At 67.7% G+C, this 55,098-nt stretch carries 52 protein-coding genes and 1 pseudogene (2 of these 53 cut by a window edge); 20 read left to right on the top strand and 33 right to left on the bottom strand.

Annotation, left to right across the window (positions count from 1 at the left end):
- The 19 genes from EDC62_RS09140 to EDC62_RS09050 all read right to left on the bottom strand — a co-directional run.
- Positions 1 to 228 carry the 5' portion of a DUF1840 domain-containing protein gene (locus EDC62_RS09140; protein WP_124222894.1) on the bottom strand. Its footprint begins 99 nt before the window's first position, so the window shows 228 of its 327 coding nt (coding positions 1-228); its start codon is at positions 226 to 228; its stop codon lies beyond the left edge, outside the window.
- A gap of 57 nt (positions 229 to 285) precedes the next feature.
- Positions 286 to 1,524, bottom strand: coding sequence for a phospholipase A (locus tag EDC62_RS09135; protein WP_124222892.1), 1,239 nt, complete (start codon positions 1,522 to 1,524; stop codon positions 286 to 288).
- A 32-nt stretch (positions 1,525 to 1,556) separates the two neighbouring features.
- Entirely contained in the window at positions 1,557 to 2,045 is a 489-nt protein-coding gene (locus EDC62_RS09130; protein WP_124222890.1) for a hypothetical protein, read from the bottom strand.
- Positions 2,042 to 4,117, bottom strand: coding sequence for an ATP-dependent helicase (locus tag EDC62_RS09125; RefSeq protein ID WP_124222887.1), 2,076 nt, complete (start codon positions 4,115 to 4,117; stop codon positions 2,042 to 2,044). Before EDC62_RS09125 ends, EDC62_RS09130 begins: the two co-directional genes overlap by 4 nt.
- 63 nt (positions 4,118 to 4,180) lie before the next feature.
- A complete protein-coding gene (radA, locus tag EDC62_RS09120) occupies positions 4,181 to 5,581 on the bottom strand; it encodes a DNA repair protein RadA (protein ID WP_124222885.1) in 1,401 nt (466 codons plus the stop codon).
- 122 nt (positions 5,582 to 5,703) lie between these two features.
- Complete coding sequence (locus tag EDC62_RS09115; protein ID WP_245968823.1) at positions 5,704 to 6,036, bottom strand: hypothetical protein; 333 nt, start codon at positions 6,034 to 6,036, stop codon at positions 5,704 to 5,706.
- A 239-nt stretch (positions 6,037 to 6,275) separates the two neighbouring features.
- Positions 6,276 to 6,719, bottom strand: a complete 444-nt coding sequence (locus EDC62_RS09110; RefSeq protein WP_124222883.1) for a nuclear transport factor 2 family protein — start codon at positions 6,717 to 6,719, stop codon at positions 6,276 to 6,278.
- A 2-nt stretch (positions 6,720 to 6,721) separates the two neighbouring features.
- Positions 6,722 to 7,591 carry an SDR family NAD(P)-dependent oxidoreductase gene (locus EDC62_RS09105; protein WP_124222881.1) on the bottom strand — a complete coding sequence of 290 codons (870 nt, stop codon included), beginning with the start codon at positions 7,589 to 7,591 and terminating at the stop codon, positions 6,722 to 6,724.
- Positions 7,588 to 8,169: a DUF3833 domain-containing protein gene (locus EDC62_RS09100; RefSeq protein ID WP_124223253.1), complete on the bottom strand. Its 582-nt coding sequence runs from the start codon at positions 8,167 to 8,169 to the stop codon at positions 7,588 to 7,590. Before EDC62_RS09100 ends, EDC62_RS09105 begins: the two co-directional genes overlap by 4 nt.
- A 5-nt stretch (positions 8,170 to 8,174) precedes the next feature.
- Positions 8,175 to 9,497, bottom strand: a complete 1,323-nt coding sequence (locus tag EDC62_RS09095) for an MFS transporter (RefSeq protein WP_124222879.1) — start codon at positions 9,495 to 9,497, stop codon at positions 8,175 to 8,177.
- Between the two features lie 38 nt (positions 9,498 to 9,535).
- The gene (locus EDC62_RS09090) at positions 9,536 to 10,171 is read right to left on the bottom strand and encodes a chalcone isomerase family protein (RefSeq protein WP_124222877.1); all 636 of its coding nucleotides are present in this window, start codon (positions 10,169 to 10,171) and stop codon (positions 9,536 to 9,538) included.
- Positions 10,168 to 11,379, bottom strand: coding sequence for an SAM-dependent methyltransferase (locus EDC62_RS09085; RefSeq protein WP_124222875.1), 1,212 nt, complete (start codon positions 11,377 to 11,379; stop codon positions 10,168 to 10,170). Before EDC62_RS09085 ends, EDC62_RS09090 begins: the two co-directional genes overlap by 4 nt.
- A 197-nt stretch (positions 11,380 to 11,576) precedes the next feature.
- Positions 11,577 to 12,344: a DUF1365 domain-containing protein gene (locus EDC62_RS09080; RefSeq protein ID WP_124223251.1), complete on the bottom strand. Its 768-nt coding sequence runs from the start codon at positions 12,342 to 12,344 to the stop codon at positions 11,577 to 11,579.
- Positions 12,345 to 12,379: 35 nt separating this feature from the next.
- Positions 12,380 to 13,717 (bottom strand): NAD(P)/FAD-dependent oxidoreductase, encoded by a 1,338-nt coding sequence (locus EDC62_RS09075; protein WP_124222873.1) that lies wholly within the window; start codon positions 13,715 to 13,717, stop codon positions 12,380 to 12,382.
- 333 nt (positions 13,718 to 14,050) lie between these two features.
- Positions 14,051 to 14,662 (bottom strand): glutathione peroxidase, encoded by a 612-nt coding sequence (locus tag EDC62_RS09070; RefSeq protein ID WP_124222871.1) that lies wholly within the window; start codon positions 14,660 to 14,662, stop codon positions 14,051 to 14,053.
- 94 nt (positions 14,663 to 14,756) lie between these two features.
- Positions 14,757 to 16,706 carry a molecular chaperone HtpG gene (gene htpG, locus EDC62_RS09065; protein WP_124223249.1) on the bottom strand — a complete coding sequence of 650 codons (1,950 nt, stop codon included), beginning with the start codon at positions 16,704 to 16,706 and terminating at the stop codon, positions 14,757 to 14,759.
- 96 nt (positions 16,707 to 16,802) lie between these two features.
- Complete coding sequence (locus EDC62_RS09060; protein ID WP_124222869.1) at positions 16,803 to 18,053, bottom strand: esterase/lipase family protein; 1,251 nt, start codon at positions 18,051 to 18,053, stop codon at positions 16,803 to 16,805.
- Between the two features lie 117 nt (positions 18,054 to 18,170).
- Positions 18,171 to 19,097 (bottom strand): pseudouridine synthase, encoded by a 927-nt coding sequence (locus EDC62_RS09055; RefSeq protein WP_124222867.1) that lies wholly within the window; start codon positions 19,095 to 19,097, stop codon positions 18,171 to 18,173.
- A 24-nt stretch (positions 19,098 to 19,121) separates the two neighbouring features.
- A complete protein-coding gene (locus tag EDC62_RS09050) occupies positions 19,122 to 19,841 on the bottom strand; it encodes a Crp/Fnr family transcriptional regulator (RefSeq protein ID WP_124222865.1) in 720 nt (239 codons plus the stop codon).
- Between the two features lie 280 nt (positions 19,842 to 20,121).
- Between EDC62_RS09050 and EDC62_RS09045 the strand changes: the two genes are divergently transcribed.
- A complete protein-coding gene (locus EDC62_RS09045; protein WP_124222863.1) occupies positions 20,122 to 22,344 on the top strand; it encodes a malate synthase G in 2,223 nt (740 codons plus the stop codon).
- Between the two features lie 334 nt (positions 22,345 to 22,678).
- Here EDC62_RS09045 and EDC62_RS09040 read toward each other — a convergent pair whose 3' ends face one another.
- Entirely contained in the window at positions 22,679 to 22,834 is a 156-nt protein-coding gene (locus EDC62_RS09040; protein ID WP_245968822.1) for a site-specific integrase, read from the bottom strand.
- Positions 22,835 to 23,153: 319 nt separating this feature from the next.
- Between EDC62_RS09040 and EDC62_RS09035 the strand changes: the two genes are divergently transcribed.
- Together EDC62_RS09035 and EDC62_RS13315 are read left to right on the top strand one after the other, a co-directional pair.
- Entirely contained in the window at positions 23,154 to 24,413 is a 1,260-nt protein-coding gene (locus EDC62_RS09035; RefSeq protein ID WP_124222861.1) for a hypothetical protein, read from the top strand.
- A 326-nt stretch (positions 24,414 to 24,739) separates the two neighbouring features.
- Positions 24,740 to 24,907 (top strand): annotated as a pseudogene (locus tag EDC62_RS13315) (VOC family protein); the annotation flags it as partial.
- Positions 24,908 to 24,964: 57 nt separating this feature from the next.
- Here the strand turns inward: EDC62_RS13315 and EDC62_RS09030 are convergent.
- Positions 24,965 to 25,375, bottom strand: a complete 411-nt coding sequence (locus EDC62_RS09030) for a hypothetical protein (RefSeq protein WP_124222859.1) — start codon at positions 25,373 to 25,375, stop codon at positions 24,965 to 24,967.
- 153 nt (positions 25,376 to 25,528) lie between these two features.
- Here EDC62_RS09030 and EDC62_RS09025 point away from each other — a divergent pair, with 153 nt between their 5' ends.
- Positions 25,529 to 26,065: a chorismate--pyruvate lyase family protein gene (locus EDC62_RS09025; protein WP_124222857.1), complete on the top strand. Its 537-nt coding sequence runs from the start codon at positions 25,529 to 25,531 to the stop codon at positions 26,063 to 26,065.
- A 42-nt stretch (positions 26,066 to 26,107) separates the two neighbouring features.
- On the opposite strand, the gene EDC62_RS09020 is transcribed toward EDC62_RS09025, so the two are convergent.
- The gene (locus EDC62_RS09020) at positions 26,108 to 27,076 is read right to left on the bottom strand and encodes an MBL fold metallo-hydrolase (RefSeq protein WP_211330971.1); all 969 of its coding nucleotides are present in this window, start codon (positions 27,074 to 27,076) and stop codon (positions 26,108 to 26,110) included.
- 99 nt (positions 27,077 to 27,175) lie between these two features.
- Here EDC62_RS09020 and EDC62_RS09015 point away from each other — a divergent pair, with 99 nt between their 5' ends.
- A complete protein-coding gene (locus tag EDC62_RS09015; protein WP_245968821.1) occupies positions 27,176 to 27,652 on the top strand; it encodes a hypothetical protein in 477 nt (158 codons plus the stop codon).
- A gap of 2 nt (positions 27,653 to 27,654) precedes the next feature.
- Here the strand turns inward: EDC62_RS09015 and EDC62_RS13015 are convergent, their stop codons facing one another.
- Positions 27,655 to 27,819, bottom strand: coding sequence for a hypothetical protein (locus EDC62_RS13015; protein WP_170159044.1), 165 nt, complete (start codon positions 27,817 to 27,819; stop codon positions 27,655 to 27,657).
- A 345-nt stretch (positions 27,820 to 28,164) separates the two neighbouring features.
- Between EDC62_RS13015 and EDC62_RS09010 the strand changes: the two genes are divergently transcribed.
- Positions 28,165 to 29,139, top strand: coding sequence for a CapA family protein (locus EDC62_RS09010; RefSeq protein WP_124223243.1), 975 nt, complete (start codon positions 28,165 to 28,167; stop codon positions 29,137 to 29,139).
- Between the two features lie 16 nt (positions 29,140 to 29,155).
- On the opposite strand, the gene EDC62_RS09005 is transcribed toward EDC62_RS09010, so the two are convergent.
- Both EDC62_RS09005 and EDC62_RS09000 read right to left on the bottom strand, forming a co-directional pair.
- Positions 29,156 to 29,920 carry a sulfite exporter TauE/SafE family protein gene (locus EDC62_RS09005; protein ID WP_124222855.1) on the bottom strand — a complete coding sequence of 255 codons (765 nt, stop codon included), beginning with the start codon at positions 29,918 to 29,920 and terminating at the stop codon, positions 29,156 to 29,158.
- 312 nt (positions 29,921 to 30,232) lie between these two features.
- Positions 30,233 to 31,873 carry a GMC family oxidoreductase gene (locus EDC62_RS09000; protein ID WP_124222853.1) on the bottom strand — a complete coding sequence of 547 codons (1,641 nt, stop codon included), beginning with the start codon at positions 31,871 to 31,873 and terminating at the stop codon, positions 30,233 to 30,235.
- A 198-nt stretch (positions 31,874 to 32,071) separates the two neighbouring features.
- Between EDC62_RS09000 and ahpC the strand changes: the two genes are divergently transcribed.
- Together ahpC and ahpF are read left to right on the top strand one after the other, a co-directional pair.
- The gene (ahpC, locus tag EDC62_RS08995) at positions 32,072 to 32,635 is read left to right on the top strand and encodes an alkyl hydroperoxide reductase subunit C (protein ID WP_124222851.1); all 564 of its coding nucleotides are present in this window, start codon (positions 32,072 to 32,074) and stop codon (positions 32,633 to 32,635) included.
- A 114-nt stretch (positions 32,636 to 32,749) separates the two neighbouring features.
- A complete protein-coding gene (ahpF, locus tag EDC62_RS08990; RefSeq protein WP_124222849.1) occupies positions 32,750 to 34,318 on the top strand; it encodes an alkyl hydroperoxide reductase subunit F in 1,569 nt (522 codons plus the stop codon).
- Between the two features lie 70 nt (positions 34,319 to 34,388).
- Here the strand turns inward: ahpF and EDC62_RS08985 are convergent, their stop codons facing one another.
- Positions 34,389 to 35,078, bottom strand: a complete 690-nt coding sequence (locus tag EDC62_RS08985) for a YggS family pyridoxal phosphate-dependent enzyme (protein ID WP_124222847.1) — start codon at positions 35,076 to 35,078, stop codon at positions 34,389 to 34,391.
- A gap of 36 nt (positions 35,079 to 35,114) precedes the next feature.
- Between EDC62_RS08985 and EDC62_RS08980 the strand changes: the two genes are divergently transcribed.
- From EDC62_RS08980 to EDC62_RS08965, 4 genes are read left to right on the top strand one after another with little or no spacing between them, the layout of a single operon-like run.
- Positions 35,115 to 36,158, top strand: coding sequence for a type IV pilus twitching motility protein PilT (locus EDC62_RS08980; protein WP_124222845.1), 1,044 nt, complete (start codon positions 35,115 to 35,117; stop codon positions 36,156 to 36,158).
- Positions 36,159 to 36,191: 33 nt separating this feature from the next.
- On the top strand, positions 36,192 to 36,821 hold the full coding sequence (locus EDC62_RS08975) for a Crp/Fnr family transcriptional regulator (protein WP_124222843.1): 630 nt from the start codon (positions 36,192 to 36,194) through the stop codon (positions 36,819 to 36,821).
- Between the two features lie 22 nt (positions 36,822 to 36,843).
- Positions 36,844 to 37,980 carry a PilT/PilU family type 4a pilus ATPase gene (locus EDC62_RS08970; protein WP_124222841.1) on the top strand — a complete coding sequence of 379 codons (1,137 nt, stop codon included), beginning with the start codon at positions 36,844 to 36,846 and terminating at the stop codon, positions 37,978 to 37,980.
- A gap of 6 nt (positions 37,981 to 37,986) precedes the next feature.
- Positions 37,987 to 38,928, top strand: coding sequence for an NAD(P)-dependent oxidoreductase (locus EDC62_RS08965; RefSeq protein WP_124222839.1), 942 nt, complete (start codon positions 37,987 to 37,989; stop codon positions 38,926 to 38,928).
- A 209-nt stretch (positions 38,929 to 39,137) separates the two neighbouring features.
- Here EDC62_RS08965 and EDC62_RS08960 read toward each other — a convergent pair whose 3' ends face one another.
- From EDC62_RS08960 to EDC62_RS08950, 3 genes are all read right to left on the bottom strand, one after another.
- Positions 39,138 to 39,806, bottom strand: coding sequence for a BON domain-containing protein (locus EDC62_RS08960; RefSeq protein ID WP_124222837.1), 669 nt, complete (start codon positions 39,804 to 39,806; stop codon positions 39,138 to 39,140).
- Complete coding sequence (locus EDC62_RS08955) at positions 39,806 to 40,405, bottom strand: SIS domain-containing protein (RefSeq protein WP_124222835.1); 600 nt, start codon at positions 40,403 to 40,405, stop codon at positions 39,806 to 39,808. The genes EDC62_RS08960 and EDC62_RS08955 overlap by 1 nt, the downstream gene beginning before the upstream one ends.
- Before the next feature lie 73 nt (positions 40,406 to 40,478).
- Entirely contained in the window at positions 40,479 to 40,916 is a 438-nt protein-coding gene (locus EDC62_RS08950) for a YraN family protein (protein ID WP_124222833.1), read from the bottom strand.
- 1 nt (position 40,917) lies between these two features.
- On the opposite strand from EDC62_RS08950, the gene rsmI reads away from it, so the two are divergent.
- Positions 40,918 to 41,835 carry a 16S rRNA (cytidine(1402)-2'-O)-methyltransferase gene (gene rsmI, locus EDC62_RS08945; RefSeq protein ID WP_124222831.1) on the top strand — a complete coding sequence of 306 codons (918 nt, stop codon included), beginning with the start codon at positions 40,918 to 40,920 and terminating at the stop codon, positions 41,833 to 41,835.
- 138 nt (positions 41,836 to 41,973) lie between these two features.
- Positions 41,974 to 42,513, top strand: a complete 540-nt coding sequence (locus EDC62_RS08940) for a cytochrome b (RefSeq protein WP_124222829.1) — start codon at positions 41,974 to 41,976, stop codon at positions 42,511 to 42,513.
- A 22-nt stretch (positions 42,514 to 42,535) separates the two neighbouring features.
- On the opposite strand, the gene EDC62_RS08935 is transcribed toward EDC62_RS08940, so the two are convergent.
- Together EDC62_RS08935 and aptA are read right to left on the bottom strand one after the other, a co-directional pair.
- Positions 42,536 to 44,035 (bottom strand): CoA-acylating methylmalonate-semialdehyde dehydrogenase, encoded by a 1,500-nt coding sequence (locus tag EDC62_RS08935; RefSeq protein WP_124222827.1) that lies wholly within the window; start codon positions 44,033 to 44,035, stop codon positions 42,536 to 42,538.
- 243 nt (positions 44,036 to 44,278) lie between these two features.
- Entirely contained in the window at positions 44,279 to 45,655 is a 1,377-nt protein-coding gene (gene aptA, locus EDC62_RS08930) for an omega-aminotransferase AptA (RefSeq protein ID WP_124222825.1), read from the bottom strand.
- 98 nt (positions 45,656 to 45,753) lie between these two features.
- Here aptA and EDC62_RS08925 point away from each other — a divergent pair, with 98 nt between their 5' ends.
- From EDC62_RS08925 to EDC62_RS08915, 3 genes are read left to right on the top strand one after another with little or no spacing between them, the layout of a single operon-like run.
- On the top strand, positions 45,754 to 46,713 hold the full coding sequence (locus tag EDC62_RS08925) for a LysR family transcriptional regulator (protein WP_124222823.1): 960 nt from the start codon (positions 45,754 to 45,756) through the stop codon (positions 46,711 to 46,713).
- A 9-nt stretch (positions 46,714 to 46,722) separates the two neighbouring features.
- Positions 46,723 to 46,977 (top strand): cysteine-rich CWC family protein, encoded by a 255-nt coding sequence (locus EDC62_RS08920; protein ID WP_124222821.1) that lies wholly within the window; start codon positions 46,723 to 46,725, stop codon positions 46,975 to 46,977.
- On the top strand, positions 46,974 to 48,476 hold the full coding sequence (locus EDC62_RS08915) for an MFS transporter (protein WP_124222819.1): 1,503 nt from the start codon (positions 46,974 to 46,976) through the stop codon (positions 48,474 to 48,476). Before EDC62_RS08920 ends, EDC62_RS08915 begins: the two co-directional genes overlap by 4 nt.
- Before the next feature lie 63 nt (positions 48,477 to 48,539).
- Here EDC62_RS08915 and gshB read toward each other — a convergent pair whose 3' ends face one another.
- Positions 48,540 to 49,499, bottom strand: coding sequence for a glutathione synthase (gene gshB / locus EDC62_RS08910; RefSeq protein WP_124222817.1), 960 nt, complete (start codon positions 49,497 to 49,499; stop codon positions 48,540 to 48,542).
- 64 nt (positions 49,500 to 49,563) lie between these two features.
- Positions 49,564 to 51,432 (bottom strand): potassium transporter Kup, encoded by a 1,869-nt coding sequence (locus tag EDC62_RS08905; protein WP_124222814.1) that lies wholly within the window; start codon positions 51,430 to 51,432, stop codon positions 49,564 to 49,566.
- 118 nt (positions 51,433 to 51,550) lie between these two features.
- On the opposite strand from EDC62_RS08905, the gene purU reads away from it, so the two are divergent.
- The 3 genes from purU to EDC62_RS08890 form a co-directional block, all read left to right on the top strand.
- Complete coding sequence (gene purU, locus EDC62_RS08900; protein WP_124222812.1) at positions 51,551 to 52,408, top strand: formyltetrahydrofolate deformylase; 858 nt, start codon at positions 51,551 to 51,553, stop codon at positions 52,406 to 52,408.
- Between the two features lie 23 nt (positions 52,409 to 52,431).
- The gene (locus EDC62_RS08895) at positions 52,432 to 53,358 is read left to right on the top strand and encodes a LysR substrate-binding domain-containing protein (RefSeq protein WP_124222810.1); all 927 of its coding nucleotides are present in this window, start codon (positions 52,432 to 52,434) and stop codon (positions 53,356 to 53,358) included.
- Positions 53,359 to 53,595: 237 nt separating this feature from the next.
- Positions 53,596 to 55,098: the 5' portion of an FAD-linked oxidase C-terminal domain-containing protein gene (locus EDC62_RS08890; RefSeq protein ID WP_211330969.1), read on the top strand. It continues 3 nt past the right edge of the window; only the first 1,503 of its 1,506 coding nucleotides appear in the window; it begins with the start codon at positions 53,596 to 53,598; its stop codon lies beyond the right edge, outside the window.

Below are 55,098 nucleotides of genomic sequence, written 5' to 3'. Positions count from 1 at the left end.
CTCGGCGCTGTCCTTGGGCGTGCCTTCGTCCGTCGCGGGCGACTCCTGAGTCGCGAGCTCGGGGTTGGCCAACGCGGCTTCGAGCGCAGCGATCGCCTCGGGCAACTGTTCGACCGTGATGATGCCTTGCGGCGACGGCGTTTTGCCGATGAGCGCGAGCACCTGCTCGGCGTTGGGCTTGAGCATGATGACGTCGCCGCTGGCGGAGGATTTGAATTTGTAGATCATCGAGCGTCCCTAAAAAAACCGGGTTGAATCACGTTGGATCAGATTGTGCGTGCAAGCTCAAAAATCCACCAGGCTCATGCCCACCGAGAGCACGGTGCGGCGGCGGTTGAAGTCGAGCAGGCTGTCGCCGTAGCCGCTGAAGAGCTGTACATGAAAGCGCAGCCGGCTGTCTTCGGCGCCGACGCGGTGCAGCCACTCGAGCCGCGTGGAGCCGTGCGCGGTCGTGCGCAGCGAATGGCGCAGCGTGAGGCCAAAGCCGTTGCGCGCGTCGGCGTTCCAATGGACTTGCAGCTCACCGCGGCCGATGTCGTCGGCGATGTCGGGGTTGTCGTCGGTTTCGCGCGGCTCGGGCAGGCGCTGCCAGCCCCGCAGTTGCACGCGCCAGCGGTTTTCCAGCTCGGCTCCGGCCATGAGGTAGACGCGGTTCCAGCTGCGTGACAGCGGCAGGCTCTGGCCGTTGGACTGATGCACCACGCCCACGCCGCCGTAGCGCAGCCGCCAGCCGCGCGGCAATGGTGCGTCCAGGGGGTAGACATAGATCAGCTCGGGCTCGTGATCGGTGTTGCGAAATGGGCGCGACAGCGGCCCGTTGAACAACTGCCAGTAGGACTGCTGCGTGTAGGCAAACCAGAGCGAATCCCGCCGCGTCGTCTCGCCATGCGTCAACAGGCCCTGCGCGAGTTTGGTGCGCACCGAGAGCTGGATGCGCATCTCACTGCGGCGGTAGGGCAGCGGCGTGGCGGCGTTGTTGAGCGGGTTGCCCGAAGTCGGCTGGGTGTTGACCGAATCGGACGCAATCACCGACAGGCTCACTGGCCGGTAGCCGCGCAAACCGAAGGTATCGCAGCTGCTGCCGGCTTCGAGCTCCCAGAAGCGCGACAGCTCCGAATACGCCGGGTTGCGGCAGCCTTCGCCGGGGACGAGCCGCACGACCAGCGCCGGTGGCTCGGCCTGCGAGCCGTCTGCGCCCGCCCGGGCCACGGCGGGCGCGGGGCTGGGCGGGGCGTCGGTCGAAGGAGGTGCGCTGGCCGAGGCCGGCGCGGTTGCGGAGGCGGCTTGTGCGAGGTCCTGCCGTTGCGCCTGTGCCCAGGCGTCGTAGCAGGCAAGGCGCTCGGCGTCCTGGACCAGCGCGGCGCAGGCGGTCCAGCTCGACGCGGGCTCGGCCGCCGCCGCAAAGGCCGCGACGCCGGCGGCCGCGAGCAGGCCGGCGCGCGCGAGCCCGCGGGTTGCCGAGAAGGCGGCCGGCAAGGTGGCCAAGAGGGTGGCCGAGAACGACGGGGCAGCCGGTGCAGACATGGCGGGGCCGTGGGTGCGTTGCGCGTTGACGTCTACCAGGCGCGCCGCTGGCGCAGCAGGTACGGACGCTGGAGGCCGTCGGTCGCGCGGGTCCAGATGCCGCGGGCTTCGTGCGCGCAGCTGCCCTCGGTGAAGGGCCCGATCCAGGTGGCGTCGATGTGGGTTCCGTCGGCGGATTGCTCGAGCGCAAAGTCCCCGTCCTCGTCGACGTCGCCCGCGATCCAGGCGGTTTCGCCGCCGGCGTGCAGCGTGCCGCGCACGCTGTCGGGGTGCTCCGGGTTGGGCCCGAGGCGCAACTCGGCCGCGGGCGTCGCCGGGGCTTGCGCGCTGGGGGCGTCGAGCCAATAGACATCCCAGCGGCCGTAAAAATGCGCGGCGCTCAGCGCCCGGGGGTCGGCGCAGGCGGCTGCGGCGTCATCGGGGCCGGGTTGAGGCTGATTTTGGCCGTATGCCAGCGTGAAATGGAGCGATATAGCTATTAAAAACGGAGCAATTCGCAGGCGTTTGTAGAGCGCATTCATGGCGTTTGGCTCGCTTGGGCGCGGCGCGCGAACTCGGCGCGCAAGGCTTTGAGTTTCTCACGCGGGTCCTCGCGCGAGGTCTTCGCGTCGAGCGCCATTTCGGCGATGAAGCGGCTGGGCGCCACGGGCACGCTCTCGCGGCCTCTCTTGCGTCGGCGCGTGTAGCTCACGGTGAGCGTGCGTTGCGCGCGCGTGATGCCCACATACATGAGGCGGCGTTCTTCCTGCAAGCGTTGGGCGTGGTCGAGCGCGGCGGCGCTGTCGGGCTCGGCCTCGGCGGCGTCGCCGGGTTTGAAGGGCAGCAGCCCTTCGTTGACGCCGACGAGCTGCACATGCGGCCACTCCAGGCCCTTGGCCGCGTGCAGGGTCGAGAGCGTGACCACGTCGCGGTCCTGCTCGCGCTCGGAGAGCGTGGAGATGAGCGCCAGGGTCTGCGCCACCTCCAGCACCGACTTGGCTTCGCTGGCCAGGTGCACGCCAGCCTCGTCGTCGATTTCGCCGCCGCAGCGCTTGGCCATCCAGTCGCAGAAGTCGATGACGTTGCCCCAGCGCGCCGCGGCGACCGCCTCGCTGTCCTCGCTATCGTAGAGGTAGCGCTCGTAGCCGATGGCCTGCAGCCAGTCGTCGAGGAAACGCCGCGCGGCTTCGGCCCCGACCGTGTGGCGCGCGCGGTACTGCAGCTCGTTGACGGTGCGGCCGAAGTCGTGCAGCGTGGCGACCGTGCGCGGCGACAGCACGCTGGCCAGGCTGCCCGAAAACAGCGCGCCAAACAGGCTCAGCCGGTAGCGGCTCGCGAACTCGCCCAGGGTGGCGAGCGTCTGGTGGCCGATGCCGCGCTTCGGTGTCGTGGCCGCGCGCAGAAAGGCGGGGTCGTCGTCCTCGTTGGCCCACAGGCGGAACCAGGCGCACAGATCGCGGATTTCGGCGCGGTCGAAAAAGCTCGTGCCGCCCGACACCTTGTACGGAATATTCGCGCGGCGCAGCGCCTTTTCGAAAGGCTTGGCCATGTGGTTGGCGCGGTAGAGGATGGCGAAGTCGCGCCAGTCGCGGTGCGGCGAGGTTTCGCGCAGCGAGAGGATGCGCGCCACCGCCCGCTCGGCCTCGTGTTCCTCGGTGTCGGCATCGACCACGCGCACCGGTTCGCCCTCGCCCAGCTCGGAATACAGCGTCTTCGGAAACAGCTTGGGGTTGGGGCCGATGACGTGGTTGGCCGCGCGCAGGATCGCGCTGGTCGAGCGGTAGTTCTGTTCGAGCTTGATGACCTTGAGCGCGGGAAAGTCCTGCGGCAGCTTCTTGAGGTTGTCCAGCGTTGCGCCGCGCCAGCCGTAGATGCTCTGGTCGTCGTCGCCCACGGCGGTGAAACGAGCTTCGGCCCGTTCGGGGTGGCCCACCAGCAGTTTGAGCAGCTCGTACTGGCTCGCGTTCGTGTCCTGGTATTCGTCCACCAGCACATGACCCAGCGCCGCCTGCCATTTCTGTCGCACCGTCGCGTGCTCGCGCAGCAGCTTGAGCGGCCAGCCGATCAGGTCGTCGAAATCGATGCTCTGGTAGGCGGCCAGCCGCTCCTCGTAGCGCGCCATCAGCGCGGCGAGTTGGCGCTCGCTCTCGTCGCGGGCCGCGGCTGCCGCTCGCGCGGCGTTGAGCCCTTCGTTCTTCCAGCGGCTGATGCCCCAGGCCCAGCGCCGCGCGGTGGCCGTGTCGGTCGTGCCGCCGCAATCTTTGAGGATGCCCACCACATCGTCGGCGTCGAGGATGCTGAACTGTGGCTTGAGCCCCAGCGCTGCGCCGTCTTCGCGCAGGATGCGCACCCCCAGCGCGTGAAAGGTGCACACCAGCACCTTTTTCGCCTCGCGCCCGATGAGCGCGCCCGCGCGCTCGCGCATCTCGGCCGCCGCCTTGTTGGTGAAGGTGATGGCTGCGATGCGCTGCGGCTCGAGCCCCGCGCGGATCAGCCGCGCGATCTTGTGCGTGATGACCCGCGTCTTGCCCGAACCCGCCCCCGCAAGCACCAGGCAAGGCCCGTGGATGTGGTCCACGGCCTGTTGTTGGGCGGGGTTGAGGCGGTCTTTCATCCGGGCGGCAGTCCAAGGGCGGGCGGTGCGGGGCTGCGGATCATACCGGCGCGCGCCTTGCCTTCAGCCCGGCCCCAGCGAGCGCACCAGCGCCATGGCTTCCTCCACGCGCTCGACCGGGTGGATGGTGAGGCCTTCGAAGGCCGCATCCCGCCGCTTGGGCGCGTTGGCTTTGGGCACGACCGCGACCGAAAAGCCCAGCTTGGCCGCCTCGCGCAGCCGCTCCTGACCGCGCGGCGCGGGCCGCACCTCGCCCGCGAGGCCCACCTCGCCAAAGGCCAGAAAGCCCTTGGGCAGCGGCTTGCCGCGCAGGCTCGAGCTGATGGCCAGCATTACCGCCAGGTCGGCTGCGGGTTCGCTGATGCGCACGCCGCCGACCGCGTTGACGAACACATCCTGGTCGGCGCAGGCCACGCCCGCGTGCCGGTGCAGCACCGCGAGCAGCATCGCGAGCCGATCGCGCTCGAGGCCGACTGAGAGCCGCCGCGGGCTCGGGCCGCCGCCATCGACCAGCGCCTGGATTTCCACCAACAGCGGCCGCGTGCCCTCGAGCGTCACCATCACGCAGCTGCCGGCGACCGGCTCGGCGTGCTGCGAGAGGAAGATCGCGCTCGGGTTGCTCACCCCTTTGAGCCCTTTGTCCGTCATGGCGAAAACGCCGATTTCGTTGACGGCGCCAAAGCGGTTTTTGATCGCGCGCACCAGCCGGAAGCTGCTGTGCGTGTCGCCTTCGAAATACAGCACCGTGTCCACCATGTGCTCGAGCACGCGCGGGCCGGCCAGTGCGCCTTCCTTGGTCACATGGCCGACGAGTACGATCGCCGTGCCGCCGCTGCCGTCCACGCCCGAAGCCTTGGCAAAGCGCGTGAGGTGCGCCGCGCACTCGCGCACCTGCGCCACCGAACCCGGCGCTGAACTCAGTTGCTCGGAATACACGGTCTGGATCGAGTCGATCACCGCCACCGCGGGGCGCTCGGCTTCGATCGTGGCAAGGATGCTCTCCAGCGACGTTTCGGCCAGCACCGCCACCTGCGAGCCCTCGATGCCCAGCCGCCGCGCGCGCAGCGCCACCTGCGCGCCGCTTTCCTCGCCGGTGACGTAGAGCGTGCGCAGGCCGCCGCGCTGCAGCGCATCGAGCGCCTGCAGCAGCAGCGTCGATTTGCCGATGCCCGGGTCGCCGCCGATGAGCACCACCGCGCCTTCGACCATGCCGCCGCCGAGCACGCGGTCGAGTTCCTCGTGGCCGGTGGGCGTGCGCGCCACTTCCGCCGCTTCGATCGCCGCCAAAGGCATAAGCTGCGCGCTCGGCGCGAGCGCCGCAAAGCGGTTCTTCGCCGGTGCTGCGGCTTCGGTCACCGATTCGATCAGCGTGTTCCACGCGCCGCAATGCGGGCATTTGCCGAGCCACTTCGGGCTGCTGCCGCCGCATTCGCTGCAGGTGTAGATCGTCTTGTCCTTGGCCATGGGCCGAGCCTACCACCGCGCCGTAGGATCAACGCTGCCTTGGCCATTTCAGCGACACGCCGGCGTCAAATGGTTGGTTGCTGCTCTCAAAACAGGAATTGCCGAGAGGAACGAGCGTTGCCTCAGCGTTTCTCAGGCTTCTTTTCCGTCGCCGTGGAAGCAGCGTCCGCGCTGCGCGGGCCGGAGGGCTCGGCGTCTCCCGCCTGCGCCATGCCGTGGGCCAGCATCGACACCTCGAACAAGCGGGCTTTGCCGAGGTAGTAGCGGTCGAGCCGCCACTCTTCGAGGATGCGCAGCGCCAGCCGGAACTGGTCGTGGTCGAGTGCGCTGTAGAGGTCGGTGAGCGGGAAGTCGGCCTCTTTTTCGAGCGCCAGCACCAGTTTCGCCAGCGTTTTGGCCGCGGGCTCGGTCGGGTTGCGTTCGATGAACTTTCGGGCTTCTTTGATGGCTCGCATGATGTTGGGGCGTGGACGGCGGCCGCATGGGAGCCGGCGCGGCGGATGCCGCAGGCCAGCCCACACCGGGCCAGGTCTCAAGGACAGGGATGCTGAAATTATCCCCGGCCGCCGAGCGCCCCCGGGTGAACTTTTGGTGACGGTTTTTTGAATCCAAGGCAACGCTGAATCAGTTCCCGCGATGGCGCCCGCCCGCCGCCGGGGTGCGCGGCGTGGGAGGGACGGGTTCAGCGTTGCCTTTACGTTCGGGCTCGGGCCTTGAGCCAGCGCATCAAGCCGCCGAGCACCGGGAGCTTTTCGTACAGTTCCTCGGCGGCATCCCAGTAGTCGCGGTGCGCGCGGATGCGGCCGTCCGCGGCCAGGCGCAGGTGGCTCGCGCCGCGGATGCACTGCAGCGTGGCGGTGTCGAAGCGGCGCAGCCGGAAGCGGAAATCCCAGGCCAGGAAAACTTGGTCGCCCTCGGCCATGGTCGCGGTCACGGTGAAGCGGGGCTCATCGAGCGCCGCATACATGTGAGCGAAGATGGCGCGGATGGCGGCGCTGCCGCGCACCTCGTTGAACGGGTCTTTGAACGCGGCGTCTTCGGTGTAGATCGCGTCGATGCGATCGAGCGCGGCGGGGCTCAGGGTCTCGAAATAGTGGCGGATGCGCGCGGCGGCTTGCGCGGCGTCGATGGGAGGCATGTTCACAGGCCCGTGGTGCGGCGCACGGCGGCGAAATACAGTCGATCCGGCAGCACGCGCAGGAACTGCAGCCACAGGGTGAAGCGACGCGGGAAGTGGATGTCGAAGCGCCCCTTCGCCCAGCCGCGCAGCATGGCATCGGCCGCCTGGGGCGGCGTGAGCAGCGCGGGCATGGCGAAATCGTTTTGCGCGGTCAGCGGGGTCTGCACGAAGCCGGGGTTGATGACGCTCACGCCCAGGCCGAGCGGGCGCAGGTCGAGGTAGAGCGTTTCGGCGAGGTTGATCAGCGCAGCTTTGGTCGGCCCATAGGCCAGGCCCTGCGGCAGCCCGCGCCAACCGGCGACGCTGCTGATCAGCGACACATGGCCGCTGCCGCGCGCCAGCAGCGCGGGCAACACCGCGTCGAGCACGCGCAGCGCGCCGCGGTAGTTGACTTCGTCGTGGCGCAGCATGTCGGCCAAGTCGAAGCGCGTGGCGCGCTGCGGCCGGTAGTGGCCCGCGCAGTAGAGCACCAGATCGGGCAGGCCACCAGCTTCCACACGCCGCGCGGCCGCAGCGACGCTTGCGGTGTCGGTCACGTCGAGCGCGACCGCCTCGGCCCAGGGCCGACCCTGGGCGTCCACGCCGGGGTGGGTGTCGACGAAGCGGCGCAGCGCGACCTCGTCGCGTGCCGAGACGACCACCCGCGCGCCGCGCGCCAGCAGCGCGATCGCGGTGGCGAGCCCGATGCCGCTCGAAGCGCCCACGAGCCAGGCCCGCCGGCCGCTCCAGTCGGTGATCGGCGGGTTCAGCGGGTCCCAGAGCGTGGGGCTGGACACGGAAGCAGCCGAGGTTCGGGGCGCGGGCGGTGCCTCGCGCAGGCTGCGGCTCATGAGGCACTCCGTTTGAGGAAGGACAGCGTCACCTCGCCCAGACGGATGCCCCATTTGCTCATGACCGCTTTGTTGAGCATGACGCGCTCGTCCATCAGGTACATCCAGTCATCGAACTGCACCTCCCAGACCCGCCCGTCGACCGGCAACGCCAGCGTGTAGCGCCAGTTGAACGCATTGCCGCTGGCCTCGCCTTCGGCGCTGCCCACGACATCGTCGGCGCTGCCGGTGTAGCGGCCGTCGGCATGACGCACCAGGCGCCAGATGCGCCGCTGGGTGCTGCCGTCGGCGTAGGTGAACGCTTCGTCGAGAACGCCACGGTCGCCCTCCCAGCGACAGTCCATGACCACCGTGAAGCGCTTGACGACTTTGCCTGAGCGGTCGGTGAACACGCCCCAGGCATCCACCGTGCCGTTGAAGTATTGGCGCAGATCGAGCAGCGGCCGCTCGGCCGCGTAATCGCGCACCTCTGGCCCGGCGCAGGCGGCGAGCAAGCCGCTGCCGGCGAGCGCCGTGAGGATGCGCAAGGCGCGCCGCCGCGCAGGGGTTTGGGGCTTGTGGCGAAACGGGATGGGCATGGGATTCATGGGTGGATCTCCAGTCGTAGCGGCCCCGGGGCCAGGGCATGCGCGCGGATGAGGGCGTAGTGCAAGGCTGCGGCCGCTGCGAGCTTGAGCGCGCAGGGCAGCACGGCATATGCGACGGTCAGGGCCGTCAGCGCCGCTGGGTCGCGCGCGCCGGGGCTGTAGCCCAGAAGCGCCAGCAGCGGCAGCGCCACGCCGGCGGCGAGCGCGAGGTTGAGTTTGGTCGCCAGCGCCCACCAACCGAAATACGCGCCGTCGCTGCGGCCGCGTTCGCCGTGGGCGTCGATCTGGCCTGCCAACAGCGCACCGGGCAGCGCCAGGTCCGTGCCGAGTGCCAGGCCCGAGAGCACACACACCGCGTAATAGCCGCCGAGGTCGCCCGCGCCCAACCCGGCGGCTCCGGCAAAGGTCAGCACCGCCAACACCATGCCGGCAAGCCAGGTGCGCGCGAGCCCCAGCTGCGGCACCGCGCGCAGCCACAACGGCAGCGACAGGACCGCAGCACCGAAATACAGCAGCAGCGCGAGGGCCGCACTGCTGGCCGGGGCTTGCAAGCGGTCTTGCACGAAAAACAGCATCAGCGTCGCTGGCACGGCGCTGGCCGTGCCGTTGAGCATGAACACCGCGAGCAGCCGCCGAAAGTCCGCCCGCCGCAGTGGCTGCATCAGCGCTGACCAGCCAGTCACGCCACTCGTGCGCGGCGCAGCCGTCGGCCGCGGTGCCCGGCGCCAGCCGAGCCAGCCCGCGAGCAGCGCCAGCGCCAAGGCCGCCGCCGTCCAGCCCAAGCCCACGAGCGAGGGCAGGCTGGCCGCGAGCAGCACCCCGGCCAGCCCGGCGCCCTCACGCCAGGCGAAGATGCGGGCGCGCTGCGCCTCGTCGCCGCCGAGTTGCGCGCCCCAGGCCTGGTGCGTGACCGTCAAGAGGCTGTAGGCGCCATAGGTCAGGGCCAGCGCACCCGCAGCCCAGGCGAGCAGCGCGGCGCCGCCCGTCACCGGCGGAAAGAACAGCGCCACGAAGCCCAGCGCCAGCGCCAGCGCGGCCACCGCCCCGGCGGCGAGCGCGGCGCCCGGTCCGCGGCGCAGCAATGCGTCGGCGAGGCGGCCGAGTGCCGGGTCCACCGCCGCGTCGAGCAGCCGCAGCGCGAGCAGCAAGGCGCCCAGCGTGGCCAGCGGCACGCCGAACTGGCGCGCGTAGTGGTCGGGCAAGGTCACGTAGAGCGGCAGCGCGACGAAGGCCAGCGGCAGACCCAGCGCGCCATAGCGCAAGCCGTCGCGCCGGTCGAAGGCGGCTGCGGGCGGTGGCGCGGCGGTGGGGGCGGTCATAGGGGGCTCGCGTGGGGGAGATCGTGGTGCACCGGGACTCAGGACGCGCCGAGCGGCGCCAGCAGCGCTTCGCGCAGCGCGGGCTCGGAGGTTTGCGGCGCGAGCCAGATGCCAAAGAAGCGCTCGGCGAACGCCGGATCGGGGTTGGGCTCGGCCCAGGGCCGGCCGTTGTAGTAAAAGCGCACGCCGCGCCCGGGCTCATGCACGCCGGTGAGGCGGTCGCCAGGCTGCACGTCGGGCAGGTTGCGCGCGAGCCAGTCACGCCAGCGTTCGGCCTGCGCGGGGTCGATCGGTCCGCTGCGGCGCATCTCCTCGATCGACCGCCGCGCGATGTCCTCGGCTTTGAAGCCGCGCCGGTAGCGCAATTCAAGGCTGAACGGCGCGCGCGCGTACTCGGCGGCGCGAAAACCCGGCGCTGCGCACAGCCGCGCGGTATAGACCTCGAAGCCCCAGACACGCAGCAAGACCTCGCCGCTGCAGCGGGCTGCCTCGGCCCCGGGGACGGTCGCGGCGGTGGCTGAGCCCTGGGCCGCCGCGGGGGCGATCAAAATCGCCGATACCAGGCAAAAACCCAGGATCGCCGGCGTGAAATGGTGCTCGGTAGCTATGAAAAAAGGAGTTTTCCCGCACCGGCGAACCGGTCGTTGCGCGAAGGCGGGGGTGGCGGCACTCATGGCTTTTGCAGCGTGTACTGCACCACGTCGCAGTTGGCTTCGGCGAAGGCGGCTTCGCAATAGGCGAGGTAGAACTCCCAGGTGCGGATGAAGCCCTCATCGAAGCCCAGCGCCTGCACCCGCGCGCGCTCGCCCAGGAAGCGCTCGCGCCAGCGCCGCAGCGTCTCGGCATAGTCGAGCCCAAACGCGAATTCATCCACCACCCGCAGACCCGCAGCTTTGGCCGCACGGCGAAATTCGCTCGGGCACGGCAGGCAGCCGCCGGGGAAGACGTATTGTTGGATGAAGTCGGTCGACTGGATGTAGCGCGGCCACAGCTCGTCAGCGATCACGATGCTTTGGATGCAGGCGCGGCCACCGGGTTTGAGCAGCCGCGCCACGGTCTCGAAATAGGTCGGCCAATATTCGCGGCCCACGGCTTCGACCATCTCGATCGACAGAATCGCATCGAACGCAGCGTCGTCGATGTCGCGGTAGTCCTGCAGCCGCAGGTCGGCGCGCTGGCCCGTCCAGGCCAGCCGCGCGCGGGCGTAGTCGAGCTGCTCGGTCGAGAGCGTCACGCCCGTGACCTGTGCACTGAACTCCACCGCCGCCATCTCGGCCAGCGCGCCCCAGCCGCAACCGATTTCCAGCACCCGGTCGCCGCTTTCGACGCCGGCCATGCGCAGTGCCCGACGGACCTTGGCGTGCTGCGCCTGGGCGAGCGGCTGGTCGAAGTCGCCGTCGAACCAGGCGCTCGAGTAATTCATGGTGCCGTCGAGCCAAAGCTCATAGAAAGCATTGCCCAAGTCGTAGTGCGCATGGATGTTCTTGCGGCTTTTGGCGCGCGTGTTGCGGTTGAGCAGGTGCCGCAGGCGGTAGAGCGCCCGACCCCACCAGTGGCCATAAATCACGTCCTCGACCTCGCGGCGGTTGCGCACCAGGACGCGCAGCAAGTCGGCCAGGTTCGGCGTGGTCCACTCGCCAGCGATAAAGCTCTCGGCAAAGCCGATGTCGCCCGACTTGAGCGAGCGCGTGCACGGCGCCCATGAGCGCAGCGTGATCGCCGCGTGGGGCCGCTCCCCCGAGCCGAAGCACAGGCTTTGGCCGCCGGGCAGTTGCACGGTCAGGGTGCCGTGCCGCAGGCGCTGCAGCAGTCGCAAGACCTGGCGCGCCGCAGCAGGCGCATCGACGGGCAGGGCGTGGCTCGGGGCAGTGGTGCTGTTCATGGGCGGTCGGCGTCCGTGAAGAGGTGGGTTGAAGGAGGCAAGGGCGTTCAACCTAAAGCCGGCAGTTGGGCGCGCCCGAGGGCGACTCGAACGGGTGCGCAGCGCTCACCCAAACGGTGAAGGGCCTGTGCGCCGAAAATTGTTGAAACATCAACATCTTGCTTTTCGCGAGTAGCGGTCAACTGCCGGATTTAGGTTCAAAGCTGCCGCGTCACCGGCTCGGCGGGCGGCTCGGGTTTGGCGTGGAAAGGCACGCGCGCGAGCCACAGCCGCAGCGCATGCCAATGAATGCGCGCAATGACCCCGAAGCTCTGTGCGGGATAGCGCCAGAAGACACGGCGCAGCGCGGCGGCGCTGGCGGGCTCGAGGGCGCCGCTCAAGGCGGTTTGAATCAGCGGCCCCTGCGCGTCGTCGTGCTCCACACGCGCGACGATGCGCTCCACGCCGTCATGCCAGGTGCGCAGAAAACGAAAGCGGTAGCCGCCTTCCACGCGGCAAAACGGTGAGACGTGAAACACCTTGTGCGCCTGCGCTTGCGCGCCCCAGCGCGGCGCGTCGAGCAAATAGCAATGGCGCTCACCAAAGGTGTTGTTGACCTCGGCGACGATCGCGCGCAGCGTGCCGTCGTGGCGGTGCGCGTACCAAAAGCTCACGGGCTTGAAGGTATAGCCCAGCACCCGCGGGTAGGTTTGCAGCCAGATTTCCCCGTCCGCGTCGGCGATGCCTTCGCGCTGCAGCAGTTCTTCGAGCCAGCCGAGCGCACCGCCGGCCGCCACCGCACGGCCGTCGCCGTGGTCACGCTCATCGAAGCTCAGCGCCGCCCGACGGTTGACGGCGAGCGCCAGCGCGGCCGACGGGTCCGCGCGCAGCGTGCGCATGGGCAGCATCAGGAAATACGTGGGGTAGGCAAACGCGTGGTGCTGGGGACGCAGCCGCGTGTGGCGCACCTCGCCCAAGCCCAGCATCGCGACGGGCCGGGGTGGGGTGTGGGACTTCGGGTTCACGCGGCCTCCGCGCGTGCGGCTTCGGGCCGCTCCAGTTCGGTCGCGAGCAGGCTGCGCGCCGCCGCCAGCCCCGATTGCAAGCCGTCCTCGTGAAAGCCGTACCCCATCCACGCGCCCGCAAACCAGGTGTGGTTGTGGCCTTGCAGCGTCTGCAGCCGGCGCTGTGCTGCGATGGCCGCCAGGTCGAACACCGGGTGTGCGTAGTCCATGCGCCGCAGCACCCGGCTGGGATCGATCGGCCGCACGGGGTTGAGCGAGACGATCACGGGCTGCGCAAACGGCAGGGGTTGCAGCCGGTTGAGCAGGTAGTGCAAGCAGACGCGGCCGCGCTCGGTGCCATCGTCGGCGGCGCGCTCGTAGTTCCACGCCGCCCAGGCGCGGCGTCGCTGGGGCAGCACGGAGGTGTCGGTGTGCAACACGGCCTCATTGCGTTGGTAGCCGATGGCGCCGAGCAGTGCGCGTTCGTCTGCGCTGGGCTCGGCGAGCAGCGCCAGCGCCTGGTCGCTGTGGGTGGCGAGCACCAGGCGGTCGAACACCTCGCTGCCGCTGGCCGTGTGAATGCGCACGCCGCCGCGCGGCTGGGCTGGGTGGCGCTCGATGCGCAGCACCGGCGTGGCCAAACGCGCATCACGCAGCCCGCGCACGATGGCCTGCACATAGTGACGTGCGCCACCCGCGACCGTCCACCACTGCGGCCGCTGGGTGATTTGCAGCAAGCCGTGGTTGTGGCAGAAGCGAATCATCGTGGCGACGGGGAAGCGCAGCATCTGTGCGGTCGGGCAGCTCCAGATGCAGCCGAGCATGGGCAGCAAATAGCCCTCGCGGAACTCAGCGCCGAAGCCTTCGGTTTCGAGCCAGTCGCCGAGCGGTTGCGCGAGTGCCGCGTCTGCACCGCTGCGCGCAAGGGCTGTCGCCCGGCGGTTGAAGCGCAGCAGGTCGGCGAGCATGCGCCAAAAGCGCGGGCGGACCAGGTTGCGACGCTGGGCGAAGACGGTGTCGAGGTTCGAGCCGCTCCACTCGAGCGCTTGCGCGCCGAGCACGCCCTTGGCCTGGACCGAGAACGACATGTCGGATTTCGCCGTCGTCACGCCGAGTTCGGCAAAGAGCGCGATCAGCCCGGGATAGGTCCGCTCGTTGAACACCAGAAAGCCGGTGTCTACACCGTGTGTGACGGGTCGGCCGTCGGCACCCGGCAGGGTCACGTCGACCGTGTTGGTGTGGCCGCCGAAGTAGGGGCCAGCCTCGAACAGGGTGATGTCGGCGTGGTGTGTCAGCCGGTGGGCGGCCGCGAGGCCCGAGATGCCCGAGCCGACGATGGCCACGCGCGGCTTCATCGCGCACCTCCGGTCGGGGCCGAATACAAAGCTGCTGCGAAGCGCCCCTGGGGGAAGGAGGGAGGGAGGGAGGAGGAGAACCGCCCTGGGGCTGATCCACGCCGACGTTCGACGCTTAGGCTTCGCAGCAGAAAAAACGGCGGGCGGCTTGGGCCGCCGACCTCGGTTATGACCGCAGCTCCGGCGTTCGAGTTCCGCCCGGCGCGGCACCCGGGCGTGTAAAGTTTTGTAAGCCCGGGCGGGGCGCTGGCGCTGCGGTTCATGAATGCCTCGTTTGGTTGGTTGCTTCGCAGTCGTATTATGACTGTATGGTCGCATTATGAACACGAAGGCTCAGCGCAAGGCAAGTTGTTTTTCAATCTCCCTGATGAACGCGCGGTCTTCGGGGCTGGTCATGCTGCTGTAGGCATCGACGACGCGGCCGTCGCGGCCGATCAGGTATTTGTAGAAATTCCAGCGCGGCCGGGTGCCGGTGGCCTGCGCGAGTTGGCGGAACAAGGGGTGCGCCTGTTCGCCCGTGACGTGCGTCGCGACGAACATCGGGAATTTCACGCCGTAGGTGTTTTCGCAGAACTCGGCGATCTTGCGGTTGCTGTCGGCTTCCTGGTTGAAGTCGTTGGACGGGAAACCCAGCACCACCAGCCCCCGGTCCTTGTAGCGGGCGTACAGCGCCTCTAGCCCTTTGTACTGCGGCGTGAAGCCGCAAAAGCTCGCGGTATTGACGACCAGCACGACCTTGCCGGCGTACTGGCAGAGGTTCTGGGGCTTTTCATCCTGCAGTCGGGGCACGGTGTGCTGCAAGATCGCCGGGCAGCTGGCCGAGCCCGCGCTGCTGGCGGCCGGCGCAGGTGCGGGCGCCGTCTGAGCCGAGGCCATGCCACCGAGCAGCGCCAGGGCCAGACCGACGAACGCCAGGCGTGGGAAGACCGATACCGAAGTGCGCATGAAACTCTCCAAGTCAAAACATGACTGGAGAGTTTACGCATAAAAGCCCGCGTTGTCAGGCGCGGGCTTTCGGAGGAGGCTGATGCGTGCCTGGTCAATCGGCCGCGGCGAGCAGCGCGTTGACGCGGCGCACGTAGGCGGCGGGGTCTTCGGGCAGGGCGCCGTCGGCGAGCACGGCCTGATCCAGCAGGATCTGCGCCAGATCGTCGAAGCGGCTGCCCTCGGCGTTTTCGAGTTTCTGCACCAGCGGATGCGCGGGGTTCACCTCGAGGATGGGTTTGACCTCGGGCACCTTCTGGCCCGCGGCTTTGAGCATGCGCGCCAGTTGCGGGCTCATGCCGCCTTCGGGCACGACGAGGCAGGCCGGACTGTCGACCAGGCGGGCGCTCACACGCACGTCCTCGACGCGTTCACCGAGCGCGGTCTTGAGCCGCTCGAGCACGGGCTTGAAGGCGGTGCTGGCTTCTTCCACCGCCTTTTTCTCGGCCTCGTCCTGGAGCTTGGCCAGATCGGCCTCGCCGCGCGCGACCGATTGCAGCGGCGTGCCCTCGAATTCGGTGAGGAAGTTCATCGCCCACTCGTCGACCCTGTCGGTCATCAGCAGCACCTCGATGCCCTTCTTTCGGAACAGCTCGAGCTGCGGGCTGTTCTTGGCGGCGGCGAGGCTTTCGGCGGTGAGGTAGTAGATGGCTTCCTGGCCCTCTTTCATGCGCGCCTTGTAGTCGGCGAGGGAGACGCTCGGCGTGTCGCTCTGCGTCGATGCAAAGCGCAGCAGCTTCGCGATCCGGTCGCGGTTGGCGAGGTCTTCGCCCAAGCCTTCCTTGAGCACGGCGCCGAACTCGCTCCAGAAGGTCGTGTACTTGCCGGCCTTGGCCTTGTCTTCGTCGGACAGGGCTGCGGCCGCCTCGCCCTCGGGCAGCCGATCGTGCGCGGCCAGGTCTTCGAGCAGCGCGAGCACGCGACGGGTGTTGCCTTCGCGGATGGCCTTGACGTCGCGGCTCTCCTGCAGCAGCTCACGGCTGACGTTGAGCGGCAGGTCGTTCGAGTCGACCACGCCCTTGATGAAGCGCAGGTAAGCGGGCAGCAAGGCCTCGGCGTCGTCCATGATGAACACGCGCTTGACGTAGAGCTTGAGGCCGCTCTTGCGCTCGCGCAGCCACAGGTCGTGCGGCGCGTGTTTGGGGATGTAGAGCAGTTGGATGTATTCGGTCGAGCCCTCGACGCGGTTGTGCGTCCAGGCCAGCGGCGGCTCGAAGTCGTGCGTGATCTGCTGGTAGAACGCGATGTACTGCTCGTCGGTGATGTCTTTCTTGGGCCGCGTCCACAGCGCCGTGGCCTGGTTGATGGTTTCCCACTCCCCGGTCTTGACCATGCGGCCGGGCTCTCCGTCCTTGCCCTCCTGCCAGGTTTCCTTCTCCAGCAGGATCGGCAGGCTGATGTGGTCGGCGTACTTGCGCACGATCTCCTTGATCTTCCAGGCGCTGGCGTATTCGAGCGCGTCCTCGCGCAGATGCAGGATCACGCTCGTGCCGCGGGCTTCGCGTGTGATCGGCTCGACCTCGAAGGCGCCGGTGCCCTCGCTGGACCAGCGCACACCGGCGTCGCTCGAGAGGCCCGCGCGGCGCGACTCCACCGTGATGCGGTCGGCGACGATGAAGCCCGAATAAAAGCCCACGCCGAACTGGCCGATGAGCTGGGCGTCTTGCTTCTGGTCGCCGGTGAGGCGGCTGAAGAACTCGCGCGTGCCGCTCTTGGCAATCGTGCCCAGGTGCTCGATGGCCTCCTGCTCGCTCATGCCGATGCCGTTGTCGGTGATGGTCAGCGTGCGCGCATCGCGGTCGTAGCTGATGCGGATTTCCAACTGGGGCTGATCTTCATACAGCGCGGGGTTGGCCAGCGCCTCGAAGCGCAGCTTGTCGCAGGCGTCCGAGGCGTTGGAGATCAGCTCGCGCAAAAAAATGTCTTTGTTCGAGTAGAGCGAATGCGTCACGAGGTGTAGCAGTTGCGCCACCTCGGCTTGGAAGGAATGGGTGTGCTTGGTCATCGTCATCAGAGATTGGGAAACACAAACGAACCGCAGCCGCGGCCGCCGCTGCGCGGTCACGCAAAGCCGTTCAGTTGGGGCCGTGGCCGCGGGCTTTCAAGGGGCAAGACGGGGCGAGCGCTGGGCGCAGACCGGCGCGAGCCAGCGTTCGAGCCGGGCGGCGACCTCGGTGCTCGACAGCAGCCCGAGGTGTCCGGTGCGCCAGGCGATGTGCCGGTGTGAATGCGTCACCTGCAGCCGGCGCCGCGGCTCGGGGTGGTCCCCCAGGGCGCTCGGGAGCGGCACGAGGCCGTCGCCAAGCAGCCGCTCGGCGAGTCGGTTGCCTCGGCCGGCCAGCGTGGCCGCCACGAGGAAACAGTCCACGCCAGCGGGCAGCGGCACCGGGGTGCGGCGGTCGGGCGCGGCGGCGAAGCGGTCCGCGCCGCGCCAGTCGCTCTCGAGCACCGCGCCATAACGCAGATCCGTGATGCCGGCGCTGCGCAGCTGGCCCAGGCGCGCCAGCGGTGCCGTCCAGGGCGTTGCGGCCAGCAGCAGATCGACCCCGTGGCCCGCGCGCTCGAGCGGTGCGCCGTGGTGCGGCGTACCGAGAAACACCATCGCCTGCAGCCGCGCGGGCCAGGCATGGCCGGCGGCCTGCGCGGCGTGGACGGCGCTGCGCATCACGAGGCCGCCCATGCTGTGACCGAGCAACACGAGCCGACGGACGGGTCGCGGCCAGACGGCCAGGAGCTGCTCGAGCCGCTCGGCCAAATTCCGGCCGTTGTCGGAGATGTGCAGGCCGCTGTTGTAGCGCAGGTACAGCGCGGTGCAGTCGAACGCCGCCGAGAGCTGGGCGCCGTGGTCATGACCGTCTCGTCGCCACTGCGCGTCGCCCATGCACAGGCCGTGCACGAGCACGAGCAGATCCTCGCGCGTCGCCGTGCCGACCTGCCGGGCCAGCGCGCCCGGGTCGTCCAGCGGGAGGGCGCGGCCGGCCAGGCGCAGTTCCATCGGGATCGCCAGCGGGCTGTGCTCCGCGGCCAGTCGGTCACCGAGCACGCCGTTGAGCGCCGACAGCACGGCCTCGCGCTCGGGAGATTCTGGTGCATCGGGGGCCACCCGCTCGGCGTGCGGCAGCCACGCGGCCAGTGCGGCGTCGAGGCTGCGTCCGACCAGCGTCGTGATGCCGCGCACGCTGCGGTAGACCTGGCCGGTGAGCCCCGTCGTTCGCCCGCGGACCGCCGCTTCGGGTGCGCCCAATGTGCGCCGCACGGCCTGATGCACGCCCTCGGTGACGCGGATGACGCCTTGGGTCGCCGCCAAGGCCAGGCGCGCCGCCGCGCGCAGGTCCTCGGGCCGCAGATGCATGCTCCGGGGCGGGCTGCTCGGCGCCGCCGGGTCTACGCCGGCTGCGCTGGACGCTGGCTGCGGCGCGGCAGCCAGCGGGGCGGGGGGTACGGGCGGGGTGTTCAGCGGGCGCTCCCCTCAAAACCGTTCATCGGGGCCGAGGTAGCGCCATTGGCCGAGCGGCAGGCGGCCGAGCATCACGCGGCCGATGCGCACGCGCTTCAAGCCCACCACGGTCAGCCCGACGAGCGCGCACATGCGGCGAATCTGGCGCTTGCGGCCTTCGGTGAGCACGAAGCGCAGTTGCTCCTCGTTTTGCCATTCGACCCGGGCGGGCTTGAGCCGCACGCCGTCGAGGGTCAGGCCGTGGCGCAGCCGCGCCAGCGCTTCGGGCGGAACGACCGAGCGCACATCGACGCTGGCCATCGCGTCCTCGCGCCCTGGGGCGAGCGGGCCGCCGCCGCTGGCCGCGCCGCTCGGGTCGTAGCGCACGCGCACGAGGTATTCCTTTTCGATCGTGGAGTCCTCGCCGATCAGCGTGCGGGCGACGCGTCCGTCCTGCGTGAGCACGAGCAGGCCGGTCGAGTCGATGTCGAGCCGTCCCGCGGGCGCGAGGCCGCGCAGTTGAGCGCTCGAAAAGCGCAGACGGCTCCCGTCCTCGCGCCAGTGGTTGCGGGGTTCGATCAGCGTCACGGCCGGTGCGTGGCCGTCCTCGGCCTGGCCGCTCACGAAGCCGATGGGCTTGTGCAGCAAGATGGTGACACGCTGGGCCTGCTCGCCGGTGGCCTGGCGGTCGACGCTGATGCGCGCGTCGGGGCGCACTTTGGTGCCCATCTCGGCAACGACGCCATCGACGCGGACCCAGCCGCGTTCGATCCAGGCGTCGGCTTCGCGGCGCGAGCACAGGCCAAGCTCGGCCATGCGTTTGTTGAGGCGCACGGGCTCACCGTGGCCGGCCGGCGGCGGTGCAGTCTGGGGCCGGGTGCTGCTGGACGCGGCGTTGGGCCGGGGCGGCTTGGAATCGGGGCGGCGCTGGGGCGCGCCGGGCGGCGGGCGGGTGCTCATGCTTCGGGGGGTGGGTGAGGCTGCTCAAAGTTCACAGTGTCGCAGGCCGTCGAGGTCGAGCACGCGCAGGCCGCCGTATTCGACCCGGATCAGACCGCGCGCCTCCAGGGTGTCGAGCGCCCGGTTGACGCGCTGGCGCGACAGGCCGACCAGATAAGCCAGCTCCTGCTGCGTGATGCGCAGCACCTCGCCCACGCCGGGGTAGAGCGCCGGGTTGAACAGTGCGGCGAGGTTGCGCGCCACGCGCAGCTCCGGTGTGTGCATGCGGTCGATGGCGCGCGCCGCGATGAACTGGCCGAGGCGTTCGTTGAGCTGGTTCATGACGAAGCGGTTGAAGCCGATCGAATGATCGAGCAGATGGTGGAACACGTCGACCGGCAGGCCGGCTACGAGGCTCGAGCGCAGCGCCTGCACGTGGTAGCGGTACACCTCGCGCTTGAGCGCGGTGCCCTCGCCGAACCAGCCACCCGGCGGCAAGCCGGCGTAGGTCATGGTCTGGCCCAGCCGGTCTTCGCTGCTCATCTTGAGCAGGCCCTCGATGACGCCGAACCAATAGGTGACCGGACGCCCCATGCGGCAGATGAAGTCGCCCGGCGCGGCTTCGCTCACGCGCAGCGCGTCGATCGCAACGCCGCGCTCGCCCGGGGTAAGCAAGCCCAGCCACGGGATGCCTGCGAGTTCCGCCGCGTTCGGCGGGCGGCGGCGCTGATGCAGCGACGGGGCGGGGGGCGATGCGCTCGTCATGATGTTCGGGCCCACAGAGGCGTCCAATGTAGCAATCCGGCAGGCGCGGAGGTGACCTGGGGGTGAATTGCGTTCATCTGAGTAAAAAATGAACCGCTTTCAGCACGAAGAATAAGCGTTTGAGTTTGGAATAAAGTTCATGCCACGATGGGCTTCGAGCCCCCGGCCAGGCTGAAACGGCGCTCGCGGGGGCAAGCTCTCAACCCCCGTAAGCCATCGCGGCTATGCCTGGTTTCATGCGGGCAAAGCCTGTTTTTCATCACTTTTTCGAGGATCTTTCATGACCACGAACCGCATCAACGTCCACCGGCTTCAGGTCGCCGAGCCGCTCTACCGCTTCATCAACGACGAGGTGCTGCCCGGCACCGGCGTCAGCGCCGAAACCTTCTGGGCCGGGTTCGACGCGATCGTGGGCGATCTTGCACCGAAGAACCGCGCGTTGCTAGCCGAGCGCGACCGCCTGCAGGCCGAACTCGACACCTGGCACAGCGCCCACCCCGGCCCGATCCGCGATATGGCGGGCTACCGCCAGTTTCTCGAGACCATCGGCTACCTGGTGCCCACGCCCGGGCCGGTGCGCATCACCACCGCCAACGTCGACGCGGAGCTGGCCACCCAGGCCGGGCCGCAGCTGGTGGTGCCCATCCTAAACGCCCGCTACGCGCTCAACGCCGCCAATGCGCGCTGGGGCTCGCTCTATGACGCGCTCTATGGCACCGACGTCATCCCCGAGGACGACGGCTGCGAAAAGGGCCCGGGCTACAACGAAAAGCGCGGCGCGCGCGTGATCGCCTTCGCACGCCGCTTCCTCGATGAGTCCGCGCCGCTGGCCGAGGGCAGCCACGCCGAGGCCAGCGCCTACCAGGTGGTCGACGGGGCGCTGCGCGTCTCGCTCACCGGCGGGCGCATGACGGGCCTGAAGAACCCGGCGCAGTTCGTGGGCTTTCAGGGCGAGGCGCTCAACCCCTCGTCGGTGCTGCTCAAGAACCACGGCTTGCACATCGACATCCGCATCGACCGCGCCACGCCCATCGGGCAGACCGACCTCGCCGGCGTCTCCGACGTGGTGGTCGAGGCCGCGCTGTCCACCATCCTCGACCTCGAGGACTCGGTGGCGGCGGTGGATGCCGAGGACAAGGTGCTCGGCTACCGCAACTGGCTCGGTATTTTGAAGGGTGACTTGGTCGAGTCCTTCGACAAAGGCGGCCGGCGGCTCACGCGCGGGCTGCACCCCGACCGCCGCTACCGCACGCCCCAGGGCGACGGCGAACGGGTGCTGCCGGGCCGCAGCTTGCTGTTCGTGCGCAACGTCGGCCACCTGATGACCAACCCGGCCATCCTCTGGACCGACCGGGACGGTATCGCGCACGAGATCCCCGAAGGCATCATGGACGCGATGGTCACCACCACCATCGCTCTGCACGACCTGCAAGGCCACGGCCGCCTGCCCAGCGGTGAACCCATCCGCAACAGCCGCGCGGGCAGCGTCTACATCGTCAAGCCCAAAATGCACGGCCCGGCCGAAGTGGCTTTTGCCGCCGAGCTGTTCGGCCGCGTCGAACAGGTGCTGGGCCTGCCCGACAGCACGGTCAAGCTCGGCATCATGGACGAGGAGCGCCGCACCTCGGTCAACCTCAAGGCCTGCATCGCCGCCGCGCAAAGCCGCGTCGCGTTCATCAACACCGGCTTCCTCGACCGCACCGGCGATGAAATCCACAGCGCCATGCGCGCCGGCCCCATGATCCGCAAGGGCGACATGAAGACCAGCGCGTGGATCCAGGCTTACGAGAAGAACAATGTGCTCGTCGGCCTGGCCTGCGGCCTGCGCGGCAAAGCGCAGATCGGCAAAGGCATGTGGGCCATGCCCGACCTGATGGCCGCCATGCTCGAGCAGAAGATCGCCCACCCCAAGGCCGGCGCCAACACCGCCTGGGTGCCCAGCCCCACCGGCGCGACGCTGCATGCGCTGCACTACCACCAGGTCGACGTCGCGGCGATTCAGGCCGAAATGGAGCGCATCGACGCCGACGCGCTGCGCGACGAACTGCTCACCGGGCTGCTGACCGTGCCCGTGGCCGCCGCACCCAACTGGAGCGAGGCCGAGCGCCAGCAGGAACTCGACAACAACGCGCAAGGCATCCTCGGCTACGTCGTGCGCTGGGTCGATCAGGGCGTGGGCTGTTCCAAAGTGCCCGACATCCACAACATCGGCCTCATGGAAGACCGCGCCACGCTGCGCATCTCGAGCCAGCACATGGCCAACTGGCTGCTGCACGGCGTGGTCAGCGAAGCGCAGGTGCGCGCCACGATGGAGCGCATGGCCGCGGTGGTCGACCAGCAAAACGCCGGCGACCCCTTCTACAAGCCCATGGCTGGCCACTTCGACACCAGCTACGCCTACCGCGCCGCCTGCGACCTCGTGTTCAAGGGCGTCGAGCAACCCAACGGCTACACCGAGCCGCTGCTCCACGCCTGGCGCCAGCGCGCGAAAGCGGGGGCTTGAGGCGAGGCTGCAGAAGAGACGACTTCGGCTTTTCGGTAGTCCTTTTTTGAGAGCAAAACAAGACCTTCGGATGGCGGCGGGTGGCCCCAAGAGCCCAATGCCATGAAAAAACGGCGCTTTGGGCGCCGTTTTTGTTGGATGACATTCAGCGAATGTCTTCGTCGAAGTAGTCGGAGTCGAAGCGCGGCACTTTGAGCACCTGCGCGCTCACACCGACCTCGTGCTCGATCATCAGCGCGCAGCAGCCGCCTCAATTCCTCGCGCCTGAGCATGGTGGGCAGCCGGGTCGGACGCTTCGCCCGCGTCCACTCGGAAAGCTAGGGCAGATCGACGCTCAAGACCTCCTGAACAGCAAAGCCGACAACGCCTGCGTCTGCGTCGAAGCGGCGACATGACGTTCGACGGCCAAGCCCGTCAAAAAGGCCTCCACCTCCGCCTTGCCCATCTCGGCAGGGTGGCGTTTGCTGTGGAACAGGACGTATCGTTTCACCCAGTGGACATAAGCCTGCTCGGTGCGTAAGCTGTAATGCCAGAGCCGGAAACGGTGTAATGCCAGAGCCGGAAACGGTGTAATGCCAGAGCCGGAAACGGTTCCGCAACTGGTCCAGCAACCTGGGCGGCTGTGCGGCAGAGACGATCTGGGAGGGGGAGGACATGCGGTTGACGAAGTTATCGGACGGGTTGAGCCTTGTGAAACATAAGGTTCGCACGGGCTTCCGGATTATTGGGCATAGCCTATAAAGCATTTACGCAGACACTTGGTGTCGAATTTTCGGTAGCCAGCAACAGACACTATGAGGATAATAAATATGAAAGCAAAGGACGTATTTACACCTGGAAGATATCCAACGGTAACTTTTGTCGATGAACATCTAAAAGAGAAAGAAAAGCAACTTCGCAACGCAATAGACACAGGCGGTTTGCTCGTATCGATTTCTGGACCATCGAAATCAGGAAAAACCGTCTTTGTTGAGAGGTGCCTTGGTAAAGAAAATCTACTTCAGATCACGGGTGCAGGAATTGAGTCGGCTGCAGAATTGTGGCTTCGTGTTTTTGATTTAATAGGAACGCCTGTTGCGGTTACAAAGGCTGCAAGTGAATCTAATGAACGAATAACGTCTCAATCTGGGGGTGTTTCTGGCAATGCAATAATCGCGAAGGGCAAAGTAGATATTGCGTTATCTCAAAAGCACAGCACGTCATCAAACGAATCTGCTTCTCAGGCCATCGATCCTCTTCAGTTATTGATTAGAGAGCTTAAGGGGACAGGCATGGTGGTGTTTATTGATGATTTCCACTATATCCCGTCCAAGATACAAGCCGAGCTTGCCAAGCAAATAAAGGAGGCTATTCGGAATGACGTAATTTTTATAACCGCATCAGTTCCATATCATTCTGACGATGCGCTGAGGGGAAACCCGGATTTACACGGGCGTGTCTCTATGATCGATTTCGATTATTGGGACACGAATGCATTAAAGAAAATCGCCCTAAAAGGTTTCCAGGAGCTCAATATTATTGAGCGAGAGTCAGTTATCTCTGCCTTGGCGTCGGAGGCAGCGGGGTCTCCTCAGCTAATGCAGTTTCTGTGCCTGAATTCCTGTTTCGAGTTGAATGTTCGCGAACGATCTAATACACCGGTAGATTTTATACATGATGACGCATTATTTGAAAAGATTTGCAGAATGACCGCAACTTCAGCCGATTATGGTTCGGTTGTGGATAAAATGAAAGACGGACCTAAAACACGCGGATCAAACAGAAATATCTATCAAACCAAACTGGGCTGGAAAGGCGATGTCTACAGGCTGTTAGTCAAGGCTCTATCTCTAGACCCGCCTACACTTACGTTTCGCTATAATTCCCTAATTGAACGAATTAGTTCAATATGCGCTGAAGATTCACCAAGTGGTTCCAGTGTTACTAATGCTTGTCTTCATACTGCGCAAATAGTAAATGACATGATACCTGCCGTCGTGGTGGAGTGGGATGTCGATAATGATGTATTTGATATTCGCGATCCGTATTTCTTGTTCTATTTGCCTTGGGCTGATGCAGTTGATGGCTAACGGTCTGTTCCACTCGGACCCAGCGCTGCGCGCCGGGTCCGTCGTGTCGGACAATCCGTGTGGCGGAGCGCTGGTCCGGTGACCAGTGCGTTAGGCCACAAGAAGGCAGCATGATTTCACTATCTGTAAGCGTTGATGTTCCGAACCTCGCTGACGGTGTGCGGTTCTATTCAAACGCATTCGGCTTTTAAAAGGTCGTTGCGCCAGTTCCCGGCGTAGCGGTGCTTCGTGCTGGAACTTCCGAAATTTGCCTGCTTGAGAAGGACGCAGGCTTATCGCCTTCGATTTGCACCTAAGAGAAACGCCATTACGAACGTCACTGGACACCTGTGCATCTGGACTTTCATGTTGACGATGTAAGGGCTGCTCTCGCCAAAGCATTGGAAGCGGGTGCAAAACAAGAGCATTTCTTTGAAGGTGGCGACCACCCTTCAGTAGCAATGTGCAGCGACCCATTCGGTCACGGCTTTTGCCTCATCGAACGGCGGAAATAGGTGCGTGTGGCGCTGACGCCGTCAAGTTCCTGCACGGCTGAGGGTTGGCGGCGCTTTTCAGCCGCGCAGCCCCCACCACACCAGTGCGGGCGCCAGCGCGAGCCAGAACAGGCCGAGCAGCAGCAGGTTGCCCGTGCGCGGATCGAAATCCTCGAGCGCCCGAGCCAGTGACCGCCGCAGCACGAGCATCCCCATCGCGAGGTCGAAGCCCGCCATGAGCAGCGCGAGGACGACCCCGAGCGCCAGATGGGGCGCGAACCCGTGCAGGCCGAGGCCCGGCACCTGCCATGCGCACACGCCGGTGGCGAGCAGCGCCCCCGTCACGATGCTCCACCGCAGCGCCCGGGCTTTGCCGAGCCGCGGCGCAAGCCACACCGTGCGTGCGATGCCGTGCAGCGTTTCCACCGCTGCGAGCAGCACGCAAAGCGCCAGGATTCGGAACAGAAGCTCGGGATTGAGGACGTTCATGGACGAGAGACTCGGTCGCGTGTTTCCGAGATTCTCTCTCGCAAGGCTGGCCGCACTGGTTGGGTCCCGGTGCGGCTCGACCCGCGAGGAATCGGCCATGAGCTGCCCTACAGTACGGCCCCTGTTCCCCCACCTGCGCCCGCCCCGCACCCCATGACGCTCACCCCCGATGCCCTCACGGCCCTATTGCGCCAGTCGGATGGATCGCTTTGGCACGACGACGCCATGCAGGCGTTTGGGTCGCTCTCGCCGCAAGCGGCTGGGTGGCTGAACGAGCGAGGCTCGCTCACGCAGCGGCTGCGCGACGCCTTTGGGCCGGTGACGGTGGAGCGTTTGTTCGAGGGCGCTCGAGGAGCCGAGGCGGCGGCGGGCTTGGCCGAGGGCCGCCCGGTCTGGGAGCGTTGCGTGCGGCTGGTCGCGGCGGGCCTGCCGCGCATCGCGGCGCGCACCTGCATTCCCGGCTGGGGCCCCGACAACCCGTGGTGCGAGGTGCAGCGGCTGGGCGATCGGCCCTTGGGCGAGTTGCTGTTCGAGCTCGACGACCTCGAGCGCGGGCCTTTGCGCTTTGCGCGGCTCGGTGCCGATGCCCGCGCGCCGCACGCGCGACGCTGCGTGTACCGCCGCTCCGGCGCGGTGCTCGAACTGACGGAGGTGTTTCTCGATGGCGTCTGGGGCCGCGCGGACGGCTGAACCAGGCGGTCGATCACCGTCAGGGGCAGGTTCGCCGCCGCCCTACCCGGCATCCACCAGCCAGCCCGCGACACGCCGTGCGGCACCGCTGCGCACGAGATCGTCGATCAGCGCTTCGAGCCAAGCCTCGAACGACGGCTCGGGCTCGGCTCCGTCGGGCGCTTCTTGGGACCGCAGCGTGTGCAGGTAGGGCGTGGCGCGCGCCCAGGCGTGCAGCGCCTCGGGGGCGATGCGTTGCCACTCGAGCAGCTTGAACTTGAGCAGCACACGCGCCGCATGGCGGCGATGCCGCGCCGGGTCGGCCACGAAGCCTTCGAGCCGGGCCCGCGCGTCGGCCAGGGCGCGCGCCACGTCGCTGAACACCGGGCCGTGGCCGGGGATGACGATCGCCGGCGCGAGGCGCTCGATCAGGTCGAGCGTGGCGGCGACCGCATCGAAGGCGTCAAAACCCTCGAGTTCGGGAAACACCACGCCAAAGCCGCGCGCCCAGAGCGCGTCGGCCGAGATCAGCAGCCGCGCCTCGGGCTCGAACAGGATCACCGAATGCGGGTCATGGCCGGGCGCCGCGTGCACCTGCCAGTGTCGCTCGCCGAGCGCCAGCGTCTCGCCGGGCAGCAGCAAGCCATCGAAGTGAAAACGCGCGCAGGCCTGGCCCGTGGGGCGGTAGGTCAGCGCGTCCTCGTCCCAGGCCGTCACGGCGGCGGCCAGGCCCGGCGGAATGCGGGTGTGCACGCCGGGGTAGGCCGCTTGCAGCGCGGCGTTGCCGCCGCAGTGGTCGCTGTGCAAATGGGTGTTGAGCAGATGGTCGAGCGGCGCTGCGCCCAGCGCAGCCTGCACCAGCGCGAGCGTCTGCGGCGCATGCGTGACGTAGCCACTGTCGACCAACGCCGCACCAAAGCGACCGCGCAGCAGGATGTTGTTCGACGAAAGCCAGCCGCGCTCGAACACCGTTACGTCGGGCGGCAGCGGCATGGGGGCGGACGCGGGGGTGGGCAAGGTGGCGGCGCGCATGGGGTAAGAGTATCGCGGTTGCGCGGTATTTGTGCAGAATGCGCCGTCGGCCGCGCGGCCACGCAGCGCCTCGAGGGGCATCAAAAAGTGAAGCAAAACATGGCCAATTCTCGCTGGCTTTCTGGCATTTTTGGCCTGGGCGCGACCTGGGCGGCGCTGTGTGTGCGGCGCGCGGGCCTGGCGATGATCCTGGCGCTCGGGGTGGCGAGTGCGGTGCGCGCGCAGGCCGAGCCCCTGCTGCGCTGCGAAGTCACCTACGCCGGCGCCACCGAGCGCATCGAAGCGCGGCCCGTCACCGACCCCTACCCGGTCCGCGCCGTCGACATCGCCGGGCGGTTTCGCTTCAAGCCCGTGCTGGTGCGTGCCGAAGACGGCACCCTCGACCGCGTGGTGGTGCAGGTCTACGTGCAGACGCCCGAGCAACCGGTCACGATCCAGGTTGCCACCTGGCCGCAGCCCCGGCCCACCGCCGCCGCAGCCGGGCCCGCGGCGCTCACCGGCTGGCAGCATCTCTACGCCGGGCCGCTCGAGCGCGAGCTGATCTATGGCTGCACCCTGTTGGAGTTGGAGCGATGAGCCTAAATCCGGCAGTTGGGCGCGCCTGGGCGGGTCGTCATCGGGCGCGCGGGCAAGGCGCAAACCACAGCCATGGCGCGGGCCATGGCGAGGATTTGCAACGCCGCCCCCGCGCCCGAGGGCGGCTCGAACGGGCGCGCAGCGCTCACCCAAGCGGTGAGCGGCATCCGGAGCTAAAACCGTTGGAACAGCAACACCTTGCATTCAGCGAGAAGCGGTCAACTGCCGGATTTAGGGCAACGCTGAACAAGTCCCTCGCGCGCCGCGCATCCCGGCTGCAGGCGGTCTGCGTCGTTGCAAATCCTCGCCATAGCATGGGCTATGGCTGCGGTTTGCGCCTCGCATCCCATCCCGCAGCCGGGCGCGCGCCATCGCAGGAACTTGTTCAGCGTTGCCTTAGGCTGAAGCCAGCACCCCATCCCGCGATGCCCGCAAAGCCCACGCCGGCCCCCGCCGCACGCGCCGCGGGCCTGACACGGCTCGCCCGTTGGGCCGCAGCCGCCCTGCTGGGCATGCTGCTGTGGGGGTGCGCGCAGCCCACGACGAGCGGCGCGCAGCCCGTCGATGCGGCCCGTGTCGAGCCGGCGGTGACGCTGGTGTTTGGCGGCGATGTGGTGCTCGACGACACGGCCGGCGCGCTCATCGCGCGCGGCGGCGACCCGTTCGCCGAATTTGCCGATGTGTTTGCCGCCGCCGATCTGCGCGCGGCCAACCTCGAATGCGTGGTGGCCACCACCGGCCACGCGCACGAGAAAAACTACACCTTTCGCGCCCATCCGCGCGTGCTGCCGACGCTGGCCCGACATCTCGACGCGCTGGCCTTGGCCAACAACCACTCGGGCGACTTCGGCCGCGAGGCTTTCGCCGAAATGCTCGCATTGCTGCCGCGGGCCGGTTTGGGCGCGTTCGGCGGCGGACACAACCTGGCCGAAGCGCACCGGCCGCTCATCCTCACCCGGCGCGGGCTGCGCGTCGCGCTGCTCGGCTACAACGAATTCATGCCGCGCCGCTTCGAGGCCGATGCCGACGCTCCCGGCGTGGCCTGGAGCGACGACGCGCAGGTGCGCGCTGACATCCGCGCCGCCCGCCTGCGTGACCGCGCCGACCTGGTGATCCCCGTCATGCACTGGGGTTGGGAGAACGAGCCGCACGCCAACGCCCGCCAGCGTGCCCTGGCGCGCCTGATGATCGAAGCCGGTGCCGACGCCGTGATCGGCGGCCATCCGCACGTCACGCAGGACGTGGAGCTGGTTGCCGGTCGCCCCGTGATCTACAGCGTCGGCAACTTCGTCATGAAGGAAACCGACAACGACGCCCAACGCCGCGGCTGGCTGCTGCGCCTGCGCCTGGACCGCCGGGGCGTGCAGAGCTTCGACGCCGTGGCCGCACGGCTCGACGCCGATGGCATCCCCCACCGCGCCCGAGGCGAACCCGTTCCTTGCTGGCGGCGCGGCGATGCGGGCGTGGGGGTCTGCGCGAGCGAGTAGCCATCGGGAGCCGCTCCTATCCGGCGCGCCCGAACGCGTCATAGCCCGTCTTGAGGATCAAGCCGGTGACGACGACGATGAAGGCCACACGCACGAAGCCTGCGCCGTGACGCAGCGCGAGGCGCGTGCCGAGCAGACTGCCCGCGATGTTCGCCAGCGCCATGGGCAGCGCCAGGTGCCACCAGATGTGGCCTTTGGCGGCAAACAACAGCAGCGCCGCGAGGTTGGTCGCGACGTTGATGAACTTGGCCGAAGCCGAAGCGTGCAGGAAGTCATAGCCGAGCAGCCGCACGAACAAAAACACCAGAAAGCTGCCGGTGCCCGGCCCAAAGAAGCCGTCGTAAAAACCGATGACCAGACCGACGCCCAGCGCCAGCAGCCGCTCGAGCCGAGGCGTGCGCAGCGGCGCGTGGTGCCGCCCCAGTTCTTTTTTCGCCAGCGTATAGGCCAGCACCGCTGCGAGCACGAAGGGCAGCAGCCGGCGCAGGAAAGCCGGGTCGATCAGCGTGACCAGCCAGGCGCCGCCGAACGAGCCCACGAAGGCCGCGAGCGCCGCCGGCGCCAGCGCCGCCCAGCGCAATTCCACCCGGCGGCTGTACTGCACCGTGGCCCAGGCCGTGCCCCAGACCGAGGCGCTTTTGTTCGTCCCGAACAGCGTGGCCGGTGCGGTCGTGGGAAAAGTGGCGAACAGCGCGGGCACCAGAATCAGCCCGCCGCCACCGACGATCGCGTCCACGAAGCCCGCGAGCAGCGAGGCCGCGGAGACGATCAGCATTTCCATGGGCGGCATTGTGGCAGCGAAAGCGCTCTCTTTTGATGAGCAAGAACGCACCGAATCACGCCGGGGATGGGGCGATCTGGGTTCAAACCTGCCTCGAGCGGGCAAAAAAAAGCACCGCTTGGCGGTGCTGGAAGTCAGACATCTCGTTGCGGATGTTGATTCGTCGTCTTGTGGCCCGGTGGGCGGTGTCTCCTCGGTTCCTCGGTCCGTTGTCGCCTGCTCGACAGCGGATGAGCGAATGAAATGTAAGCGGCTGTGCCGCGTCCGCCCATCGGGGATTTCCCTGGCATCCGCTTGGGGTGCGCCGGTCGCTCACGCCTCTGCGCGCATCCAGGCTGCGGCGCGCTCGGCCATCATCAGCGTGGGGCTGTTGGTGTTGCCGCTGGTGATGGTGGGCATGGCGCCGGCGTCGACCACGCGCAGGCCGTGCACGCCGCGCACGCGCAGGCGGCTGTCGAGCACGGCCATCGGGTCGTCGGCACGGCCCATGCGGGTCGTGCCCACCGGGTGGAAGATGGTGGTGGCGATGTCGCCGGCGAGCCGCGCGAGCTCCTCGTCGCTCTGGTATTGCACGCCGGGCTTGTACTCCTCGGGGCGATAGCGCGCCAGCGCGGGCTGCGCGACGATGCGGCGGGTGAGCCGCAGGCTCTCGGCGGCGATGCGGCGGTCTTCGTCGGTGCTGAGGTAGCTGGGGGCAATCGCGGGCGGGTCGGCAAAGCGGGGGCTTCGGATGTGGACCGTGCCGCAGCTCGTGGGGTTGAGGTTGCACACGCTCGCGGTGAACGCGGGGAAGTCGTGTAGCGGCTCACCGAAGGCGTCGAGCGAGAGCGGCTGCACGTGGTATTCGAGGTTGGGCCAAGGCTGGTTGGGGTCGCTGCGGGTAAAGGCGCCGAGCTGGCTGGGCGCCATGCTCATCGGGCCGCTGCGCGTGAGCAGGTATTGCAGCCCGATGCGCGCCTTGCCGAGCCAGTGGTTGGCCAAGGTGTTGAGCGTGGTCGCGCCCTGCACCTTGAACACGGCGCGGATTTGCAAATGGTCTTGCAGGTTGGCGCCCACGCCTGGAAGGTCGGCCACCACCGGGATCCCCAGGCGCTGCAGCAGCGGCGCGGGCCCCAGGCCCGAGAGCTGCAGGATCTGCGGCGAGCCGATCGCGCCCGCGCTGAGCACGACTTCGCGCGTCGCGCGCACCGTCACCGCCTCGCGGCCCGTCCAAACTTCTGCGCCGCAGCAGCGCGGCCGGCCGTCGGAGCCGGGCTCGAACAACAGTCGCATGACCTGCGCGCCGGTCCACAGCTCGAAGTTCGGTCGGCCGTAACAGGTCGGCCGCAGGAAGGCCTTGGCCGTGTTCCAACGCCAGCCGGATTTCTGGTTGACTTCGAAGTAGCCCACGCCCTCGTTGTTGCCGGTGTTGAAGTCGGCCGTGGCGGGAATGCCGGCCTGTTGCGCGGCCTGCGCGAACGCGTCGAGGATGTCCCAGCGCAGCCGCTGGCGCTCTACCCGCCATTCGCCGCCCGCGCCGTGGAACGCGTTGGCGCCGCCGTGGTGGTCTTCATGCTGCTTGAACACCGGCAGGCACTGGTCCCAGCGCCAGGCGTCGTCCCCGGTGATGGCGGCCCACTGGTCGTAGTCGCGCGCCTGGCCGCGCATGTAGATCATGCCGTTGATGCTGCTGCAGCCGCCGAGCACCTTGCCGCGCGGGTAGCGCAGCCGCCGACCGTTGAGGCCCGCATCGGGCTCGGTCTGGTAGAGCCAGTCGGTACGCGGGTTGCCGATGCAATAGAGGTAGCCGACCGGCACATGCACCCAAAGGTAATCGTCACGGCCGCCGGCCTCGATGAGCAGCACGCGCCGCTGGGGATCGGCGCTGAGCCGATTGGCCAGCAGGCTGCCCGCCGTGCCCGCGCCGATGATGATGTGGTCGAAGCTCGGGGCCGGTGCGTTCGGTGCGGTCATCGGTTTTTCCTATGCGATTCTTTGACACAATCAATTAGAGATTGTGATAGGTTGCCGCTATCATTCGTTCCGTCGGTTGTGGCCTTGCCGGGAAGATCCCCGGGGCCCGCCGCACGTACAGGCAGCGCTGAAGCGCGATCCACCCGGGGCGGGTTTCAGAGCTGCTTTCACAACCATCCATTTCCGGAGGAAAAAACCATGTCTCTGATCAACACCACCGTCAAACCGTTCAAGGCCCAAGCGTATCAAACGGGCAAGTTCTTCGAAGTCACCGAGCAGACGCTCAAAGGCAAGTGGAGCGTGTTCTTCTTCTACCCGGCCGACTTCACCTTTGTCTGCCCGACCGAACTCGAAGACCTCGCCGAGCACCATGCCGAGTTCCAGAAGATCGGCTGTGACATCTACGGCATTTCGACCGACACCCACTTCGCGCACAAAGCCTGGGCCGACACCTCGCCGGCCATCGCCAAGGTCAAGTACGCGCTGATCGGCGACCCGACCGGCCAAATCACGCGCAACTTCGACGTGATGATCGAAGAAGAAGGCCTCGCCCTGCGTGGCACCTTCGTGATCAACCCCGAAGGCGTCATCAAGCTCTGCGAAATCCACGACAACGGCATCGGCCGCGATGCGCGCGAACTGCTGCGCAAGGTCAAGGCGGCTCAGTACATCGCCGCGCACCCGGGCGAGGTCTGCCCGGCCAAGTGGGAAGAAGGTGCGGCCACGCTCAAGCCTTCGCTCGACCTCGTCGGCAAGATCTGATCGACGCGCTCGGCGCTCGGGGCGGCTGGCGCGGGCCAGTCGCCCTTTTTTTACCCATTTCCGGGCCATGCCGGCGAAAAATGAACCGATCTTGCTATGACTAAAGGAGCAAACATGTTGGACGAAAACCTCTTGGCGTCGCTGCGCGCCGCGCTCGCTCATGTGCGTGAACCGATCGAGATCGTCGCCACGCTCGGCGATGACCCGGTCTCGGCGCAGATGCGCGATCTGCTCGAAACCATTGCCGCGCAGCGCCCCGACGCGATCACCCTGCGCACCGACGGCGACGATGCGCGACGCCCGTCGTTCGCGCTGCAACGTCCCGGACAGCCGGCGCGTCTGCGGTTTGCCGGCTTGCCGCTGGGGCATGAATTCACCTCGCTCGTGTTGGCGCTGGTCTGGGCGGGCGGCCACCCGCCGCGCGTGGAGCCCGAACTGCTCGAGCGCGTCGATGCACTCGGCGGCGGGCCGTATGCGTTCGAGGTCTACATGAGCCTCTCGTGCCACAACTGCCCCGACGTCGTGCAGGCGCTGGCGCTGCTGGCCTTGCGCAACCCGCGGGTCTCGACCACCGTCATCGAGGGCTCGGCCTTCGCCGACGAAGTTCGCAGCCGCGGGATTCTGGCCGTGCCCCAGGTGTATCTGAACGGCGAACCCTGGGTCGCCGGGCGCACCACCTTGGCGGAGATTCTCGACCGGCTCGACACCGGCGCCGCAGCGCGCGGGGCCGCGGCGCTCGACGCCGAGCCGCCGTTTGACGTGCTCATCGTCGGCGGTGGCCCTGCGGGCGCCGCAGCCGGGCTCTACGCGGCCCGCAAAGGCTTGCGCACGGGCATCGTGGCCGAGCGTTTCGGCGGGCAGGTCAACGACACCGCGGCGATCGAGAACTACCCCTCGGTGCCCGAAACCATCGGCCCGAAGTTCGCCGCCGCGCTCGAACAGCAGGTGCGCGCGGTGGGCGTGCAGGTGCTTGCGGGTCAAAAGGCCAAGGCCTTGGAGCCGACGGGCGATGCGGCGGGGCTGCATGCGCTCGCGCTCGAGAGCGGTGCGACCCTGCGCGCGCGCACCGTCATCCTGGCCACCGGTGCCCGCTGGCGCAACCTCGGCGTGCCGGGCGAGGCGCAGTACCGCAACCGCGGCGTTGCGTATTGCCCCCACTGTGACGGCCCACTGTTCAAAGGTCGTGACGTCGCCGTCATCGGCGGCGGCAACTCGGGCGTCGAAGCGGCCATTGACCTCGCCGGGCTCGCGCGGCATGTGACCTTGCTCGAATTCGCCCCGAGCCTCAAGGCTGATGCAGTGCTCGTCGAGCGGCTGCGCAGCCTCCCCAACGTCACCGTCCACACCGAAGCGCAGACGCTCGAAGTCGTCGGCGACGGCGCCGTCGTGACTGGGCTGCGCTGGCGCGACCGTGCGAGCGGCGCCGAGCACCTGCTGCCGCTCGCGGGCGTGTTCGTGCAAATCGGACTCGTGCCCAACACCGAGTGGCTCGAAGGGGCGGTGGCGCGCAACGCGTTCGGTGAAATCGTCGTCGACGCCAAAGGCGAGACCAGCCGTGCTGGCATCTTCGCCGCAGGCGACTGCACGACCGTGCCCTACAAGCAAATCGTCATCGCCGCAGGCGAAGGTGCCAAGGCCGCGTTGGCCGCGTTCGACGCGCTGATCCGCCAGCCGGTTCGCTGAGGCGGCATTGCCAACATCCGTTGCGTACCCTCGCGGAGGGGGTCATTCAGCGGTGCCATCTGGGCAACGCTCAAGCCGCCCCTCGTGCGCCGAAGATTGCCGTTCCGACGCGCACGAGGGTGCTGCCGGCGGCGATGGCGGCTTCGAGGTCGTCGCTCATGCCCATCGACAGGGTGTCGAGCGGCAGGCCTTGCGCGCGCAGATGGTCGAACAGCGCGCGCGTGCGCCGATGCACGGCAAGCGCGGCTTCGAAATCCGGCGCGGGCTCAGGGATCGTCATGAGGCCGCGTAGGCGCAGCGAGGGCAGGGCGGCCACCGCGCGCGCGAGTGCCAGCGCGTCTTCGGGCGCGACGCCGGCCTTCGTGGGTGCGCCGTCGATGTTGACCTGGATGCACACCTGCAGCGGCTCGCGATGGCGGGGGCGTTGCGCACTCAGCCGCTCGGCGATCTTGAGGCGGTCGACGCTGTGCACCCAGTCGAAATGTTCGGCGACGAGTCGGGTCTTGTTCGATTGCAGGGGTCCGATGCAGTGCCACGTCAGGCCCAGGTCAGCGGTGGCTTCGATCTTCTCGACACCTTCATTGACGTAGTTCTCGCCAAACTCGCGCTGCCCGGCTGCGGCGGCCGCGCGCACGGCCAGCGGCCCGAAGCGTTTGGAGACCGCGAGCAGCCGCACTTCCGAGGCAGGCCGGCCCGCCGCCGCACAGGCGTGCGCGATCCGTTCGCGTACGGCTTGGAGCTTCTCGGCAATCGTCGTCATAATCGGTCAAGCGTAACAAAAGGATCGAGGGAATCCGTGGACATCACCCAGCTGCTTGCGTTCACCGTCAAGAACAAGGCCTCCGACCTGCATCTCTCGGCCGGCTTGCCTCCGATGATCCGCGTCAACGGCGATGTGCGTCGCATCAACGTCGAGCCGCTCAACCACAAAGCGGTGTTCGCGATGGTCTACGACATCATGAACGACGCGCAGCGCAAGGCGTACGAGGAATTCCTCGAGGTCGATTTCTCGTTCGAGGTCGAGGGCCTCGCGCGTTTCCGCGTCAACGCCTACAACCAGCAGCGCGGCGCCGCGGCTGCGTTCCGCACGATTCCCTCGAAAATCATCACGCTCGAGCAGCTCGGCGCGCCGCGCATCTTCGCCGACTTCGCCCTCAAGCCGCGCGGCTTGGTGCTCGTGACCGGGCCGACCGGCTCGGGCAAATCGACCACCCTGGCGGCGATGGTCAACCATCTGAACGAGACCGAGTACGGCCACATCCTGACCATCGAGGATCCGATCGAGTTCGTGCATGAGTCCAAGAAATGCCTCATCAACCAACGCGAAGTCGGCCCGCACACCCTGTCGTTTGCCGCGGCCCTGCGCTCGGCCTTGCGTGAAGACCCCGATGCCATCCTGGTGGGCGAGCTGCGGGACCTCGAAACCATACGCCTAGCCATGACCGCAGCCGAGACCGGGCACCTGGTGTTCGGAACCCTGCACACCTCGAGCGCAGCCAAGACCATCGACCGCGTGATCGACGTCTTCCCGGCCGAAGAAAAGGAAATGGTCCGTGCGATGCTCTCCGAGTCGCTCGTCGCGGTGATCTCGCAGACGCTGTGCAAGCTCAAAGACGGCAGCGGACGCGTGGCCGCGCATGAGATCATGGTGGGTACGCCCGCCATACGCAACCTCATCCGCGAAAACAAGGTCGCGCAGATGTATTCGGCGATTCAGACCGGCAACAGCTTTGGCATGCAGACGCTCGACCAATGCCTGGCCGACCTGGTGCGACGCAACATCATTTCGCCGGCCGAGGCCCGCTCGAAGGCCAAGATTCCCGAAAATTTCCCCGGCTGATGCCGCGCTTGACCTTCCTATCTGGGGTTCTGCATGAAACAGATCTTTGAAAAACTGCGCGGCCGATCGGCATCGGACTCCCGGCCCGACGGGAGCGAGTCCACCTTCTTCCAGACCGCTTTCCAAGGCCATGCCACCGAGGGCGAAATCACCATTCCTTGGGACGTGCGCGCGGTCGAGATCGACGCGCGGCGCTTCTCGAGCGACCGTGGGGCGCAGCTCTTGCGCGGCCTTTGGACGCGCGACCCCCATATGCGCAGCCTCGATGCGGCGCAGATGGACCGGCTCGTGCATTATTTCGACTACGCCAGTGTCCCGTCCGAGCGCGAGGTGATGCGCCAAGACGAATATGGCAGCTTTCTCGTCGTCTTGCTCGAAGGCAGCATGGCGGTCGATCGCTTGCAGCCATGGGGCGAGCGGCTGCGCTTGAGCGAGGCGCGGCCGGGCGAAGTGCTCGGGGAGATGTCGCTGCTCGACGGGGGCCGTCGCTTCTCCGACTGCGTCACGCTCAGCGAATGCCGCCTGGCCGTGCTGGGCGCGGAGGATCTCGACGAAATGATGGGGCAGCAGCCGCAGCTTGCAGCCAGTTTCGTCGCCTTGCTGGCCCGCAAGCTGTCGCTGCGGCTGCGCGCGATGGGCGAGCGCCTGACCGATCGCCGTTGACCCTGCTATTCGAGGAACCGCTATGGAACGCGATCAGGCCGGCAAATTCATCAACGACTTGCTGCGGTTGATGGTGAGCCGGGGCGGCAGCGACCTGTTCATCACCGCCGAATTTCCGCCAGCGATCAAGGTCGACGGCCAGGTGACCAAGCTGTCGGCGCAGCCGCTCACGCCCTTGCACACACAAGCGCTGGCGCGCGCCATCATGAGCGACAAGCAGGCCGCCGAATTCGAGCGCACGAAAGAGTGCAACTTCGCCATTGCTCCGGCGGGCATCGGGCGCTTTCGCGTCAACGCCTTCGTGCAGCAGGGCAAGATCGGCATGGTGCTGCGGGTGATTCCGCAAACCTTGCCCACCATCGACGGCCTGGGCATGCCGCAGGTGCTCAAAGACGTCGCGATGGCCAAGCGCGGTCTGGTCATCTTGGTGGGGGCCACGGGGTCGGGTAAATCCACGACGCTGGCGGCCATGATCGACTGGCGCAACGAAAACTCCTACGGCCACATCGTGACGGTCGAAGACCCCGTCGAATTCGTCCACACGCACAAAAACTGCGTGGTCACGCAGCGTGAGGTGGGGCTCGATACCGACAGCTGGGACGCCGCGCTCAAGAACACGCTGCGCCAGGCACCCGACGTCATCCTCATGGGCGAAATCCGCGACCGCGAAACCATGGAATACGCCGTCGCCTTTGCGGAGACGGGTCACCTCTGCATGGCGACGCTGCACGCCAACTCGGCCAACCAGGCACTCGACCGCATCATCAACTTCTTCCCCGAAGAGCGGCGCACCCAACTGCTTATGGACCTCTCGCTGAACTTGCGCGCGATGATCTCGCAGCGGCTCGTTGCGCTCGAGGACGGCCGCGGGCGCATCGCTGCCGTGGAGGTGATGCTCAACACACCGCTGATTTCCGACCTGATCTTCAAGGGTGACGTCGCCGGCATCAAAGAGATCATGAAGAAAAGCCGCAACCTCGGCATGCAGACCTTCGACCAGGCCTTGTTCGACCTCTACGAGTCCGAAAAAATCAGCTACGAAGACGCGCTGCGCCATGCCGACTCGGTCAACGACCTGCGGCTGCAAATCAAGCTCAGCAGCCGCCGCGGCAAGGCGCCGGACCTCTCGGCTGGCACCGAACATTTCTCCATCGTTTGAGACACCATGTCCAGCATTGCCCCCAGAACCTACGAGCCCACTAAACCCTGCCGCGTCGCTTTCCTCGGCCTGGGCGTCATGGGCTATCCCATGGCCGGGCACCTGGCCCGCGCGGGGCACACGGTCACCGTCTACAACCGCACCGCGGCCAAGGCCCAGGCCTGGTGCGATGAATTCGCCGCCGGCGACCGCAGCCGCATGGCCGACACGCCGCGGGCGGCGGCCCAAGGCGCCGACGTGGTCTTTTGCTGCGTCGGCAACGACGATGATTTGCGGGCCGTCGCGCTCGGAACGCCCGAGGGCGCCGGTGCGCGCCGCGCGGATGGCGCCTTCAGCGGCATGCACGCGGGGGCGGTTTTCGTCGACCACACCACGGCGTCGGCCGATGTGGCGCGCGAGCTGGCGCAAGTGGCCCACGAACAGCACCTCGCGTTCATCGACGCGCCGGTTTCGGGTGGGCAAGCCGGCGCGCAGAACGGTGCGCTGACCATCATGTGTGGCGGTCCAGAGCCGGTGTTCGAGCGCGTACGTCCGCTGATGATGGCCTATGCGCGGGCCGCCACCCTCATGGGCGGCCACGGCGCGGGGCAGCTCACGAAGATGGTCAACCAGATCTGCATCGCCGGGCTCGTGCAGGCGCTGGCCGAGGGCATCGCCTTTGGCCAAAAAGCCGGGCTCGACATGAACCTCGTGCTCGACGTGATCGGCAAGGGCGCGGCCCAAAGCTGGCAGATGGACAACCGCGGCAAGACCATGGTGGCCGACCGCTTCGACTTCGGCTTTGCGGTGGACTGGATGCGCAAAGACCTCGCGCTGGTGCTCGAGGAAGCGCGCCGCAACGGCTCGAGCCTGCCCGTCACGGCACTCGTGGACCAGTTCTATGCCGACGTCCAGCGCATGGGCGGGCGCCGCTGGGACACCTCGAGCCTGATCAAGCGCTTGCGTTAGGGCAACGCTGAACCAGTCCCCCGCGCGTCGCGCATCCCAGCTGCGGGGGCTCTGCTTCGTTGCAAATCCTCGCCATAGCTTCGGCTATGGCTGCGGTTTGCGCCTCGCATCCCATCCCGCAGCCGGGCGCGCGCCATCACGGGAACTTGTTCAGCGTTGCCTTAAGGCAACGCTGAATCAGTGCCTGCGCGGGTGCGCGACCGACGGGTTCAGCCCGCGTTGCTGGCCGCGGCGCGCGCGGGCTCGGCCGGCTGCGGCAGCAGGCGTTGCAGTTCCTGCTCCGTGATGAGTTCGAACACGCGCACCACTTTTTGCACCCCATCGATGCTGCGCGCCAGTTCGGTTGCGCGCTCGGCTTCGCGTGGCGTCACGCGGCCCATGAGGTAGACGGTGCCGCGTTCGGTCACGACCTTGAATGCGCTGGCATAGAGGTCTTTGGCATCGACCAGTGCGGCTTTCACACGGCCGGTGATCAGCGCGTCCGAAGCCCGTTGCGACAGCGTACTCGGCGCCATGACGGCCAGTTCGTTGACGATCGCGCGCACGTTTTCGACCGTGGCCACGGTGCGCTCGGCCAGTTGCTTGTCCTGGGGCGTGGGCACTTCGCCGGTCAGCAGCACTTGCCGGTTGTAGCTGGTGACGTTGATGTGCGCACGCTCGCCGATGGCTTCACGCAGGCGTCTCGCGGCCTTGATCTCGATGGTTTCATCGTCGAGTTGGGCACCGGCCGTGCGCCGGTCGACGGCGACCAGCCCGCCGAGGGCAGCGCCGCCCAGCACGGCGGGCGCGCAACCCGCGAGCGAGCCCAGGCCGAGCGTGACCGCCAAGGCGACGAGCGCCAGCTGGGTGTAGGGGCGAGGGGTTTTCAGGGGGTTCATCAAGGGTTCTCCGGTTCGCCGAGCAGTTGCAGGTCGAGTTCATCGCACAAAGCGTGCAGAAGCAAGGTCTGGGCCTCGAAGACACGGGCGCTGCGCTCGTGCGGCACGCCAAGCCAGACGTCGGTTTCGCGCAGTCCGCGCGCAAGCGCACCGCCGCCCTGCCCCGTGATCGCGACCACGCTGAGCTCGCGTTCATGCGCGACTTCCAGCGCCCGCAGCAGCATCGGCTCATTGCCGCTCATCGCGAGAATCACGAGGACATCGGGCGCCAGTCCCAGGGCTCGGACCTGGCGCGCCAAGCGTTCGGTTCCCGCTGCGTTGGCGGTCGTGGCTGCAACGGTGAAGCTGGGGTCTTCGCTCAAGGCGACGGCAGCCAGCTCCGGGCGTTCGCGCTCGAATCCCCCCACCAGCAAACCGGCCAGATGGCGTGCCAGCAGGGCGGTGCTGCCCACGCCTGCGATCAGCACCTTGCCACCCGAGGTGAGCGCAGCCACCAAGGCTTCAGCGGCCGCCGCCACGCCCTTCGGGAGTTGCTCCGATGCTGGATACAGCAGGTCCGCGGCTTCGACGAAATGCTTCTGGATCAGATGCTCGGGCATGGCGCGATGATAGGGCAACGCTGAATCGGTTCCTCGCGCGTTGCGCATTCCGGCTGGGCGCCTCCGCGAGCGCTCAGAATCCGTGCCCTTCGGCATCGAACGCGCCGCGCAGCCATTCGAGGCCGCCCGGGCCGATGGCGACCACATCGAATCGGCACGGCGGGGGCGTGCGCAGCCGTAGCAAATAGTGCCTGGCGGCGTAGACGATGCGCTCGCGCTTGGCGGCCGAGATGCTGGCCGCGGCGCCGCCATGGCGATCGCTGGCGCGTGCGCGTACCTCGACGAACACCAGCGTGCCGTCGCGCTCGGCCATGATGAGGTCGATTTCGCCGCCGCCGCGCCCCGGCGTCCGATAATTGCGCGCCAACAGCCGCAGGCCCGCCGCTTGCAGCGCGGCCAGCGCCTGCGCTTCGGCCGCATCGCCGCGGGTCTTCGTCGGCGTGGCTGGGGTCGGTGCGGCGGTCGGGCCGAGCCGGCTCCAGGTTCGGGGCTTCTTCTCGGGAAAGGGCATCGTGAGCGCAACTGTAAGCGCGAATTTCGCACCGGCGCGCGCGGCGGCCGAGGCAGCCGCGGTCGGTCAGCAACACCCCGGCGGCGTCCTCTATATCGTCGCGACGCCCATCGGCAACCTTGCCGACATCAGCTTGCGCGCGCTGCATCTGTTGGCCCAGGCCGATGCGGTGGCGTGCGAGGATACGCGCCACACCCGCAGCCTGCTGCGCGCCTGGGGGCTCGAGCGCCCAAGCCCAAGCCTGCTCGCCGTGCATGAACACAACGAGGCCGAAGCCGCGCAAGCCGTGGTGGAGCGGCTGCGTGAGGGGCAGCGCGTGGCCTATGTGTCCGACGCCGGCACGCCGGGCATCAGCGACCCTGGGGCGCGGCTGGCCGCGGCGGTGCGGGACGCGGGCCTGCGCGTGGTGCCGCTGCCCGGCGCGAGCAGCATCACGACGGCTCTGAGCGCCGCGGGCGTGACGGGTGACGGGCGCTTCGTGTTCGAGGGCTTTTTGCCCACCAAGCCGGGCGAACGTGCCGCCGCACTGCAAGCGCTGCTCACCGAGCCGCGGGCCGTCGTGCTGCTCGAAGCCCCGCACCGCATCGCCGCTCTGGCGCAAGCCTTGCAGATTTTCGGTGCACGGCCGGTGACGTTGGCGCGCGAGTTGACCAAGCAGTTCGAAGACATCGCGACCCTGCCCGCGCAGGAGCTGGCGGCTTGGCTCTCGGCCGACCCCAACCGCCAACGCGGCGAGTTCGTCATCGTGCTGCATCCCGCGCCGCAGGCCGAGCGCGCGCTCGACGAGCCGCTGCGCGTGCTGCGGCTGCTGCTGGCGGAGCTGCCCCTCAAAACCGCCGTGCGGCTCGCCGCCGAAATCACCGGCGCACCACGCAACACGCTGTACGACGCGGCGCTGCGGCTGCGGGCGGAATGCTGAGCCCAAGTCCGGCCGTTGGGCGGGCCCTGGATGCGGCTCGTCCCGACAGACAGATTGGCGGGGGATAAGGCCAGGCTCAGCCTGGTTGCGTAGCATCGCGGCTCCATCCATGCATCTGTGTATCTGCGACAACCTGCCATGCGCCCAACCTCGACCGCACGTTACCCCCGCCCCCTCATCTTTCTGCACTGGCTCATGGCGCTGGCCGTAGCGCTTGCGTATGTGACCGGTGGCGACCCGACGGAGGCGGAATCGATGTGGGAAGCGCTGCTCGGCCAAGTGCATGTCGCCTGCGGTCTGACCGTGGCGGCTTTGCTGGTGCTGCGTGTGCCGCTGCGGCTGGTGCTGGGGGCTCCGGCACCGCTGCCGGGCGCTGTGTGGCCGCGACGGGCCGCGGCATTCCTGCAGGCGGGCCTCTATGCGCTCATGCTCCTCGTGCCGCTGGCGGGATGGTGCGCGCTGGCGCACGAGGCCGTGCATTTCAGCGTCCTGGGTTGGAGCCTGCCTTTGCCCAACGGATCGAGCGCCTGGGTTCGCGCGCTGGGCCGCACCCACGAAGCGCTGGGGCAGCTGTTCATTGCGGCCGCTGGCCTGCACACCGCGGCCGCGCTGCTGCACCACGCGGTGCTGCGCGACGACACGCTGCGCCGAATGCTGCCTGGCGGCTCCGGGCGGTAGGGCAGCTCCGAGCGCGTTGCCCTTACCGGCTGCTGCTCGGGAAGCTGAACACCGTGCCCTCGCGCACGCCGGCGCTGGGCCAGCGTTGGGTGATGGTTTTGCGCTTGGTGTAGAAGCGCACGGCGTCGGGGCCGTAGGCGTGCAGGTCGCCGAACAGGCTGCGCTTCCAGCCGCCGAAGGAGTGGTAGGCCACGGGCACGGGCAGCGGCACGTTGATGCCGACCATGCCGACCTGGATGTGGTCGGAGAAGTGCCGCGCGGCCTCGCCATCGCGGGTGAAGATGCAGGTGCCGTTGCCGTATTCGTGCGCGTCGATCAGTTCCATCGCCTCTTGCAGGCTCTGCACGCGCACCACGCCGAGCACCGGGCCGAAGATCTCCTCGCGGTAAATGCGCATATGGGGTTTGACGTGGTCGAACAGGCAGGCGCCAAGGTAGTAACCGCCTTCAAAGCCGGGCACCTGCACGCCGCGGCCATCGACGACCAGCGTGGCGCCCTCGGCCACACCCTGGTCGACATAGCCGCGCACTTTCTCGAAATGCGCCTTCGTCACGAGCGGCCCCATGTCCACGCCGGGTGCGGCGCCGGGGCCGACCTTCATCTTGGCGATCTCGGCCTGCAGCGCGGCCACCACCGCGTCCGCCGTCGCCTCGCCCACGCACACGGCCAGCGGCACGGCCATGCAGCGTTCGCCGCAGGAGCCATAGGCCGCGCCCATGAGGGCACTGACCGCGTTGGGGATGTCGGCATCGGGCATGACGACGGCGTGGTTCTTCGCGCCGCCCAGCGCCTGCACGCGCTTACCGTGCGCGCAGCCGGTGGCGTAGACATATTCCGCAATCGGCGTGGAGCCCACGAAGCTTACCGCCTTGACCCGCGGATCGGTGAGCAGCGTGGCCACCGCTTCCTTGTCGCCGTGCACCACGTTGAGCACGCCCGGCGGCAGGCCTGCGGCGAGCGCCAGTTCGGCAACGAGCAGCGCCGACGACGGGTCGCGCTCGGACGGCTTGAGCACGAAGGTGTTGCCGCAGGCGACCGCCATGGGCCACATCCACAGCGGCACCATGGCCGGGAAGTTGAAGGGCGTGATACCGGCGGTGACGCCCAGCGCCTGATGTTCGCTCCACGAATCGATGCCCGGGCCGACGTTGCGACTGTGTTCGCCCTTGAGCAGCTCGGGCGCCCAGCTGGCGTATTCCACGTTCTCGATGCCGCGCTGCAGCTCGCCCATGGCGTCGGCCAGCACCTTGCCGTGTTCTTCGGTGATGAGGGCGCAAATCTTCTCAGCGTTTTGCTCGAGCAGCTCTTTGAGCCGGCTCAGGATGCGCGCGCGCTTGAGCGGCGGCGTGTTGCGCCAGGCGGGGAAGGCCTCCTGCGCGGATTCGATGGCGCGTTGCACGGTGGTCGTGTCGGCCAGCGCGACTTCACGGATCACGGCGCCGGTGGCCGGGTTGTAGACGGGGGCGCTGCGGCTGCCGCCCGGAACGAGCTGGCCGTCGATGAGGTGGAGCACGGTGTTCATGGCAAACGGAGGGGCGAAAGAAGAGCAACGTGGGTCAGAGAAATCGCGGGCGCTGGGGACAAGGCTGTGGACAATCTGGGGGTGGCGTGCGCATATGCCCCCTGCGGCCTATGTACAAGCTGTTCGCAGGCTGTGGGCGGGGTAGGCCGTGGCAGGCCGCCGCACGGGCCCTGAAGCCTGATGGTTGAGCCTTTTGCCTGATCCCCCAGCGTGAAATGGTGAGTCGGTGCTATCAAAAAATGATCATGCAGTTTCGTTCAGCGTCTCGCCGAGGGCGTCGACCAAGCGGTCGATCTCGGCTTCGGTGCTGATGAAGGGCGGCGCGAGCTGGATGGTGTCGCCGCCGTAGCGCACATAGAAGCCTTTCTGGAGCATGGCCATGGCCACCTCGAAGGGCCGGCGCGCGGGCTCGCCCGGGTGCGCGGCCAGCGTGAAGCCGGCGGCCAGGCCGTAGTTGCGGATGTCGGCCACATGCCGCGCGCCGCGCAGGCCGTGGACCGCCGCTTCGAAGCGCGGCGCGAGCTCGCGCACACGGCCCACGGCGTCTTCGCGTTCGAGCAGGTCGAGCGCGGCCAGTCCCGCGGCGCAGGCCACGGGGTGGGCCGAGTAGGTGTAGCCGTGGGCGAACTCAAGCAAGTACTCGGGCCCGCCGGCGGCCATGAAGGTGTCGTAGATCTCCTGCCGCGCCACCACCGCGCCGAGCGGCTGCGCGCCGTTGGTGACCTGCTTGGCGATGTTGAGGATGTCGGGCACGACGCCGAAGGCTTCAGCCCCGGTCCACGCGCCCGCGCGGCCGAAGCCGGTGATGACCTCGTCGAAGATCAGCAGAATGTCGTGCTGGGTGCAAATCTCGCGCAGCCGTTGCAGATAGCCCACCGGCGGAATGACCACGCCGGCTGACCCGGAAAACGGCTCCACGATCACGGCGGCGATGTTGCTCGCGTCGTGCAGGTTGATCAGGTCGAGCAGCCGGTCGGCCAGCGCCGCGCCGGCGTAGGTGCCTTGCGGCTCGGCCGGCGGTTGGCCGCGGAAAAAGCTGCCCGCGGGCGGCTGCGTGTGCGGCAGATGGTCGGCCTCGACGCCTTGGCCAAAGGTTTTGCGGTTGCCGACGATGCCGCCGACCGAGATGCCGCCGAAGTTCACGCCGTGGTAGCCCTTCTCGCGCCCAATGAGCCGCGTCTTGCTCGCCTGGCCGCGGGCTCGCCAATAGGCGCGCGCCATCTTGAGCGCGGTGTCGGCCGCTTCGGACCCCGAGCCGGCGAAGAACACCCGGTTGAGCCCCGGCGGCATGAACGCCACGATGCGGTTGGCCAGCGCGAATGAGAGCGGATGGCCGAACTGAAACGCCGGCGAGTAGTCGAGCTGCGCGACTTGCCGCGCCACCGCCGCGCTGATCTCGCGCCGGCCGTGGCCCAGGCCCGTGCACCACAGGCCGGAGAGGCCGTCGAAGATGCGTCTGCCGTCGGCGTCGCGGTAGTACGCGCCTTCGGCGGCCACCATCAGGCGCGGGTGCGCTTTGAATTCGCGGTTGCCGGTGAAGGGCATCCAGTGCGCGGCCAGCCAGTCGGCGTCGGTGCGCACGGGCACCGTGCTGAGGGCTTGGGCGTCGGTGAGGTCCATGGCGGCGGGCTCCGGGGGAGAGTGGAAGCAATGCGCGGATTCTCGAATCCGCCGATACTCTTGTAAATCATCATTCATCCATGTTCACTTGACGTTTCATGCAAGTAAAGCCACCACGCCGGGCCGTGCTGGGCGCTCTCAGTGACGCGGACATCCGCCTTTTGCGCGTCTTTCGCGCCGTGGCCGACTGCGGCGGCATGGCCGCGGCCGAGCTCGAACTCAACATCGCCACCTCCACCATCAGCCGCCACATCAAAGACCTGGAGACGCGGCTGGGCCTGACGCTGTGCCGGCGGGGGCGCGGCGGCTTTGCGCTCACGCCCGAGGGCGAGCGCGTGCATGCCGAAACGCTGCGCCTGCTCGCCGCCACCGACGCCTTCCGCGCCAGCATCGACGACCTGCACCAACGCATGGGTGGCGAACTGCATGTGGCGCTGTTCGACAAAACCGCCAGCAACCCGGCGGCGCAGATCGCGCAGGCGCTGGCGGCCTTTCGCGCGCAGGCCAGCGACGTGCATCTGAATCTGCATGTGGGCACGCTCAGCGCCATCGAGCGCGGCGTGATGGACGGCCAGTTTCAGCTCGGCATCATCCCCGAGCACCGCCGCTCGCAAAGCCTGCGCTACGACGAACTCTTTGGCGAAACCATGCGGCTCTACTGCGGCGTGACGCATCCGCTCTGGGGCGCGGACGACGCCACCCTCGACTGGACGAGTGTGGGCGCCCACGCGTTTGCCGGCCTGGGCTACCACTCGCCCAACATGGAGGTGGTGCATGCGCGCGGCTGGAAGCGCGCGGCCACCGGCTTTGATCAAGAGGCGGTGGCCACGCTGATCCTGAGCGGCGCCTTCATCGGCTTCCTGCCCGACCACTACGCCGCCGCCTTCGTGCAGTCGGGCCGCATGCGCGCGCTGGCCCCCGAGCGCCTGGGTTACGACTGCGTGTTCTCGGCCATCACCCGCCGCTCGCCCGCGCCTTCGCGCGCCACCGCCTTGCTCCGCGCGTGTCTGGTGCAAGCCCACGCCGGCGTGCGAGGGTCTGATGCGGCGGCGGCCTAAACTGTGCCAATGAACACCGCAGTTTCTAATCTTGTGCCCGCCCCAGACCCCGGCCGATGCCCGGTGTGTGGCCAGCCCAACGGCTGCGCGATGGCGCTCGAGCGCGCGGGCGGTGAGCCGCAGCCCCCCTGCTGGTGCACCCGTGCGAGCTTCAGCGCCGAGCTGCTCGCGCGCATTCCCGCCGCAGCGCGCGGCAAGGCTTGCGTCTGCGCGGCGTGTGCGGGCGCGGCACCACCCGATGCCGTTGGCGAGGGCCGCAGATGAGTGGTGCTGGCACCGCCGAAGCCGGAACCCTCGCTGCGCTGCAAGCGCGGCACGGTGCGCGCTACCGCTGGCTTTTGCTGCTGACGGTGATGGTGGGCACGATGGCATCCGTCATGTCGTCGACGGTCGTGAACGTGGCCATTCCGGACCTGTCGCGGCACTTTGGGCTCGGGCAGGAGCGCGCGCAATGGGTCACCAGCGGCTTCATGGTGGCGATGACGGTGTCGATGCTCACCACGCCCTGGCTGCTCGCGCGGCTCGGTTATCGGCGCACCTACGGGCTGTGCATGGGGTTGCTGCTCGCCGGCGGGGTGGTCGGGGGGCTGGCGAATGCGTTTGGGCTGGTGTTGGCGGCGCGCGTGGCGGAAGGCTTGGCCGCCGGCGTGGTGCAGCCGATTCCGGCCATCATCATCCTGCGTGCCTTCGCGCCTGAGGAACAAGGGCGCGCCAGCGGGCTCTTTGGCATGGGCGTGGTGCTGGCGCCCGCGCTCGGGCCGAGTGTGGGCGGGGTGTTGGTCGATGCGTTGGGCTGGCGTTCGATCTTTTTCATGGTGGTGCCGCTGTGCCTGCTCTCGCTCGCCCTGGCGCGCCGTTACGTGCCGGTCACGGCGCCGGGCGGCGTCGCGGCGGGTCGCTCGGCCGGCTTCGACGGCGTGGGTCTGGCACTGGCCAGCGGAGCCACGCTCGCGCTGCTCAACGGCCTCGTGGCGCTGCACGGCGGCCCGCGGGGCGAAGCCGCGGCGCTGCTCGGCGGGGCCGCGGCGAGCACGCTGGGCTTCGTGCTCTGGCAGCGTCGGCTGCTGCGCCGCCATGCGCACCCGGCCACTCAGTTACCCCCGGCTCCGCCGCCGCTCATGAATCTGCGCTTGTTCGGGCACCGGCCGTTTGCGTTTGGCGCCATCGTGGCCTTCATCTACGGCACGGCGCTGTTTGGCTCGACCTATCTGCTGCCGGTCTACATGCAGATGGGTCTTGGGCTCACGCCCGCCTTTGTGGGCACCATTTTGCTGCCGGCGGGCATCGTGCTCGCGGTGGCGATTGCGCTGGTCGGGCGCTTGGCCGACCAGCAGCCCACGCACCGCTTGGTGAGCTTCGGGCTCGCCTTGCTGGCCGCATCGTTTGCGCTGATGCCTACGCTCGGCCCCGCGAGTGCGATCGGCTGGCTGATGGCCGATGCGATTCTGGGGCGCATCGGGCTGGGTTTCATCCTGCCCTCGCTGAACCTCGGCGCCATGCGGGGGCTGCCGCACGAGCTGATTCCGCAGGGCTCGAGCGTCATCAATTTCATGCGCATGCTCGGCGGCGCCGTGGGCGTGAGCCTCTGCGGCATCGTGCTCGAATGGCGCCTGGCCGCCCACGGTGCAACGCTCGCCCAGCCCGGCCCGAGTGCCGCGCGCTTGGCGGCCTTCGACGAGGTGTTCATACTGCTCGCGGCGCTGTGCGCGCTGGCGCTCGTGGCGGCCTGGCAAATGCGCATGAGGCCACAGCGCGGGGGGTGAAGGGCTGGCGAGCGCGCCACACGCTACGCTTTCGGTAGCATAAGCGCAGCGTTTTACGCGGGGTTATGTCTGTTTTGGTTGGGAAACAGCCGCCTCCAGCGCATCGATGAAGCATGCGGCCACGTCGAAGCCGGTCTGGGCGGTGATTTCCTGGAAACAGGTCGGGCTCGTGACGTTGATCTCGGTCATGCAGTCGCCGATGATGTCCAGGCCCACCAGAAGCAGGCCGCGGCGGTGCAGCTCCGGCCCGATGGTTCGGGCGATTTCGAGGTCGCGCGCCGAGAGCGCTTGTGCCACGCCCTTGCCGCCCGCGGCGAGGTTGCCGCGAATTTCGCTGCCCTGGGGGATGCGCGCCAGGGCGTAGGGCACGGGCTCGCCCGCGATCAGCAGCACACGCTTGTCGCCCTGGGTGATTTCGGGCAGGTAGCGCTGCACCATCAGGCTTTGCGCGCCGCCGCGGTTGAGCGTTTCGATGATGCTGCCCAGGTTCAGCCCGTCGGGGCCGACGCGAAAGATGCCCATGCCGCCCATGCCGTCGAGCGGCTTCAAGATGATGTCGCGGTGCGCGGCATGGAAGGCGCGCACGTCGGCGGCGCTGCGCGTGACCAGGGTTTCGGGAATCAGCTCGGGCCACTCCAGGATGGCGAGTTTTTCCGGATGGTCGCGCAGCGCACGGGCGCGGTTGAACACCCGTGCGCCTTCACGCTCGGCCTGCTCGAGCAGGTGCGTGGCGTAGAAATATTCGCTGTCGAACGGCGGATCCTTGCGCATGAGCACGGCGTCGAAGTCCGCCAGCGCCACCGCGCGCCGGCCGGTTTCCCGGAACCACTCGGGCGTGCGTCCCGTCAGGGTCAGGTCGCGCACATGCGCCGTCACGCGCGCGCCGCGCTGCCACATCACGTCCTGTGGCTCGCAGGCGGACAGCTGGTGGCCGCGACAGGCCGCCTCGCGCATCATCGCGAAGCTGGTGTCTTTCGCGATTTTGAAGTCCTCGAGCGGGTCAGCGATGAAGAGCAGTTGCATGGCCGCGATGGTAGCGGTCCGCGGCCCGGCCTGCTGTCGCGCTCAAGGCAACGCCAGGGTTGCCTCAAATCTCAATCTTCGAGCCCAGCTCGACCACCGCGTTGTTGGGCAGCCGCAGGAACTCGGCGGCGCCGCTGGCGTTGTGGTGCATCTGCGCGAACAGTTTCTCGCGCCACGGGGCCATGCCCTCGCCCACCGTGGGGATCACGATGTCCCGCGAGAGGAAATAACTCGTGTTCATCGGGTCCATGGGGCAGCCACGCGAGGTCAGCTGCGCCAGCGCCTTGGGCAGATCCGGGTCGTTCTTGAAGCCGTAGTGGACGATGACCTGCCAGCAGTCATGGCCGAGCGATTCGATCTCCAGCCGCTTGTTGAGGCCGATCCACGGCACCTCATGGTTGCGCACGGTGACAAACACGTTGTAGCGGTGCAGCACCTTGTTGTGCTTGAGGTTGTGCATCAAGGCATTGGGCACGAGGCCGGGCTCGGCATTGAGGAACACGGCCGTCCCTTCGACCCGCACCGGCGGATTCACGAATACCGCTTCGAGGAACGAAGGCAGGTCGAGCGCGTCGCGGCGCAGCGAGGCGTTGAGCAGCGCGCGCCCCTGCTTCCAGGTCGTCATCAGCGTGAAGACGGCAGCCCCGATGAGCAGCGGAAACCAGCCACCATCGAGCAGCTTGAGCAGGTTGGAGCTGAAAAACGCGAAGTCGATGACGAAGAAAAAGCCTGTTGCGCCCACCGCCAGCCCCAGGGGGTAGCGCCAGGCGTAACGCACGACGAAGAAAGTCAGCACCGTCGTGATGAGCATGTCGAGCGTGACCGCGATGCCGTAGGCCGAGGCCAGGTTGCTCGAGGACTTGAACAGCATCACCGCGAGCACGATCAACACGAACAGTCCCCAGTTGATGAAGGGGATGTAGATCTGGCCGGTGTCGCGCGCGCTGGTGTGCTCGATGCGCAGCCGCGGCAGGTAGCCGAGCTGGATGACCTGCTTGGTCACGCTGAACGCACCCGAAATCAGCGCCTGCGAAGCGATGACGGTGGCCGCGGTGGCCAGCGCCACGAGCGGTAGCAAAGCCCATTCAGGGGCCATCATGAAGAAGGGGTTCTTCACCGCCTCGGGTTCGGACAGCAGCAGCGCGCCCTGGCCGAAGTAGTTGAGCGTGAGCGCGGGCATGACCACCGAAAACCAGGCGATGCGAATCGGCCGCTTGCCGAAATGCCCCATGTCGGCATAAAGCGCCTCGCCGCCGGTGACGCACAGCACGACCGCGCCGAGGATGATGAAGGCGATCTTGGGCTCGTCGTGAATGAAGCGCAGCGCATGGTGCGGGCTCATCGCCCAGAGGATTTCCGGGTGGCCCAGGATGTTGCCGACGCCCAGCATGGCGATGGCCGCGAACCACACCAGCGTGACCGGCCCGAAAAATTTGCCGATGCCTGCGGTGCCGTGCTTTTGCACCGCAAAGAGCGCGAAAAGAATGAGGAGTGTGAGTGGGATCACCGCGCGCCGCGTCGCCGGTGAAAACACCTCCAGACCCTCGACCGCCGACAGCACCGAAATCGCGGGCGTGATGACCCCGTCGCCATAGAACAAGCTGGTGCCAAAAATGCCGACCAGCAGCAAGAGCTTGCGCAGCTGGGGTTTGTCCGCCACCGCCTGCGAGGCCAGGGTCAGCATGGCCACGAGGCCGCCTTCGCCGTGGTTGTCGGCGCGCAACACCAGCGTCACATACTTGAGCGAGACGATGATCGTGAGCGTCCAGAAGATGATCGACAGCACCCCATAGACGTTCTCATGCGTGAACGCCACGTGGCCACTGCCGAATACCTCTTTGACCGCGTAGAGCACGCTGGTGCCGATGTCGCCATACACGACGCCCAGCGCGCCCAGGGTCAAAGCAGCCAAACTCGATTTTTGAACAGACATGAGCAACTCGCCCGGGGACGGCCGGGCGAAAATCAGCGAAGCTGCAATTGTGCGCCTGCCGCGTCGGCGTGGGCTCGCGCATCCGGTCGGCTTGCCGTGCTGCGAAAATCCGTCGCTTATGACGCCGCTTGATCACGCCTACATCCTCACCCTCTCCTGCCCCGACCGCGCGGGCATCGTGCATGCCGTATCGGGGTTTTTGCTTGAGCGCGGCGGCAACATCGAAGAAGCCGCGCAGTACAACGACCCCGACACCGGTCTCTTTTTCATGCGCGTGCGCTTTGCCTGCGCGGCGCTGGGCTTCGAAGCCTTGCGCGAGCAGTTTGCGCCGCTGGCCGAGGGCTTTGCCATGCGCTTTGGCCTGCACCGCGCCGCCGAGCCGATGCGCACCGTGATCTTCGTCAGCCGCGAGGGCCATTGCCTCAACGACCTGCTGTTTCGCTGGAAGTCCGGCCTGCTGCCGCTGGACATCCGCGCCATCGTCAGCAACCACCGCGACTTCTACCAGCTCGCCGCCAGCTACAACGTGCCCTTTCACCACATCCCGGTGAGCGCAGCCACCAAGCCGCAGGCCGAGGCGCGGCAACTCGAAATCATCGAAGCCGAAGGCGCCGAGCTCGTCGTGCTCGCGCGCTACATGCAAATTCTCTCGGACGATCTGTGCCGCGCGCTCGCGGGTCGGGCCATCAACATCCACCACAGCTTCCTGCCGAGCTTCAAGGGCGCGCGGCCGTACTACCAGGCGCATGAGCGCGGCGTCAAGCTCATCGGCGCGACCGCCCACTACGTCACCGCCGACCTCGACGAGGGCCCGATCATCGAGCAGGACGTCGCGCGGGTGGACCATGCGGCCACGGTCGAAGACCTCACCGCCATCGGCCGCGACACCGAAAGCCAGGTGCTCGCCCGCGCCGTGAAATGGCACAGCGAGCATCGCGTGCTGCTCAACGGACACAAGACCGTCATTTTCCGGTAAGCCCGCGCCCCGACGCTTGCGCCATGACCACCCCGCGCCCGGTCGACCGTCCTGCTCCAGCGCCCGCCACGCCGGGCGTGCAGCGCATTCCACCGATCCAGTGCCTGCTGACCTTCGAGGCGCTGGCGCGGCTGCGCAGCGTCACGCAGGCGGCCGACGAGCTCTGCGTCACGCCCAGCGCCGTGAGCCATCGGGTGCGCCAGCTCGAGCAGCTGCTTGGCGTCAAGCTGTTCGGTCGCGCGGATTTTTCCCTCACGACCGAGGGCATCGAATACCTCGCCCATGTGCGCGAAGCGCTCGTCGCGCTGCAGAAGTTTCCCGGCGCGGCGGCCGCGCCTTCGGGCAAGCGCAAGCTGCGGCTCGCGGTGACGCCGACGTTCGCGCGCTCCATCCTGATGCCCCGGCTGCGCTCGTTTTATGAGGCCTACCCTGAAATCGACCTCACGCTGCAGGTGAGCATTCCGCTGCTCGACGTGGTGGCCGAGGACGCCGACCTCACCATCCGCTTCGGCACCGGCCGCTATGCCGACGTGGAACACATCTGCCTGCTCAAGGACGAGGTCACCCCGCTGGCCTCGCCCGCGTTCATCCGCGAGCACGGGCCGTTCGACAGCGTCGAGGATTTGCGCGGTGTGCCGCTGCTCAAAAGTCCGCTCGAGCCCTGGCGCACCTGGTTCGCCGCGCATGAGCTCGACTGGCCCGAGCCGACCGAGGGCTCCTCGTTCAACGACATCGGCCTCATGTGCGACGCCGCCGCGCAAGGCCTGGGCGTGGGTTTGGTGCGGCTCAAGCTCGGCGCGCCCTGGGTGGACAACGGCCTGCTCGAGCGCATCTTCCCGCGCAACGTGCCCAGCCCGCACGCGCACTACCTGTGCTGGCGCACCGGCACCATGGACCGCTGGGAGTGCGCGGCCTTCGCCGAATGGCTGGCCAAGAGCTGCGCGTCCTGAGGCAACGCTGAACAAGTCCCCCGCGCGCCGCGCATCCCGGCTGCGGGCGGTCTGCTTCGTTGCAAATCCTCGCCATAGCTTCGGCTATGGCTGCGGTTTGCGCCTCGCATCCCATCCCGCGGCCAGGCGCGCGCCATCACGGGGACTTATTCAGCGTTGCCCTATGGCAACGCTGCTTCACGACCGCCTGAAAATTTCTTCCGCCCACGCGGCGCCGCTCTGGCGTAGAGTTGATGCATGAACGCCGTCCTCGATCGCCCCCCCATGTTTGCCGCTACCGACCGCGCCGCGCGCCAGCGCGAAGTCGTCGCCGCGCTGCTGGCCGTGCTGCCTGCGCACGCGGTGCTCTACACGTCCGAAGAGACCACGCCCTACGAGTGCGACGGCCTCACCGCCTACCGCGAGCGTCCGCTGGCCGTGGCGCTGCCCGAGACCGAGGCGCAGGTGCAGGCCGTGCTGCGCGCCTGCCACGCGCTGGGCGTGCCGGTGGTCGCACGCGGCGCGGGCACGGGCCTCTCGGGCGGCGCGCTGCCCAACCCGCTGGGCGTGACCTTGAGCCTCGCGAAGTTCAACCAGATTGTGCGCATCGACCCGCGCAGCCGCACCGCCGTGGTGCAGTCGGGCGTGCGTAACCTGGCGATCTCGGAGGCCGCCGCCCCTTACGGCCTGTACTACGCGCCCGACCCCTCGAGCCAGATCGCCTGCACCATCGGCGGCAACGTGGCCGAGAACTCCGGCGGCGTGCACTGCCTGAAATACGGGCTGACCGTGCACAACGTGCTGCAGGTGCGCGGCTACACCATCGAGGGCGAGCCGGTCACCTTCGGCAGCGAGGCGCTGGACGCGCCAGGCTACGACCTGCTGGCCGCCGTCATCGGCAGCGAGGGCATGCTCGCCGTGACCACCGAAGTCACCGTACGCCTCATCCCGAAGCCGCAACTCGCGCGCTGCATCATGGCGAGTTTTGACGACATCCGCAAAGCCGGTGACGCGGTGGCCGCGGTGATTGCCGCAGGCATCATCCCCGCCGGCCTCGAGATGATGGACAAGCCCATGACCGCCGCAGTGGAAGACTTCGTGCACGCGGGCTACGACCTGACGGCCGAAGCGATCCTGCTGTGCGAGAGCGACGGCACGCCCGAAGAGGTTGAGGAAGAAATCGAGCGGATGTCCAGCGTGCTTCGGGCTTCGGGCGCTACAAAAATTGCAGTCAGCCAAAACGAGGCGGAGCGGCTGAAGTTCTGGAGCGGGCGCAAGAACGCCTTCCCGGCGAGCGGCCGCATCAGCCCCGACTACATGTGCATGGACTCGACCATCCCGCGCAAGCGCCTGGCCGACATCCTGCTCGCCATCGCGCAGATGGAGCACAAATACGGCCTGCGCTGCGCCAACGTGTTCCATGCGGGCGACGGCAATCTGCACCCGCTGATCCTGTTCGATGCCAACGACCCCGACCAGATGCACCGCGCCGAGCTGTTTGGCGCCGAGATTCTGGAAGCCAGCGTGGAAATGGGTGGCACCGTCACCGGCGAGCACGGTGTCGGCGTCGAAAAGCTCAACAGCATGTGCGTGCAGTTCAGCCCCGAAGAGCGCGCGCAGATGTTCGCGCTCAAACACGCCTTCGACCCCAAGGGGCTACTCAACCCCGGCAAGGTCATTCCCACGCTGCAGCGCTGTGCCGAGTACGGAAAGATGCTCGTGCGCGGTGGCCGGCTGGCCTTCCCCGAACTCGAACGGTTC

Source organism: Tibeticola sediminis (assembly GCF_003843835.1).
Classification (GTDB): domain Bacteria; phylum Pseudomonadota; class Gammaproteobacteria; order Burkholderiales; family Burkholderiaceae_C; genus Tibeticola; species Tibeticola sediminis.
The sequence above is the reverse complement of the archived record's forward strand: the minus strand, read 5'-3'. Positions and strand labels throughout refer to the sequence as shown.

Excerpts from the sequence above, each read along its gene's own strand:
- EDC62_RS09135 (WP_124222892.1), bottom strand. The coding sequence starts at position 1,524 with ATGTCTGCACCGGCTGCCCCGTCGTTCTCGGCCACCCTCTTGGCCACC.
- EDC62_RS09130 (WP_124222890.1), bottom strand. The coding sequence starts at position 2,045 with ATGAATGCGCTCTACAAACGCCTGCGAATTGCTCCGTTTTTAATAGCT.
- EDC62_RS09125 (WP_124222887.1), bottom strand. The coding sequence starts at position 4,117 with ATGAAAGACCGCCTCAACCCCGCCCAACAACAGGCCGTGGACCACATC.
- radA (WP_124222885.1), bottom strand. The coding sequence starts at position 5,581 with ATGGCCAAGGACAAGACGATCTACACCTGCAGCGAATGCGGCGGCAGC.
- EDC62_RS09115 (WP_245968823.1), bottom strand. The coding sequence starts at position 6,036 with ATGCGAGCCATCAAAGAAGCCCGAAAGTTCATCGAACGCAACCCGACC.
- EDC62_RS09110 (WP_124222883.1), bottom strand. The coding sequence starts at position 6,719 with ATGCCTCCCATCGACGCCGCGCAAGCCGCCGCGCGCATCCGCCACTAT.
- EDC62_RS09105 (WP_124222881.1), bottom strand. The coding sequence starts at position 7,591 with ATGAGCCGCAGCCTGCGCGAGGCACCGCCCGCGCCCCGAACCTCGGCT.
- EDC62_RS09100 (WP_124223253.1), bottom strand. The coding sequence starts at position 8,169 with ATGCCCATCCCGTTTCGCCACAAGCCCCAAACCCCTGCGCGGCGGCGC.
- EDC62_RS09095 (WP_124222879.1), bottom strand. The coding sequence starts at position 9,497 with ATGACCGCCCCCACCGCCGCGCCACCGCCCGCAGCCGCCTTCGACCGG.
- EDC62_RS09090 (WP_124222877.1), bottom strand. The coding sequence starts at position 10,171 with ATGAGTGCCGCCACCCCCGCCTTCGCGCAACGACCGGTTCGCCGGTGC.
- EDC62_RS09085 (WP_124222875.1), bottom strand. The coding sequence starts at position 11,379 with ATGAACAGCACCACTGCCCCGAGCCACGCCCTGCCCGTCGATGCGCCT.
- EDC62_RS09080 (WP_124223251.1), bottom strand. The coding sequence starts at position 12,344 with ATGCTGGGCTTGGGCGAGGTGCGCCACACGCGGCTGCGTCCCCAGCAC.
- EDC62_RS09075 (WP_124222873.1), bottom strand. The coding sequence starts at position 13,717 with ATGAAGCCGCGCGTGGCCATCGTCGGCTCGGGCATCTCGGGCCTCGCG.
- EDC62_RS09070 (WP_124222871.1), bottom strand. The coding sequence starts at position 14,662 with ATGCGCACTTCGGTATCGGTCTTCCCACGCCTGGCGTTCGTCGGTCTG.
- htpG (WP_124223249.1), bottom strand. The coding sequence starts at position 16,706 with ATGACCAAGCACACCCATTCCTTCCAAGCCGAGGTGGCGCAACTGCTA.
- EDC62_RS09060 (WP_124222869.1), bottom strand. The coding sequence starts at position 18,053 with ATGCATCTGCGGCCCGAGGACCTGCGCGCGGCGGCGCGCCTGGCCTTG.
- EDC62_RS09055 (WP_124222867.1), bottom strand. The coding sequence starts at position 19,097 with ATGAGCACCCGCCCGCCGCCCGGCGCGCCCCAGCGCCGCCCCGATTCC.
- EDC62_RS09050 (WP_124222865.1), bottom strand. The coding sequence starts at position 19,841 with ATGACGAGCGCATCGCCCCCCGCCCCGTCGCTGCATCAGCGCCGCCGC.
- EDC62_RS09045 (WP_124222863.1), top strand. The coding sequence starts at position 20,122 with ATGACCACGAACCGCATCAACGTCCACCGGCTTCAGGTCGCCGAGCCG.
- EDC62_RS09035 (WP_124222861.1), top strand. The coding sequence starts at position 23,154 with ATGAAAGCAAAGGACGTATTTACACCTGGAAGATATCCAACGGTAACT.
- EDC62_RS09030 (WP_124222859.1), bottom strand. The coding sequence starts at position 25,375 with ATGAACGTCCTCAATCCCGAGCTTCTGTTCCGAATCCTGGCGCTTTGC.
- EDC62_RS09025 (WP_124222857.1), top strand. The coding sequence starts at position 25,529 with ATGACGCTCACCCCCGATGCCCTCACGGCCCTATTGCGCCAGTCGGAT.
- EDC62_RS09020 (WP_211330971.1), bottom strand. The coding sequence starts at position 27,076 with ATGCGCGCCGCCACCTTGCCCACCCCCGCGTCCGCCCCCATGCCGCTG.
- EDC62_RS09015 (WP_245968821.1), top strand. The coding sequence starts at position 27,176 with ATGGCCAATTCTCGCTGGCTTTCTGGCATTTTTGGCCTGGGCGCGACC.
- EDC62_RS13015 (WP_170159044.1), bottom strand. The coding sequence starts at position 27,819 with ATGCCGCTCACCGCTTGGGTGAGCGCTGCGCGCCCGTTCGAGCCGCCC.
- EDC62_RS09010 (WP_124223243.1), top strand. The coding sequence starts at position 28,165 with ATGCTGCTGTGGGGGTGCGCGCAGCCCACGACGAGCGGCGCGCAGCCC.
- EDC62_RS09005 (WP_124222855.1), bottom strand. The coding sequence starts at position 29,920 with ATGGAAATGCTGATCGTCTCCGCGGCCTCGCTGCTCGCGGGCTTCGTG.
- EDC62_RS09000 (WP_124222853.1), bottom strand. The coding sequence starts at position 31,873 with ATGACCGCACCGAACGCACCGGCCCCGAGCTTCGACCACATCATCATC.
- ahpC (WP_124222851.1), top strand. The coding sequence starts at position 32,072 with ATGTCTCTGATCAACACCACCGTCAAACCGTTCAAGGCCCAAGCGTAT.
- ahpF (WP_124222849.1), top strand. The coding sequence starts at position 32,750 with ATGTTGGACGAAAACCTCTTGGCGTCGCTGCGCGCCGCGCTCGCTCAT.
- EDC62_RS08985 (WP_124222847.1), bottom strand. The coding sequence starts at position 35,078 with ATGACGACGATTGCCGAGAAGCTCCAAGCCGTACGCGAACGGATCGCG.
- EDC62_RS08975 (WP_124222843.1), top strand. The coding sequence starts at position 36,192 with ATGAAACAGATCTTTGAAAAACTGCGCGGCCGATCGGCATCGGACTCC.
- EDC62_RS08970 (WP_124222841.1), top strand. The coding sequence starts at position 36,844 with ATGGAACGCGATCAGGCCGGCAAATTCATCAACGACTTGCTGCGGTTG.
- EDC62_RS08965 (WP_124222839.1), top strand. The coding sequence starts at position 37,987 with ATGTCCAGCATTGCCCCCAGAACCTACGAGCCCACTAAACCCTGCCGC.
- EDC62_RS08960 (WP_124222837.1), bottom strand. The coding sequence starts at position 39,806 with ATGAACCCCCTGAAAACCCCTCGCCCCTACACCCAGCTGGCGCTCGTC.
- EDC62_RS08955 (WP_124222835.1), bottom strand. The coding sequence starts at position 40,405 with ATGCCCGAGCATCTGATCCAGAAGCATTTCGTCGAAGCCGCGGACCTG.
- EDC62_RS08950 (WP_124222833.1), bottom strand. The coding sequence starts at position 40,916 with ATGCCCTTTCCCGAGAAGAAGCCCCGAACCTGGAGCCGGCTCGGCCCG.
- EDC62_RS08940 (WP_124222829.1), top strand. The coding sequence starts at position 41,974 with ATGCGCCCAACCTCGACCGCACGTTACCCCCGCCCCCTCATCTTTCTG.
- EDC62_RS08935 (WP_124222827.1), bottom strand. The coding sequence starts at position 44,035 with ATGAACACCGTGCTCCACCTCATCGACGGCCAGCTCGTTCCGGGCGGC.
- aptA (WP_124222825.1), bottom strand. The coding sequence starts at position 45,655 with ATGGACCTCACCGACGCCCAAGCCCTCAGCACGGTGCCCGTGCGCACC.
- EDC62_RS08925 (WP_124222823.1), top strand. The coding sequence starts at position 45,754 with ATGCAAGTAAAGCCACCACGCCGGGCCGTGCTGGGCGCTCTCAGTGAC.
- EDC62_RS08920 (WP_124222821.1), top strand. The coding sequence starts at position 46,723 with ATGAACACCGCAGTTTCTAATCTTGTGCCCGCCCCAGACCCCGGCCGA.
- EDC62_RS08915 (WP_124222819.1), top strand. The coding sequence starts at position 46,974 with ATGAGTGGTGCTGGCACCGCCGAAGCCGGAACCCTCGCTGCGCTGCAA.
- gshB (WP_124222817.1), bottom strand. The coding sequence starts at position 49,499 with ATGCAACTGCTCTTCATCGCTGACCCGCTCGAGGACTTCAAAATCGCG.
- EDC62_RS08905 (WP_124222814.1), bottom strand. The coding sequence starts at position 51,432 with ATGTCTGTTCAAAAATCGAGTTTGGCTGCTTTGACCCTGGGCGCGCTG.
- purU (WP_124222812.1), top strand. The coding sequence starts at position 51,551 with ATGACGCCGCTTGATCACGCCTACATCCTCACCCTCTCCTGCCCCGAC.
- EDC62_RS08895 (WP_124222810.1), top strand. The coding sequence starts at position 52,432 with ATGACCACCCCGCGCCCGGTCGACCGTCCTGCTCCAGCGCCCGCCACG.